This window comes from Lysobacter sp. Root690, from assembly GCF_001427785.1.
In the GTDB taxonomy this organism is placed as follows: Bacteria; Pseudomonadota; Gammaproteobacteria; order Xanthomonadales; family Xanthomonadaceae; genus Lysobacter.
This window is the reverse complement of the sequence record NZ_LMHM01000016.1, coordinates 3,863-61,533: the sequence shown is the minus strand read 5'-3', so window position 1 is coordinate 61,533 and position 57,671 is coordinate 3,863. Positions and strand designations below refer to the sequence as shown.

The 57,671-nt window shown below is 65.7% G+C and carries 45 protein-coding genes (1 of these 45 cut by a window edge); 16 read left to right on the top strand and 29 right to left on the bottom strand.

What is annotated here, in order from left to right; all coding sequences use genetic code 11:
* From ASD86_RS18060 to ugpC, 3 genes are all read right to left on the bottom strand, one after another.
* Window positions 1–307, bottom strand: the start of a protein-coding gene (locus tag ASD86_RS18060) for a DUF2235 domain-containing protein (RefSeq protein ID WP_056113765.1). 1,130 nt of this gene lie to the left of the window's left edge; the window shows 307 of its 1,437 coding nt (coding positions 1–307); its start codon is at window positions 305–307; its stop codon lies off the left edge, out of view.
* Window positions 308–369: 62 nt separating this feature from the next.
* Entirely contained in the window at window positions 370–909 is a 540-nt protein-coding gene (locus ASD86_RS18055; protein ID WP_056113764.1) for a hypothetical protein, read from the bottom strand.
* Between the two features lie 1,000 nt (window positions 910–1,909).
* Complete coding sequence (ugpC, locus tag ASD86_RS18050; RefSeq protein WP_056113761.1) at window positions 1,910–3,004, bottom strand: sn-glycerol-3-phosphate ABC transporter ATP-binding protein UgpC; 1,095 nt, start codon at window positions 3,002–3,004, stop codon at window positions 1,910–1,912.
* A 119-nt stretch (window positions 3,005–3,123) separates the two neighbouring features.
* On the opposite strand from ugpC, the gene ASD86_RS18045 reads away from it, so the two are divergent.
* The 4 genes from ASD86_RS18045 (at window position 3,124) to pgl (ending at window position 8,327) form a co-directional block, all read left to right on the top strand.
* Entirely contained in the window at window positions 3,124–4,512 is a 1,389-nt protein-coding gene (locus ASD86_RS18045; protein ID WP_056113758.1) for a GH1 family beta-glucosidase, read from the top strand.
* A 452-nt stretch (window positions 4,513–4,964) separates the two neighbouring features.
* The gene (gene zwf / locus ASD86_RS18040; protein ID WP_056113754.1) at window positions 4,965–6,392 is read left to right on the top strand and encodes a glucose-6-phosphate dehydrogenase; all 1,428 of its coding nucleotides are present in this window, start codon (window positions 4,965–4,967) and stop codon (window positions 6,390–6,392) included.
* Window positions 6,389–7,399 carry a glucokinase gene (glk, locus tag ASD86_RS18035; RefSeq protein WP_056113751.1) on the top strand — a complete coding sequence of 337 codons (1,011 nt, stop codon included), beginning with the start codon at window positions 6,389–6,391 and terminating at the stop codon, window positions 7,397–7,399. The genes zwf and glk overlap by 4 nt, the downstream gene beginning before the upstream one ends.
* A 181-nt stretch (window positions 7,400–7,580) precedes the next feature.
* Window positions 7,581–8,327: a 6-phosphogluconolactonase gene (gene pgl, locus ASD86_RS18030; RefSeq protein ID WP_082578475.1), complete on the top strand. Its 747-nt coding sequence runs from the start codon at window positions 7,581–7,583 to the stop codon at window positions 8,325–8,327.
* Window positions 8,328–8,457: 130 nt separating this feature from the next.
* On the opposite strand, the gene ASD86_RS18025 is transcribed toward pgl, so the two are convergent.
* The 11 genes from ASD86_RS18025 to ASD86_RS17975 all read right to left on the bottom strand — a co-directional run bounded on the left by ASD86_RS18025 (window position 8,458) and on the right by ASD86_RS17975 (window position 24,232).
* Entirely contained in the window at window positions 8,458–11,601 is a 3,144-nt protein-coding gene (locus tag ASD86_RS18025) for a discoidin domain-containing protein (protein ID WP_056113748.1), read from the bottom strand.
* Window positions 11,602–11,796: 195 nt separating this feature from the next.
* Window positions 11,797–12,633, bottom strand: a complete 837-nt coding sequence (locus tag ASD86_RS18020) for a carbohydrate ABC transporter permease (RefSeq protein ID WP_036112987.1) — start codon at window positions 12,631–12,633, stop codon at window positions 11,797–11,799.
* Entirely contained in the window at window positions 12,630–13,508 is an 879-nt protein-coding gene (locus ASD86_RS18015; RefSeq protein WP_056113745.1) for a sugar ABC transporter permease, read from the bottom strand. Before ASD86_RS18015 ends, ASD86_RS18020 begins: the two co-directional genes overlap by 4 nt.
* Window positions 13,505–14,818: a sugar ABC transporter substrate-binding protein gene (locus tag ASD86_RS18010; RefSeq protein WP_235567805.1), complete on the bottom strand. Its 1,314-nt coding sequence runs from the start codon at window positions 14,816–14,818 to the stop codon at window positions 13,505–13,507. Before ASD86_RS18010 ends, ASD86_RS18015 begins: the two co-directional genes overlap by 4 nt.
* Window positions 14,819–15,005: 187 nt before the next feature.
* Window positions 15,006–16,682, bottom strand: a complete 1,677-nt coding sequence (locus ASD86_RS18005; RefSeq protein WP_056113742.1) for a glucoamylase family protein — start codon at window positions 16,680–16,682, stop codon at window positions 15,006–15,008.
* A 123-nt stretch (window positions 16,683–16,805) separates the two neighbouring features.
* Complete coding sequence (locus ASD86_RS18000; protein WP_082578474.1) at window positions 16,806–19,832, bottom strand: TonB-dependent receptor; 3,027 nt, start codon at window positions 19,830–19,832, stop codon at window positions 16,806–16,808.
* Window positions 19,833–19,934: 102 nt separating this feature from the next.
* Window positions 19,935–20,975, bottom strand: a complete 1,041-nt coding sequence (locus tag ASD86_RS17995; protein WP_235567804.1) for a LacI family DNA-binding transcriptional regulator — start codon at window positions 20,973–20,975, stop codon at window positions 19,935–19,937.
* A gap of 321 nt (window positions 20,976–21,296) precedes the next feature.
* On the bottom strand, window positions 21,297–21,581 hold the full coding sequence (locus ASD86_RS17990) for a BolA family protein (protein WP_036113238.1): 285 nt from the start codon (window positions 21,579–21,581) through the stop codon (window positions 21,297–21,299).
* A gap of 2 nt (window positions 21,582–21,583) precedes the next feature.
* Window positions 21,584–21,883, bottom strand: a complete 300-nt coding sequence (locus tag ASD86_RS17985; protein ID WP_056113735.1) for a YciI family protein — start codon at window positions 21,881–21,883, stop codon at window positions 21,584–21,586.
* 286 nt (window positions 21,884–22,169) lie between these two features.
* Window positions 22,170–23,525 (bottom strand): peptidoglycan-binding protein, encoded by a 1,356-nt coding sequence (locus tag ASD86_RS17980; RefSeq protein ID WP_056113731.1) that lies wholly within the window; start codon window positions 23,523–23,525, stop codon window positions 22,170–22,172.
* Window positions 23,526–23,659: 134 nt separating this feature from the next.
* A complete protein-coding gene (locus ASD86_RS17975; protein ID WP_082578472.1) occupies window positions 23,660–24,232 on the bottom strand; it encodes a hypothetical protein in 573 nt (190 codons plus the stop codon).
* Between the two features lie 586 nt (window positions 24,233–24,818).
* On the opposite strand from ASD86_RS17975, the gene ASD86_RS17970 reads away from it, so the two are divergent.
* The 4 genes from ASD86_RS17970 to ASD86_RS17955 all read left to right on the top strand — a co-directional run bounded on the left by ASD86_RS17970 (window position 24,819) and on the right by ASD86_RS17955 (window position 30,464).
* The gene (locus tag ASD86_RS17970; protein ID WP_056113728.1) at window positions 24,819–25,772 is read left to right on the top strand and encodes a ScpA family protein; all 954 of its coding nucleotides are present in this window, start codon (window positions 24,819–24,821) and stop codon (window positions 25,770–25,772) included.
* Window positions 25,773–25,931: 159 nt separating this feature from the next.
* A complete protein-coding gene (gene scpB, locus ASD86_RS17965; RefSeq protein ID WP_056113725.1) occupies window positions 25,932–27,035 on the top strand; it encodes an SMC-Scp complex subunit ScpB in 1,104 nt (367 codons plus the stop codon).
* Window positions 27,032–28,741: a pseudouridine synthase gene (locus tag ASD86_RS17960; RefSeq protein WP_056113722.1), complete on the top strand. Its 1,710-nt coding sequence runs from the start codon at window positions 27,032–27,034 to the stop codon at window positions 28,739–28,741. Before scpB ends, ASD86_RS17960 begins: the two co-directional genes overlap by 4 nt.
* 508 nt (window positions 28,742–29,249) lie before the next feature.
* Complete coding sequence (locus ASD86_RS17955) at window positions 29,250–30,464, top strand: serine hydrolase domain-containing protein (RefSeq protein WP_082578471.1); 1,215 nt, start codon at window positions 29,250–29,252, stop codon at window positions 30,462–30,464.
* Between the two features lie 287 nt (window positions 30,465–30,751).
* On the opposite strand, the gene ASD86_RS17950 is transcribed toward ASD86_RS17955, so the two are convergent.
* Window positions 30,752–31,219 (bottom strand): nuclear transport factor 2 family protein, encoded by a 468-nt coding sequence (locus ASD86_RS17950; protein ID WP_056113719.1) that lies wholly within the window; start codon window positions 31,217–31,219, stop codon window positions 30,752–30,754.
* Between the two features lie 109 nt (window positions 31,220–31,328).
* Here ASD86_RS17950 and ASD86_RS17945 point away from each other — a divergent pair, with 109 nt between their 5' ends.
* The 3 genes from ASD86_RS17945 (at window position 31,329) to ASD86_RS17935 (ending at window position 34,525) form a co-directional block, all read left to right on the top strand.
* Entirely contained in the window at window positions 31,329–31,907 is a 579-nt protein-coding gene (locus tag ASD86_RS17945; protein ID WP_056115093.1) for a TetR/AcrR family transcriptional regulator, read from the top strand.
* A gap of 725 nt (window positions 31,908–32,632) precedes the next feature.
* Window positions 32,633–33,781, top strand: coding sequence for an NAD(P)/FAD-dependent oxidoreductase (locus tag ASD86_RS17940; RefSeq protein ID WP_056113716.1), 1,149 nt, complete (start codon window positions 32,633–32,635; stop codon window positions 33,779–33,781).
* Between the two features lie 192 nt (window positions 33,782–33,973).
* A complete protein-coding gene (locus ASD86_RS17935; RefSeq protein WP_056113713.1) occupies window positions 33,974–34,525 on the top strand; it encodes a hypothetical protein in 552 nt (183 codons plus the stop codon).
* Between the two features lie 282 nt (window positions 34,526–34,807).
* Here the strand turns inward: ASD86_RS17935 and ASD86_RS17930 are convergent, their stop codons facing one another.
* The 4 genes from ASD86_RS17930 to ASD86_RS17915 all read right to left on the bottom strand — a co-directional run bounded on the left by ASD86_RS17930 (window position 34,808) and on the right by ASD86_RS17915 (window position 38,405).
* A complete protein-coding gene (locus ASD86_RS17930) occupies window positions 34,808–35,605 on the bottom strand; it encodes an amidohydrolase (protein ID WP_056113711.1) in 798 nt (265 codons plus the stop codon).
* Between the two features lie 224 nt (window positions 35,606–35,829).
* Window positions 35,830–37,491 carry a type IV secretory system conjugative DNA transfer family protein gene (locus tag ASD86_RS17925; protein WP_235567832.1) on the bottom strand — a complete coding sequence of 554 codons (1,662 nt, stop codon included), beginning with the start codon at window positions 37,489–37,491 and terminating at the stop codon, window positions 35,830–35,832.
* Between the two features lie 52 nt (window positions 37,492–37,543).
* Entirely contained in the window at window positions 37,544–37,825 is a 282-nt protein-coding gene (locus tag ASD86_RS17920; protein ID WP_056113705.1) for a hypothetical protein, read from the bottom strand.
* A gap of 46 nt (window positions 37,826–37,871) precedes the next feature.
* Entirely contained in the window at window positions 37,872–38,405 is a 534-nt protein-coding gene (locus tag ASD86_RS17915; RefSeq protein ID WP_056113701.1) for an XVIPCD domain-containing protein, read from the bottom strand.
* A gap of 248 nt (window positions 38,406–38,653) precedes the next feature.
* Here ASD86_RS17915 and ASD86_RS26915 point away from each other — a divergent pair, with 248 nt between their 5' ends.
* The gene (locus ASD86_RS26915) at window positions 38,654–39,076 is read left to right on the top strand and encodes a hypothetical protein (protein WP_157476816.1); all 423 of its coding nucleotides are present in this window, start codon (window positions 38,654–38,656) and stop codon (window positions 39,074–39,076) included.
* 295 nt (window positions 39,077–39,371) lie between these two features.
* Here the strand turns inward: ASD86_RS26915 and ASD86_RS17910 are convergent, their stop codons facing one another.
* From ASD86_RS17910 to ASD86_RS17870, 9 genes are all read right to left on the bottom strand, one after another.
* Window positions 39,372–40,484 carry an XVIPCD domain-containing protein gene (locus ASD86_RS17910; protein ID WP_235567803.1) on the bottom strand — a complete coding sequence of 371 codons (1,113 nt, stop codon included), beginning with the start codon at window positions 40,482–40,484 and terminating at the stop codon, window positions 39,372–39,374.
* Window positions 40,485–40,519: 35 nt separating this feature from the next.
* Window positions 40,520–41,047, bottom strand: a complete 528-nt coding sequence (locus ASD86_RS17905; RefSeq protein ID WP_056113695.1) for a hypothetical protein — start codon at window positions 41,045–41,047, stop codon at window positions 40,520–40,522.
* A 12-nt stretch (window positions 41,048–41,059) separates the two neighbouring features.
* Complete coding sequence (locus ASD86_RS17900; protein WP_157476814.1) at window positions 41,060–41,701, bottom strand: hypothetical protein; 642 nt, start codon at window positions 41,699–41,701, stop codon at window positions 41,060–41,062.
* A 213-nt stretch (window positions 41,702–41,914) separates the two neighbouring features.
* Window positions 41,915–43,891: a peptidoglycan-binding protein gene (locus ASD86_RS17895; RefSeq protein ID WP_056113688.1), complete on the bottom strand. Its 1,977-nt coding sequence runs from the start codon at window positions 43,889–43,891 to the stop codon at window positions 41,915–41,917.
* A 76-nt stretch (window positions 43,892–43,967) separates the two neighbouring features.
* Window positions 43,968–44,747: a hypothetical protein gene (locus ASD86_RS17890; protein WP_157476812.1), complete on the bottom strand. Its 780-nt coding sequence runs from the start codon at window positions 44,745–44,747 to the stop codon at window positions 43,968–43,970.
* 286 nt (window positions 44,748–45,033) lie between these two features.
* A complete protein-coding gene (locus ASD86_RS17885) occupies window positions 45,034–46,332 on the bottom strand; it encodes a peptidoglycan-binding protein (RefSeq protein WP_235567802.1) in 1,299 nt (432 codons plus the stop codon).
* A gap of 78 nt (window positions 46,333–46,410) precedes the next feature.
* Window positions 46,411–47,160, bottom strand: a complete 750-nt coding sequence (locus tag ASD86_RS17880) for a hypothetical protein (protein WP_157476810.1) — start codon at window positions 47,158–47,160, stop codon at window positions 46,411–46,413.
* 524 nt (window positions 47,161–47,684) lie between these two features.
* On the bottom strand, window positions 47,685–48,230 hold the full coding sequence (locus ASD86_RS17875) for a response regulator (RefSeq protein ID WP_056113679.1): 546 nt from the start codon (window positions 48,228–48,230) through the stop codon (window positions 47,685–47,687).
* Window positions 48,227–49,435: an ATP-binding protein gene (locus ASD86_RS17870; RefSeq protein ID WP_056113677.1), complete on the bottom strand. Its 1,209-nt coding sequence runs from the start codon at window positions 49,433–49,435 to the stop codon at window positions 48,227–48,229. The genes ASD86_RS17875 and ASD86_RS17870 overlap by 4 nt, the downstream gene beginning before the upstream one ends.
* Before the next feature lie 208 nt (window positions 49,436–49,643).
* Here ASD86_RS17870 and ASD86_RS17865 point away from each other — a divergent pair, with 208 nt between their 5' ends.
* Together ASD86_RS17865 and ASD86_RS17860 are read left to right on the top strand one after the other, a co-directional pair.
* The gene (locus ASD86_RS17865; RefSeq protein ID WP_056113673.1) at window positions 49,644–50,042 is read left to right on the top strand and encodes a hypothetical protein; all 399 of its coding nucleotides are present in this window, start codon (window positions 49,644–49,646) and stop codon (window positions 50,040–50,042) included.
* 382 nt (window positions 50,043–50,424) lie between these two features.
* The gene (locus tag ASD86_RS17860) at window positions 50,425–50,829 is read left to right on the top strand and encodes a hypothetical protein (protein WP_056113670.1); all 405 of its coding nucleotides are present in this window, start codon (window positions 50,425–50,427) and stop codon (window positions 50,827–50,829) included.
* A 182-nt stretch (window positions 50,830–51,011) separates the two neighbouring features.
* Here ASD86_RS17860 and ASD86_RS17855 read toward each other — a convergent pair whose 3' ends face one another.
* A complete protein-coding gene (locus ASD86_RS17855; RefSeq protein ID WP_082578470.1) occupies window positions 51,012–53,786 on the bottom strand; it encodes a TonB-dependent receptor in 2,775 nt (924 codons plus the stop codon).
* A gap of 478 nt (window positions 53,787–54,264) precedes the next feature.
* Between ASD86_RS17855 and ASD86_RS17850 the strand changes: the two genes are divergently transcribed.
* The gene (locus tag ASD86_RS17850; protein ID WP_082578469.1) at window positions 54,265–56,049 is read left to right on the top strand and encodes a DUF1800 domain-containing protein; all 1,785 of its coding nucleotides are present in this window, start codon (window positions 54,265–54,267) and stop codon (window positions 56,047–56,049) included.
* 24 nt (window positions 56,050–56,073) lie between these two features.
* Window positions 56,074–57,519, top strand: a complete 1,446-nt coding sequence (locus ASD86_RS17845; RefSeq protein WP_056113664.1) for a DUF1501 domain-containing protein — start codon at window positions 56,074–56,076, stop codon at window positions 57,517–57,519.
* Window positions 57,520–57,671 lie beyond the last annotated feature (152 nt).

Genomic DNA, 57,671 nt, shown 5'->3' with positions numbered 1-57,671 from the left:
TCTTGAGCCAACCGTCCTGGGTGCCCGGCCCTTCCACGTAGCCATAGCCGATGTTGCGGTGCATGCCGGCTTCGAGTTGCTGCACGACCCCGGCCACGTTGGTGTGGTTCTTCGGGTCGTCCTTGTACATGCTGTTGCCGGTGCCGTCGAAAGCGGCAACGAACAAGCGCGCATGCGGATCGCTGGAATCGAGCATCAGCGGCGCGCGCAGTTGCGACAACTGGCCGCTGGCCTGCACGTAACTGTCGAGGTCGTGCTGGTCGGCGGGATAGGTCTTGACGCCGTCCGGATTCTTTTCGCCGCCCATCGCAAACTCTCCTTAGCGCTGCGGTTGTGATACTGCCGGGTGCTGCGGCTCGGGGCTGCGGCTCAGTAGGTCTGACTGAAAACCTGGATCAGGTCGGCGCGGTAATCGCTGTTGGCGTTGCCGGGATCGCGCGGCGCCTTCAACGGAATGAAGGTGCGCATGTAAACGTTGATGGTGCGGTCGTCGACTTCCAGGATGATTTCTGGATCGCCGATGCTGATACCCGGCGCGATGTCCTCGCGCGCGACCTCGTGCCGCACCAGCCGGTCCTTGAAGATCTCGCCGATGTCGATGCGCGCGCTGTGCTCGCTTTGGTCCTTCGAACGCCAGCTGACCTCGGCCGGCGGCGGGAAGTTGACGATGTCGATGTGGCCGGCCTTCATCAGGCTGCGGTAATCGGCGCCGAACGATTCGGTCGAGGCGCTGAGCTTGGTTTCGTCGGGCTTACCGTGCGGAAAGCCGTGATAGACGATGCGGCAGCCGTAGGTATCGAAGCAGTAGGCGCCGAAGCGGTGACGCTCGAAACGCAGCGGCCATTCGGCCGAGGTGCCCGCGCCGGTATGCGCGGCGGCGGACGGGCTGGAGGCGGCGGACGTAGACATGGCGGTTTGACATCCTGTTGCGGCAAATAGGGCAAGCATCGCGGCCAGTGCGCGCGCGCGGCGGGCATGCGCCTGCCGACGTTGCGGTTCGCAACGCGGCACGGCATGACGGCGACGGCGGCCGGTCACGGATTGACTGTCCATCTGGGTCCCTTCGCTGGCTCCGGCACACTAGCATCGGCGGGTGGGCGAACCCACTGTACGGATAGCTCCCCTTCCGTACTGCGCTGCGATGTGCTGGAGCACGAGGCTGGAGTTTGCACGCAATCGGCGATAAGACTCAACTAATGTGCCGACTTTTGGCTTGGGGCTGAGATGCGCGTGTGCATTCGAGTGCCGGATTTGCGCCGGCGGCGCGGCGATCGGGCGGTTCTGGCTCGGCCGTGCGGGAACGGCAGCGGGCCGGGTCGGCAAAGTGATGCGGTCTTCGGTGCGGACTGATCTGCGACCGATTGCACCGTTTCGGTTGGCGGTGACGCGGGGAGTCCGGCAGTAGGATCACTCGCCACGATCGCCCCGCGCCCTACACCAGCAACTCAACACCTAGCCGCGCACATACCAGAACGTCATTCCCGCGAAGGCGGCTCCGCTTCACTTCGGCGGAGCCGAACATCCAGCGACTTTCGCGCGAGGCTGGAAGTCGCGCGATATATCCGATCATTAGACCACTCGCTACGACCGCCCTGCGCGTCTACAGCCGCAACTCAACATGTAGCCGTATCTTTTCAGCACGTAACCGCGCATCTATAAGAACGTCATTCCCGCGAAGGCGGGAATCCAGGGGCTTTCGCGCGAAAGAGCATGAAGTCGTGAACGTTCTCGCTTCAGTCGTTCGGTCGTCTCGTTTCCAGCGTGAAACCAGAACGCATCGACTTCAGGCGTTCTCGCGCGAAAAGCCCTGGATTCCCGCCTTCGCGGGAATGACGGGCTGGGAGTATCTCGGAAAAACCGAAACTCATTCCACCCAGAAAGGGTCGGCTGTATTTACTACCGGCCCCCCCTACAACCGCAACTCACTCTCCCGATCGAAGAAATGCATCCGCTCGGCCGAATACGACAGATGCACGGTGTCGCCGACCTTCGGCAAGTGGAACGGCGGCAGGCGCACGACCAGGTCGCAGCCGCCGCAGCCCAGGTTCAAGAAGGCTTCGTTGCCGACCGGTTCGACCACTTCGACCTTGGCCGGCAAGGTGTCCGAGCCGGCGTCAGCCGGATGCATGTCTTCCGGGCGCAGGCCGATCATCAGTTCGCGACCAAGGTAACCGCGCACTTTTTCCAACAGCTCGCCTTCCGGCCGCAGACGCAGTTCGACGCTGTCGGCAATGCGCAGGTACAGGGCGCCTTCGCGTTCGACCACTTGGCCCCACAAGGTGTTCATCTTCGGGCTGCCGAGGAAGGTCGCCACGAACAGATTGACCGGCCGGTTGTACAAGGCCATCGGCGTGTCGATCTGCTGGATCTTGCCGTCCTTCATCACCACGATGCGATGGCCCAGGGTCATCGCTTCGACCTGATCGTGGGTGACGTAAATCATCGTGGTCTCGAGCTGCCGGTGCAGGCGCGCGATCTCGACCCGCATGGTCATGCGCAGCTTGGCGTCGAGGTTCGACAGCGGCTCATCCAGCAGAAACACCTGCGGCTTGCGCACCAGCGCGCGACCCAGCGCGACGCGCTGACGCTGCCCGCCCGACAATGCCGCCGGCTTGCGGTCCAGCAGCGATTCCAGTTCCAGCGTCGCGGCCGCGGCCTTGACCCGCTGCGCGATCTCGGCCTTGCTCGCGCCGCGCAGCTTCAGGCCGAAGCCGAGGTTCTCGGCCACGGTCATGTGCGGATACAGCGCATAGCTCTGGAACACCATGGCGATGTCGCGATCCTTCGGCGGCATGTCGTTGACCACCCGGTCGCCGATGCGCAGCTCGCCCGAACTGATCGACTCCAGCCCCGCGACCATGCGCAACAAGGTGGATTTGCCGCAGCCCGACGGGCCGACCAGCACCAGCAACTCGCCGTCGTCGATCTCGAAGCTGGCATCGGCGACGCCGACGTAACCGTTCGGATAGACCTTGCGCAGCTGCTGCAGAGTGACCTTCGCCATGAATTCTCCCGACAATGCGATCGAGGCGATGCATTTGTGCCCGCCCTGGGCTATTCTGCCATGTAACCGTTTTCATGCACGCCCGCTTCCAATTCGATTGGCTCCGGAGGCCACGACGAATGACCGATTCACGCTTTGCCGCCGACCGCACCTTCCCGAACGGCTTTCTGTGGGGCGCCGCCACCGCCGCGCACCAGATCGAAGGCTCGCCGATGGCCGACGGCGCCGGTCCCAGCATCTGGACCCGCTTCGCCCACACCCCCGGCATGACCCTCAACGGCGATACCGGCGATGTGGCCTGCGACCACTATCGACGCTGGAAAGAAGACGTCGCATTGATGAAGTCGCTGGGCCTGCAGGCGTATCGCTTCAGCGTCTCGTGGTCGCGCATCCTGCCCGAGGGCACCGGCCGGGTGAATCAGGCCGGCCTGGATTTCTACTCGCGCCTGGTCGACGAACTGCTGGCCAACGGCATCGAACCGCTGCTGACCTTGTACCACTGGGACATGCCGGCCGCGCTCGACGACCGCGGCGGCTGGCTCAACCGCGACTGCGCCGACTGGTTCGCCGAGTACGGCCAGGTCATGTACCGCGCGCTCGACGGCCTGGTCAAGAAGTGGGTCACGCTCAACGAGCCGTGGGTGATCACCGACGGCGGCTATCTGCACGGCGCGCTCGCGCCGGGCCATCGCAGCCGTTTCGAAGCGCCGATCGCCTCGCACAACCTGATGCGCGCGCACGGCGCGGCGGTGCAGGCGTACCGCGCCGAAGGCAAGCACGAGATCGGGCTGGTGGTGAACATCGAGCCCAAGTACGCGGCCACCGATTCGGCCGAGGACGCCGCCGCGGTCAAACGCGCGCACGCCTACATGAACGAGCAATACCTCGATCCCGCCCTGCTCGGCACCTACCCGCCGGAACTGCGCGAGATCTTCGGCGAAGCCTGGCCGGAATGGCCGCAAGCCGATTTCGACCTGATCAAGCAGAAGCTCGACTTCATCGGCGTCAACTACTACACCCGCAGCGTCACCAAGGACGCGATCAGCTACCCACTCAACACCGGCGTGGTGCGGCAGCCGTCGGGCACCTACACCGAGACCGGCTGGGAAGTGTTCCCGCAGGGCCTGACCGACACCCTGACCTGGGTCAAGGACCGTTACGGCGACATCCCGATGTACATCACCGAGAACGGCGCGGCGTTCTTCGATCCGCCGGTGGCCGAGCCCGATTCGACCGGCGAACGCCGCGTGCGCGATCCGCTGCGCATGGACTACCTGCAAAAGCACATCGGCGCGATCCACGACGCGATCCAGGCCGGCTGCGACATCCGCGGCTACATGGTGTGGTCGCTGCTGGACAACCTGGAATGGTCGCTGGGCTACTCCAAGCGCTTCGGCGTGGTGCATGTGAATTACGCCACCCAGGACCGTACGCCGAAGGACAGTGCGCGTTGGTATTCGAAGGTGATTGCGAGTAATGGCAAGTTCTTGGAAGAGCCGTTGCCTTGAGACGGGGATTTTGGATTCGGGATTCGGGATTCGGTTTTTTGAGAATCTGGAATCGTCGCGGAGCCGCGGCTCGGCGACGATCCCACACGGCCGTCATCCCCGCGCAGGNGGGCTTCACCGCGACATGACTCTGAAGTCTCTGGATCCCCGCCTTCGCGGGGATGACGAGCAAACAGGCCATGTCAAATCGAAGGCCATGGCGGCTCGAATACCACCACGGCCAGCGTGATTTGGCGAACTTAGATAGCGGCCACAGCGGTATTGCTCACACCGATCTCGTTCCGTGAGCGATGCCAGGGCATTGGACGCCCTATAACGGCGAATGTGTCGCCTGACGCTCAAGCGGCGATATGCTTGGGTTATCGGCCGGAGTCATGGACTACGGCCACTTGTGGTGGCGCGGGTAAGGCGCTCGCCTCGGGCTTCTCCCTCATCTTTTGGTCTCTGGCTCCATGCACGACACCCTGCTGCTGTTCGGCGCCACCGGCGATCTCTCCCAGCGCTATCTGTTTCCGTCGCTGGTCCATCTGTGGCGCGATCGGCTGCTGCCGGCCGGGTTCCGCATCGTCGCGGTCGGCCGTCAGGAACTGTCCGACGACGACTTCCGCGCCTGGCTGCGCGAGCGCATGGCCGGCGAGGTCGCCGACGATCCAACCGTGGCCGAGGAACTGCTGTCCAAGATCACCTACGTCTCGGTCGATCTGCGCGACGAGTCGGCGATCGCCGCGGCGCTGTCGAAGTACGCCGACCGGCCGAGCGTGAGCTATCTGGCCACGCCGCCAGACCTGTTCGTGCATTGCGCCAACGGCCTCAAGGCCGCGGGTCTGCTCGAAGGCGAATCGCGCCTGGTGCTGGAAAAACCGATCGGCCGCGACCTGGCCTCGGCGCGCGAGATCAACGCCGCGCTGCGCGCCTGCCTGGACGAATCGCGGATCTTCCGCATCGATCACTACCTGGGCAAGGCGGCGGTGCAGAATCTGCTCGCGCTGCGCTTGGGCAACACCTTGCTGGAGGCGGTGTGGGAACACCGCTGGATCGAATCGGTCGACATCCTGGTCGCCGAGACCGCCGGCGTCGACGGCCGCGAAGGCTATTACGCCGGCTACGGCGCGCTGCGCGACATGGTCCAGAACCACATGCTGCAATTGCTCGCGCTGATCGCGATGGAGCCGCCGGCGGTGCTCGACGCCGACAGCATCCGCGACGAGAAGCGCAAGGTGCTGCGCGCACTGCGACCAATGAGCACGGAGGACGTCGCGACCCGCACCGTGCGCGGCCGCTACGGCGCCGGCGTGGTTGAGGGTCGCGCGGTCAAGGGCTTCGTGCATGAGTCCACGGTCGAGACCTTCGTCGCGGTGGAGACGTATATCGATAACTGGCGCTGGGCGGGTGTTCCGTTCCGCCTGGTGACCGGCAAACGCTTGGCCGAACGCGCGACCGAGGTGGTGGTCTCGTTCCGTCCGACCTCGCACTGGCTGTTCGAACGCCCGCGCCGCGGCCGCGAACGCCCCAATCGCCTGCGCATGCGTCTGCAACCCGACGAAACCATCGAGCTGGGCCTGATGGGCAGCCTCGCCGCGCCGGAATGGGGCGCGATGGAGCTCAAGCCGATGTCGCTGGACTTGTCGATGTCGGGCTCGCCGCAGCGGCGCATCGCTTACGAGCGCCTGCTGGTCGACGCGCTGCGCGGCAACCAGACCCTGTTCGTGCGCGACGACGAAGTCGAAGCGGCGTGGCAATGGATCGACAGCATCGAAGGCGCCTGGAGCCAGACCGAACAACCCGCGCTGGACTATCCGGCCGGCTCGTGGGGCCCGGCCGAGGCCGAACGCTTTCTGCCGCCGACCAATGGCTACAAGTCCGGCGGAGGCTCGGCATGACCGGCGCGTTGCTGGCGGACATCGGCGGGACCAATGCCCGCTTCGCCCTCGCCTCGTCCGATCCAGCCGTGCCGGCGCTGTTGCCCGACAGCGTGCAGGTTTTCTCGGTTGCCGACTTTCCGTCGTTGGCCGACGCCGCGCGGCATTACCTCGACCGCATCGGCGCGAGCCCGACCGATGCGGTGTTCGCGGTGGCCGGGCGCGTCGATGGCGACGAGGCGCGAATCACCAATCACCCATGGGTGATCTCGGCCGAACGCACCCGAATCGCTCTGGGACTGACCCAGTTGCGTCTGGTCAACGACTTCGCCGCGCAGGCGATGGCGGTGTCGCTGCTGCAACCGTCCGACGTGGTGCCGATCGGCGGCGTGCGCTGGAACGGCTGGAGCGGCGACGGCGACCGCACCTACGCGATCATCGGCGCCGGCACCGGCCTGGGCGTGGGCGCGCTGCTGCGCCGCGACGGCCGCTATTACCCGCTGCAGACCGAGGGCGGCCACGTCAGCTTCGCCCCGGGCACGCCGGAGGAAATCGAAGTGCTGCAACGCCTGTCGGGCGAATTCGGCCGGGTATCCAACGAGCGTCTGCTCAGTGGCAGTGGCCTGGTCAACCTGCATCGCGCGTTGAGCCAGATCGCCGGCGAAGATCCCGGTCCGCTGCAGCCGCAGGACATCACCGCGATGGCGCGTGAAGGCGACGTGCGCTGCCTGCGCGCGATCGACGTGTTCTGCGCGGTGTTCGGCGCGGCCGCGGGCGACCTCGTGCTGACCCTCGGCGCGTGGGACGGCGTGTTCCTGCCTGGCGGCCTGGTGCCCAAGCTGATGCCCTGGCTGGCGCATTCGGGCTTCCGTCAGCGTTTCGAGCACAAGGGCCGGTTCTCGCCGACCATGGCGCGGGTGCCGACCCTGGCGGTGACCCATGCGCAGCCGGGCCTGCTTGGCGCGGCGGCGCTGGCGGCGCGGCACGCGCCGGCGGCGGTGCCTGCGAGCGAGATCAGCGCTGGCTGAGCGGCGGTGGCGGGTTTCGCCATTACGGATGCAACGCGGTCGCGGCCGCTCGTGCAGGTGGAGGTCGCGGCGTTTCCAGCTCGTGCTGTGACGCCGCTCCGTGATGTCGGTGCGGCGTAAGCCGCGATGGGCCGGCCGCGCCACGACATGGCCTTAAACAACGTCGTGCGACGATGGACGGATGCTCGACGACTCCGCCCCCGTCCCGCACGATCCCGCCCTGCCTCAGGCCGCGCCGTATCGCTGGCATGAGCATCGCAGCGTCGACACCTGGATCTGGGCCAGCGCGGTAGCCATCGCGGCCGAACTGCGGCGCGATCTCGCCCGGCGTTCGCGCGTCCGCCTGCTGCTGTCGGGCGGCACCACGCCGGCGCCGGTCTACCGCGCGCTGTCGCGCGCGCCGCTGGACTGGGCGCGGGTCGATATCGCCCTGGTCGACGAACGCTGGCTGCTGCCCGACGATCGCGACAGCAACGCCTGGTTGGTGCGCCAGCACCTGCTGCGCCACAACGCCGCCGCCGCGCGCTTCGAAGCCCTGACCGCGCCCGGCCGCAGTCTCGAGGAAGCGGTCGCCTTCGCCAACGCGCACGCGCGCCAGAGCGCCAGCGCGGCGGTGCTCGGCATGGGCGAGGACGGCCACACCGCGTCGCTGTTTCCCGGCCTGCCGGGCCTGGAGCGGGCGCTGGCGTCGAAGCAGCCCTATGTCGCCATCGACGCCACCACCGCGGCCGGCGCGAAGCAATGGAGCAAGCGCATCAGCCTGACGCCCGCCGGACTGGCTTATGCGCAATCGCGCTTCCTGCTGATCCAGGGCAAGGCCAAACGCGAAGTGTTCCGTCAGGCCATCGCCAGCGGCGACGCGCGTCGCTGGCCGGTGTTGATCGGGATGGACGGCGACGTCGGTCTGGACGTGCATTGGTGCGAGTGACGGGATGAGGCCGTGTGTGCGCGTTGACGACCTGACCTCACGACACAGATACCTGACGAGCTACTACTGAACCCCTCTCCCGCGCGCGGGAGAGGGGCTGGGGTGAGGGCCACGCGTGCAGCGCACCGCCCTACTCAATCTCCACCACAACCCGCGCCGGCACCCGTTCGATCTTCAGTTCGCCATCCACCCAGTCTCGTTCGCGCCCATCGACAAGAGTCTTGCCCGGCGCGCGCTCGAACGGCCACTTCACCATCACCCCGCCCGGCGGCGGTTGCAGACCGGGCGACAACTCCAGCGACACGCGCTTGCCCTCGCGCTTGAATCGATAGCCCAGCGCGCCGTACGGCGTGCGCAAGGCCTCGACCGACACGCCCTCGCCGTCCAGCCACGCCGCCGGCACGCCGGCCGCGATCACCAGCGCCTGATCGACATCGCGGGTGTAGGCGAACATGTCCAGCGCCGAGCGCACATAGTCCGACTCGACCCAGGCATGCGGCAGATCGCCGACGAAGAACGGTTTGCGCGGCGTGCGCGAAACCACCTCGGCCCACTGGTTCCAGCCGCGCGGCTGTTGGTCCTTGAAGAAGAAATCCAGCGCCTCGTGAGCGCGATCGCGCCAACCCAGGCGGACGAAACTGCCGATCGTACGCAACTCGTACGGGGTGTAGTCCTTCCACTCGCGACGCCCGTCGCGACGATCGACGAACTCTTTCCAGTAGCGCTCGAAGGTGTTGTTCAATAAGGTTTGCGGCAACAAACCCTGCTCGCCGCCGGGCGCGAGCGCGATCGTGGTCGAGGTCGCATCGAAATCGCCGAGTTCGGCCGCGCCGGGGATGTAGTCGATGCGGTGCTGCTGCGTGGCCGATTCGATCGAGCGGTACAAGTCCTCGCGGAACTGATCGCGCGAGGCGGTGTAAGCCCCGACCGCCTCGTCCTCGCCGAGCCACTGCGCGATCTCGACCGCGTCCTTGTAACCGCGCAAGGCCCAGAAATTGTCCCAGTACGAATGCATCGGCTTGGCCGAATAGCCCTCGTGACTGATCGAGGCCGGCATCATGCCGTAGAAGGCCGGATTCAAGGCGCGATTGGCGTCGGTGCGCTCGCTCAGCCGCAGTTCGTCCATGTAGCGCACCGCGCCTTGCACGTGCGGCCACATCGCCTTGAGCAGTTCGCGATCGCGGGTGTAACGATAGACCTCGGCGACGGTGAAGATCAGCTCGCCGTGGCTGTCGTTCTCCGGCACCGGATCGCTGCCGCGGTCGTCGACGCAGCACGGCACCTTGCCGTTTTCGAACTGATACGGCGCATACCAGCGCAGGAAATCCTCGGCCACGTCCTCGCGGCCCATGCGCAGCAGGCCTTCGCCGATCATCGCGCCGTCGCGGATCCAGGCGCGCGCATACGAACGCGTACCCGGCTGCAGGCGCGGGCCTTCGCGGCTGATCAGCATATGCGCCAGTCCGGTGCGCAAGGTGTCGACCACGTGCTGGCCGGCCGGCGGCACCCGCAGCTTCACCCGGTCGAGTTTGTCGCGCCACATTCGCGCGGTCGCGGCCTGCCACTTGATCGCATCGGCGGGATCGAAACTGGGCAACGACGCGCCCGGATCCTGCGGCAGATAGATGAACACCTCGCGGCTTTCGCCCGCGGCCAGGCGCATCGGATACAACATCGCACCGGAGGCCAGGCCATCGGGATCGGTCACCTCGGTCGCGGCGGACGAAGTCCGTCCCGAACGCAGACGACCGACCACGTCGCCGCTTTGCAAGCTCGACACCAGCGCGCCCGCCACCGGCGTCAGCGACTGCACGCCGGGATTGCCGTTGACGGTGGCCAGGCCATTGCCGACGCCATCGCGGGTCTCGTCGGCGACGTCGATGCGCAATTTACGAATTCGGCTGACCCCGCCGGTGGTGCTCAGGAACTGGGTCGGTGGATTGACCTGCAAGGGCCGCACCGCCAGCGCCAAGGTCAGCGCTTGCGTCTGCCTGGTGGTGTTCTGCACGCGATAGCGGGCGACGATCTGTTCCTGCCCCTCGAATTCGGGCGAAAACGCGGTGACGGTCAGCTTCAGATCGCCGGCGTCCCAATGCACGCTCGGGATCGGCAGATAGCCGTCCTGCAGACTCTGGGTGATCGCCACGTCGGCCCAGGTCTTGAGTTCGCGCGTGGTTCCGTTTTCGCGCAGCAGCAACGGCTCGACGCTGAAACCGGCCTTGTAGACCTCGATTGCGCCGTCCTCGCCGATCAACCCCTGCTGCAAGCCGCCGTCGGTGCCGATGATGGTCCAGTACGGTTGCTCGCCGCTGAAACCGCGCGGATAGTCGCCGCGCGGCGCGCGCTTGGCCAGTTCCTTGACGAAATCGTTGGGCGTGGCCGCGAACGCCAGCGGCTGCACAGTCAGTTCGGCCAGACCGAACCCGAGGCCGAGACCGCGGATCGGCACCACGCGCAGATAGCGCGCCTCGGCCTCGGGCAAGGCGATCAGATCGGTGCCGCCATCGCCGTGATCGACATGCCCCGCATTCTCGCGCCATCGCTTGCCGTCATCGGACAGATCGATGCGGTAATCGGAGGCGAATTCATCGTCGGCCCACCGCAGCACCACGCCGCCGAACTCGCGCACGCGGCCGAGATCGAGCGTCAACGCCGGCTCCGGATCGGTTTCGAAACCCGCGCGCCAGGCGGTGGCCGGATCGCCGTCGATCGCGTAGTCGGCGCGGCTGCCTTGCGCGGTCGTGGTGGCGACGACGGTTCCGGTCAACGCCGAGCCGTCGTCCTTGGCCAGCGGTTGGAAGGTCAGCTGATCGAAACACACCGAGCCCTTGCCGCCAGCGCTGTTGTAGATCGTGAATTCGAGCTTGGCGCTCTTGCGCAACACTGGATCGGGCGCCGGTCCCCAGGCGCGACTGATATGCCGCTGCTTGTAGACCACCGGCGTCCATTGTTTCGGATACTCGTACTTGGGCCGGTTCACCCACCACACGTTGTCGCCACTGGCATCGACCAGCTTGAACTGCAGATCGTTGGCCGGCGAATCGCCGCGCATCTGGAACGCGAACTGGTAATTGTCCGGGTACTCCAGCGGCAATTCGCGCTGCAGGCCGGCGTAACCGGATACACCGTTGAAATCGTAATCCAGGCACAACGCGCGGCCGTGGCTGCCGTCGACCGGGCGAAGGCTCGCGCTGACCTGATTAGACGTCACCACCGTCCACGGCTTGGCCGATTCGAAATCGTCGAGCACCCGCGGTTGCTGCGCGAACGCCATGCCGCTGCTGCAACACAACGCGAGCAACGACGACCACGCCGCTCCCGCTAAAGCCTTGGCGCCGACACGCCGCGCCGACCGGGACGACGCGGCGCCTGGATGCCCTGCGGCGACAACCCGCGCCACGACCGATGGGTAGCGTTCCGACATCGCGTTCACTCACCTTGTTCGCGCCGCATCATCGCGGCAGACGGTTCAACCCTTGACGCTGCCGACCAGCAGACCTTGCAGGTAGTGGCGTTGCAGCACCAGGAACAGCAACAGCACCGGCACCACGGTGACCACCGAGCCGGCCATCATCATTTCGTTGTCCTGCACGTGTTCGCGCGACAGCGAGGCCAACGCGACCGGCAAGGTCTGCAGGTTCTCGTCGCTGAGCACGATCAACGGCCACATGAAATCGTTCCAGGCGCCGAGAAAACTGAAGATCGCCAGGGTCACCAGGATCGGCCGCAATGCCGGCAACACGATCTGGAAGAAGATGCGCAACTCGCCGGCGCCGTCGATGCGCGGCGCCTCCAGCAATTCGTCGGGAATCGAGCGCGCGTATTGGCGCACCAGGAAAATTCCGAAGATCCCGGCCATGCCCGGCACCACCGCGCCGGCATAGCTGTTGATCAGGCCCATCTGCTTGAGCATCAGGAACAGCGGCATCATCGAGACCTGCGCCGGAATCACCAGCGCCGCGAGCAGCACCCGGAACACCCGCTCGCGCCCGCCGAAATCGAGCTTGGCGAAGGCGTAACCGGCCAGGGTGTTGAGCAGCACCGCGATGATCGTGACCAGGGTCGAGATCAGAAAACTGTTGAACAGGTAGCGCCCCATGCCCATGCGCGCGAACAGTTCGTGATAGTTGTGCAAGGTCGGGCTGGACGACCACAGCGGCGGCGGAAACGCACTCGCCTCGCCGGGCTGCATCAGCGAAACCGCGAACATCCACAGCAGCGGCGCCAGACTCAGCGCGGCCAGGCCGACCAGCAGGCCGTTGACGATCGCTTTGGCCAGCCACGCCGGCATCCCGTCGCGATTCATTCGACCCCCTTGCGCCGCGCGATCCACATCAAGCCGCTGGTCGCCACCGTCATCAACACGAACAGCAGGAACGCCACCGCCGAAGCGTTGCCGAGGTTCCACCACTTGAAGCCTTCCTCGTACATCAGGTACAGCACGCTGACCGTGCTCTGCAGCGGCCCCCCCTGGGTGATGACGTAGGGTTCGGCGAACAACTGGAAGTAGCCCGCCAGGGTCAGGATGCTGACCATCAACAGCACCGGCCCGAGGATCGGCAAGGTGATATAGCGGAACTGGCGGCCGTGGCTGGCGCCGTCGATGCGCGCGGCTTCGTACAGGTCTTCCGGAATCGCCTGCAGGCCGGCCAGGAAGATGATCATGTTGTAGCCGAAGTTCTTCCACACCGCGAACAGGATGATGCTCGGCATCGCCCAATGCGGGTCGCCGAGCCAGTCGATCGGATCGATCCCGACCCACGACAAGGCCCAGTTCACCAGGCCGTAGCGGGTATGGAACAGATAGCGCCAGATCACCGCGACCGCGACCACCGTGGTCACCACCGGCGCGAAGAACGCGGTGCGGAAGAATGGCTTGAAATAGCCGAGCTTGGAATGCAGCAGCAGCGCCGCGCCCAGCGACACGCCGATCGACAGCGGCACGCCGACCACGACGAAATACATCGTGTTGCCGAGCGCGCGCCAGAACAACGGGTTGTTGAGCAGGTTGATGTAGTTGTCGAAGGCGACGAAGCGCAGGTTGTCGATATGCGCCAAGGCGTAAATATCGAAATCGGTCAGGCTCAACGCCAGCGCGGCCAGTACCGGCAGGCCGAAGAACAGGCCGATCACGGTCAATGCGGGCGCGGCGAACACCCAACCGGCGGTGGACGGTTTCATCCGCCCTCCTTGCCCGCGACGGGTTTGCCCGCGACCGGCGCGACCGTGGGTTTGATGGTCTGGTGATCGAGCATCCAGCGGCGCTTTTCCAAAATGCGGTCGGCGCGGCGATCGAGCTCTTCCGCCGCCTGATCGACACTGACCCGCCCGTTGGCCAATTGTTCGCCGACCAGTTTGATCTCGGTCGCGATGCGTTCCCACTCCGGCACTTTCGGCGCCGGCCGCGCGCGTTCGAGCTGATCGCCGAATGCGCGCGCATACACGTCATTGGCCAGGGCCGGCGTGGCCCAGGCGGCGCGCCGCGGCGGCAGGTTGCCGGTCAGGCCGTGGAAGCGCACCTGCACTTGCGGTTCGGACAGATACGAGATCAGTTTCCAGGCCGCGTCCTGGCGCTTGGAACTGCGGAACAGCACGAAGCTCGCGCCGCCCGCGACCGAGGCGCCCAGGCCGTGTTCGCCGGGCAGCGGCATGGTCATCCACGAGGCCTGCTGTTCCGGCGGCAGGCGCTTCTTGAATTCGGCGATGTTCCAGGGGCCGTTGACGTAGAAACTGAAATAGCCGCGGCCGAATTCGTTCCACACATTCGCGATCTGGGTGTTGCTGGCCAGCGGCGCCCATTTTTTATCGAACACTTCGCGATAGAAGGTCAGCGCGCGCTTGAACCCCGGGCTGCGGAAATTGCCGTAGCGCCCGTCGTCGCGCAGCAGCGGATCGGGCGACTGGATGCCCAGGTTCAACAGCGGCTCGGCTTCGTTGAGCGGCAGCAGCGCGGCATAACGGTCGGGACCGACCTCGCGCTTGATAGCGGCCATGGAGACTTTCCATTCGGCCCAGGTCTGCGGCGGCCGCGCGATGCCGGCCTGCTTGAGCAAGTCTTGGCGATAGAACGGCAATCGCGTTTCCACGTACCACGGCACCGCGTACACGGTGCCGCCGATCACGCCGGTGTCCCAGGCGCCGGCGAAATAATCGCGGCTTTGCAGGCCCGGCGTCTGCGCCAGGCGCGGATCGAGCGGGATCAAGGCATCGAGCAAGGCGAACTCGGACACCCAGGTATTACCGATCGCGCACACGTCCGGCAAGGCGTCGCCGGCGAACGCGGTCAGCAGCTTCTCGTGCGCGGCGGTGATCGGCAGTTGCTGCACTTCCACCCGAATGCCGGGATTGCGCCGCTCGAACTCCGGGATCAGCTGAGTGACGACTTCGCCCTCGTAGCCCATCGCCCAGAACCGCACCAGTTCGCGCCCGTCGTCGCGCTGCGAGCAACTGCCGAGCAGCACGACCGCGCATACGAGGATCGAACCTCGCAACCACCCGCAGCGCGCGCCACCACCAAGCCCACCGCGAAACAGTTCCCCCCTTTGCAAAAGGGGGGCTAGGGGGGATGCGCTTTTAGCAACAATGTCGCGAGAACTCCCAGTGGGCAAACGCCGCCAGAGCGAGCCCACCAGCGCCCGCACACGCCCAGCTGCATAAGCCGCCACCACGCTCACGCCGTCATTCCGGCTTCGGCGCATTCTGCTTCACCGGCGCATTGGTGCGTCCGGAGCGCGACTCGGCTTCGCCCAGCGCGCGCGCCGTGGCCGGGTCCATGGTTCCGGCAGGCTGGGCATCAGCCTTGGCCTTAGCCTCGCCCTCGCCCGCTTTCTTATCCTTGCCGTCCTTGCTGTCTTTTCCCTGCGCATCCGCCGGCGTCAGCCAGCCACCCTTGAACCCCGCGCGCTCCAGACCGCTGCGGATATAGGGATTGCGCTTCATCACGTTCCAGACGAATTCGTTGCGGTAATTGCTGATCATCGCCAGGATCGGGCCCTGATCGATACCGATGTAGTCGCTGGCGACCCAGCCGTGATCGGGCACCAGGCGTCCGGTCTTCAACGGAATGTCGTAGTTGAAACTGGGATTGAACGAATCCAGGAAGCCGTAGCTGGAATAGATGTACTCGCCGTAGCGCTCGTGCATCGCCACCGTGGTCGGAATCACGATCTCCGGCGCGAACGGCAAGGACGCGATCGCCGCGGTCGGAGCGATGGTGCCGTCGTCGAAGTTCTCGCGCAGGCCGGCGCCGCGCGCCGAATAGTGGCGGAACTGACGCTGCTCGCCGCGGTATTCCTGCAAGGTCTGCTGCGGGCCGTCGCTCGCGGTCAGGCCCCACAGCTCCGGGCCGTAGCCTTCCCACTTCATCGGATTGGCGATCGCATACGCGCGCTGCGCGTACGCGGCGCGGCGGCTGTTCTCGAAATAGTCGATGCCGCGCTCGCGGATGTATTCGTCCTGGATGCCACGGAAATCGATCCAGACATGGCTGTACTGATGGCCGAACAAGGGACCGAAGGCGAGGAATTCCTCACCCTGGTACACGCCCCACACGTCGTTGTAGGTGCGCGTCCACACCGTCCACGCCTCCGGCTCGACCGGATGCGACGGCGAACCCAGCGCCAGCACGTACAGCAGCATGGCCTCGTTGTAGCCCATCCAGTCGTGCTTGATGAAACCGCTCTCGGGGAACCAGCCCATCGAGATCAGCGGCTTGTTCTGCTGCAGCCAGGTCCAGTCCACGCGCTTGTACAGCGTGTCGGCGATGTCGCGGATTTCTTTTTCGCGCGGATCGTCGCGGTCGTAATACGACTGGGTGAACAGCACGCCCATCATCAACAGGCCGGTGTCCACGCTCGACAGCTCGACCCAGCTGTTGAAACGCTCGCCCTTCTGCATGTCGAGGAAGTGATAGTAAAAGCCCTTGTACGCGCCCTTGCCGGTCGGCTGCGGGCCGCTGGGCAGATCGCGCAGGAATTTCAGAGTGGTCAGGGTGCGATCGACCGCCTGAGTGCGATTGACCCAGCCGCGCTCGATACCGATCGGGTATGCGGTCAGCGCGAATCCGATCGAGGCGATGCTCGCGAACGGCCGCGACGGATAGCGGTCGGGGGTGAGCCCGTTTTGTTCGTTGGTGGTGTCCCAGAAGAACTGGAACGTGCGTTTTTCGATATCGCGGAACAACGGCGGCAGCTCCAGCCGTTCCTGCTTGAGCGGTTCGATCACCACCGGCTCCGGACTGACGATGGGCTGGGTCTGCGATTGCGTTTCGGGTTTCTTGCATGCGGACAAAGCGAGCAACAACGTGCTCAGAACAGCGAATGAGACTGCACGTGTTGTCGGCTTGGCGCGTTGCATGAAACTGGAAACCCCTGTGTTGTGTGCGAAACGAAACGCGGGTGACCTGGTATTTGACCGGCAAAGCCGCCGCTGGTTCTTTGCCGATGCCGGCCATCCGCGCTCGGATGGCCGGCATGCGGTTTACCAGTTGAAGCCCATCGACAGCTTGAAGCTGCGGGTCGGCAGCGCGATGTTGTCGCGACGCTCGCCCAAGGTCGGATTCGGCGAACCGACCGCGCCGCGGTAGGTGTCGTAATCGATGTAGTTACGCCAGTTGAAGACATTGAGCACGTCGCCGCGCACCCACAGCTTGAAGTCCGTGCCGGTGTCCCATTCCTTCTGCAGAGCCATATCGAATTGCTTGAACCCGATGCTGTCGCCCGGCGTATAGGGATCGAAATAGCAGGCATTCGGGCCGTTGGCGATGCAGTTCAACGACTCTTCGGCCTCCGGACTGGCCAAAACCAGCTTGCCCGAAAACGTCATGCCGTAAAGATCCATGATGCCCGTGGCCACGAAGCGATGCTTGGAGATGCCCAACGCACGAGTGAAACCGACGTTGTCCAGATTCGGATAATCGAAAGTGAAGATGTCGGAGTTGTTACGGTTTTCCTTGGCGTCCGTGTAGGTGTAGGCAAAGCTCACGCCCCAGCCCGACTCCTCGGTGAAGGGCTTGTCTAGCGACAACAGCACTTGGTTGGTTTTGGTCTCCACGCCGTTGTTGCCGAGGAAGAACTTGCCGTAACCCGGCAGATTCTCACCGAACGGCGCACTGCCGAAGCTCACGCCCGGCGGATAGAAACTGCCGTCGGGACGGCGGTTTCCGAGCGAGAAAATGATGCCGTCGTGGCTGCGGATATGTACCAGGGTCGCCGAGGAATTCCACTCCTGGCCGAACATGGCGAAGCCATTGCGCATGCCGAGGCTGAACTGGTCGGAATACGGCGTCTTCAGATCGTTATTGAGCAGGAACACCTCGCTACCGGCGTTCGGTCGCTGGCGCGCGAGTGCGGCCAACGTCTCGGGGTCGTAGAAGCTCGGATCAAAATTGAAGCAGTTGCCGCCCGGAGTGACCGTGCAGGCGTGATTGGGTGAATTGAACTGGTAAGTGATCTGCTGGAACGCCAGGCGATAGCTTTCGAATGACAGATAGTCGAACTGATTGCGATTGTAGGAGCGGCCAGCACCGCCGAAGATCACATGCCGCTCGTCGCCGTTGAGATCGTACGAAAACCCCAGTCGCGGCTGCCACGCGTCCTTGAACGCCTTGCGGTTGCCGCCGTTGCTGATGTAGTTGTTGATGTTGTAGTCGACGCCCGGATTGTTGATGTTGCTCCAGCCGCGCAAGGCATTGGCCAGATTATCCGGGGTACGGAAATCTTCGTAGCTCGGGGTGGTCTCATAGTCCCAACGCAGGCCGAGGTTCAAGGTCAGGTGTTCGTTGACCTCCCAGTCGTCCTGCAGATAGATGCCGAACTGCTTGTTGCGCGATTTCACGCTCGGCGGGAAATTGCCCGCGCTGCCGGAAAACAACACCTCGTAGGGCGTGGCGAAGTTGCGGATGTCGTAGCGGAACTGCGGCGAATACGGCTGCTTTTCCATGGCATTGATGTCAAGCGCCTTGTACTTGAAACCGGCCTTCACGGTATGGCCGGTCCAGCCGTTCCAGGTGAAATCGTTCTGCAGCGCGTAGCCCTTCTGGCCCTTGTCCTGGAAATCGCCACCGCCGCCGAAATTCAGCACTTCCTCCATGTCCGGGTTGTTGCGCGCTTCCTGGCCTTCGCGCGGCACACGCAGGTTGAAGCCGTTGATCAGATTGGCCGGGCGCGGACCGAAGGTGACATCTTCATAGGTCAGGTGGGCGTCGTTGAGCCAGCTCTCGGCGCTGTACTGATAACGAAGGTCCAGACGGGTTTCTTCGCCAGCCTTGAGCGTGCCGTATTCGGCGAGCCGGGCGCCGCCGATATTGGTCAGCTCGTCTTCCTTGCGGTACTTGGCGGTGAACTCGATGAGGTGATTGTCACCGGGAGTCCAATCGATCTTGCCGAAATACAGATCTTCCTTGAACGGCGCGCTAGGCGACTGCCGCGCCATTTCCTGGAACTGCGCAGGCAGTTGGTCGATGCGAAAGTTACGTCCGGGAGTAATCGCGCGCGGTGATTCGTACTCCTTGGCCTCGTAGGTCACGAAGAAGTGCATCTTGTCCTGGATCAGCGGACCGCTGAAGGACGCGCCGTACTGCTCCTGCTTCTGCTCCGACTTGGGCACTTCACCCTTTTCCTCGCGCACGGTCTTCGCCGTCCACTGGTCTGAGGTGTAATCCCAGAAGAAACTGCCGTGGAAATCGTTACCGCCGGACTTGGTCACCGCGGTGATGCCGGCGCTGCTGAGCTGGTCGTACTCGGCCTTGTAGTTCGAAGTGATCACCTTGTACTCGGCGATACCCAACTGCGGGAACGGATTGCCGCGGCTGGAATCTTGCCCGGTGATACCGCCCTTGAGCACATAGTCCTTCTGGCCGACGCCGTCGACATAGACATTGATGCCGCTGCTGAGCTGAGCGCCGCTGCGCAGCGTGGTCGAACCTTCGGTGCCGGTGGTGAACTGCACGCCCGGCACGATGTCGGCGAAAGCCAGGAAGTTGCGCGAGGCCTGCGGCAACGAAGCGATCTGCTTGTTGCTGACGTAGGTCGCGATTTCGGACGTCTTGGTTTCGACCAGCGCGGTCGAGGTCACCGTGACCTTGTCCAGATCGGTCGCCTCGCCCGCCGGCGCGGTCTCCGCGACGCCGCCGGTCGACAGGTTCAAGGTCGCCGACTGGCCGACCGCGACGGTGACGTTGCGGGTATTGCTCTGGCCATCGGCATTGACGTCGATGCGGTAGGTGCCCGGCGGCAGGCCGGCCAGGGTGTAGTTGCCGTCGGCGGTGGTCTGCACTTTGCGGACCAGGCCGCTGGCGGTGTTGGTGGCGGTCACGCTGGCATTGGCGGCGGGACCCGCGTTGCCGCTGATCGTGCCGCGAATGGTCGCGGCGGTGCTCTGCGCCAGTGCGACCGGCGCGGCCATCGCCAGGCAGCTGGCGAGCGCGCAGGCCAGCAGGTTGCGGCCGGTGTCGAAGCGGAAGCCGGATCTGGGGCGGTGCGGGGTTTGCGGATTGGTCTGATTCATGAGCGTTCCTCCCTCCAAGGAGCACGTACTGCAAGGTTGCGTGGTGGTGCGGCTGTTCTGGTGTAATCGCTTACACGCGCGACCAAATTTTTTTCGACGCGATCAGGCACCGCCCCCTCGGCGAACTCCCGACTCGCGCACGATCAATTCCGGCCGCAACGGCTCGCTACGCCGCGGTTCTTCTGGGTTGTGTTGCGATTCCTGCACGCCGGTGTCCGCGCTCAGTCGCGTCAACAGCAGACGCGCCGCGCGGGCACCCAACTCGGCGATATTGACCCGCATGGTCGTGAGCGTCGGGTGGACGTAACGGGCCAGCGGGATGTCGTCGAATCCGGCCAGGGCGATGTCGCCCGGCACGTTGACACCCGCTTGCACGAACGAAAACAGGCAGCCCAACGCCATCATGTCGTTGGCCGCGAACACCGCATCGGGCCGTTGCCCGGCGGCGAGCAACGCCTGCCCGGCGGCATGGCCGGAGGCTTCGTCGAACGCGCCCGGCAGCACCCATTCGGTCGAATCCGGCAGCAGGCGCGCGAGCGCTTCGCGGTAGCCGCGCAGGCGCTCGTGGGCGTCGAAATTGTCTTCGGGGCCGGCGATGAAGGCGATACGGCGATGGCCGCAGGCGATCAGATGCTCGGTCATGGCCTGCGCGCCGCCGTAGTTGTCCACGCTCAGCGACAGCACGTCCGGCGATGCGTCCTGGGTGTTGATCAGCACCACCGGCAGCGCCGAGGCGAGTTCCTCGACGATCGACACCTGCGCGGCGGCATACGGCGACATCACCAGCAAGCCGTCGACCCGGCCGCGCATCGCGCGCAAGGCGGCGACTTGCTCGTCCGGGCGGCCGTGATAGCTCGACACCAACAGATGCAGACGGTGTTCGCGCGCGACCAGATCGACGCCGCGCACCAGTTCGGAAAAGAATTCGCCGTGCAGATCGGGCAAAACCACACCCAGGGTGTGGGTGCGCCGGCTGCTGAGGCTACGGGCCGCGGCGTGCGGCGTGTAGCGCAGGTCGTTGGCGACCGCGAGCACGCGCCGACGCACGTCCTCGGCCACGTTGCCGTGACCGTTCAAGGTCCGCGATACGGTCGCCACCGACACTTGGGCCGCGCGGGCGACATCTTTGATCGTCACGCTCACCACTGTCCTGGCCGCCCCTCGCGGTTGGAAAGTGCGACGACTGTAAACGTTTTCAGGAATGAGTGTAAAGCGCTTGTTATATAAAGCGCTTAGGGCGTCCGCGCTGGACCGCGGCGTGCTGCGATGCAGCACGAAGTGCCGTCATGGTCGGCGGCGAACACGCAACGCGACATGCATTGACATGCTCGGTGCGAGGGTCGATACGCAAACCAAACGTATGCGTCGCGAACGCGATGGTGTCATCGTCGGCGACAGCAGGATCAGACCAGCGTCGCAATCCGCGCATCGCTTCGCCCGATCCAACAGTTACTAATGCGCCGCCTACGACCGCGCCGCTTCCTCGGGCGTATGCGCGCTGATCGACAGCGCGTGGATGTCGGTGGTCATCAACTCGCCGACCGCCGCGTACACCGCTCGATGGCGCGCGATCGGAGCGAGCCCGGCGAACGCCGCGCTGACCACGGCGACGCGGAAATGCCCGCGCCCGTCCTGCGCGCCGGCATGACCGGCATGACGATGACTTTCGTCTTCGATCTCCAGCGCGGTCGGCGCCAACGCGGCCTCGATCGCCGCGCGGATCGCGGCGACGCGCTGATCGCGCGGCAAGCTCACGGCAACACCTTGCGGAACGGACGCACTTCGACCCGCTCGTACACGCCGGCGGCGACATACGGATCGGCATCGGCCCAGGCGCGCGCGGCCTCCAGCGATTCGAACTCGGCGACGATCAGGCTGCCGCTGAAACCGGCCGGACCCGGATCTTCGGCATCGATCGCCGGGCACGGTCCGGCGAGCAGCAGACGGCCTTGATCGCGCAGCGCGGTCAAACGTTCAAGATGCGCCGGGCGCGACGGGCCGCGCTTGGGCAGCGCGTCGGGGAAGTCGTAGCCTTCGATCAGATACCACATAAGCCCTCTTCGCGAGGCGTCGCGCGCGGCGGCGCCCCTGTGAATTCCAGCGATGGCGGACGCCATCGTCGCCTGCGTCAGGCGCGCTCATGATACATCCGCGTTCGCGCATCGATCCGGACCGGATCGGTCGGCTCGATCTGTCCAGGCAGCGCGCGCCTCGCATACGCGTTCACCTGCGACGAATACAGACACCGTCGACAGCGCTGTCGACTCGATCGCAAAAAACAAACGGCCCGCATCGTCACGATGCGGGCCGTCGATAACGCGAATGCACGAAAGCGGCTTACGCCACCATCGACTTCGCCGGCTGCTGCGACTGCGCCGGCTGCTGAGTCTGCTGCGGCACGTCCTGCTGCAGCTTCTGGGTCGATTGCTCGATCGTCTGCTGGGTCGCCTGCTCCTTATTGACGAAGGCGCGATGGCTGGCCGGGTTGCCGAGATCGCCCTGCACCGCGAACAGGCCGGTGCCGTTGGCGTTCGGGACGACGTGGTCGATCTTGTTCAGACCGCTCACGCGCGCGTCGTAGGTCAAGGTGGCCGCGGCGCGTTCGAGCGCGGCGTGGTCCTTGAAACCGGCCTGCGGGCCGAGCTTCTCCAGGCCTTCGACCGCCTGCTTGTACATCGCGTTGTTCGGATGCGCGGCGTCCGACAGCAGCGGGCCGCGCACGGCCGGATCGGCGCTGCCGGGAGTCTTCGCGTCGGCGGTCTTCGGATCGGCGTGCGGGTGGGCGTGATCGGGCTGTGCGGCCTTGAGCGCCTTGAGCGTGTTCGGGCCGGCGATGCCGTCGACTTCGAGCTTGTGGTCGCGCTGGAAGGCTTCGACCGCTTCCTTGGTGTGCTTGCCGAACTTGCCGTCGGTGCCGAGCGCATGGCCCTGCGCGTCCTTGTAGCCCAGCGCGTTGAGCCGTTCCTGCAGCGCCTTCACCTCGGGACCGTGCTCGTCCTTGCGCAGCACGCCGTCGGCCATTGGCGCGGCGGCCGTGGTCGAACCGGCGCCGCCCGGGCTATGCACGTTGCGGCCGTTGCCGGAGACGTTGCTGACCTGGGTCTGGCCGGTGGCGTTTTCCTGGTGCGGCGGACGCTTGTCGGTGGTGATCGCGCCGTTGGCCATGTCGCGCACGTAGCGCTCCATCTGCGGCAGGTAGCTGGTGTTGATGTCGATGTGGACGTGCTTGCCGAACGCGTTCGGGTTGCCGTTGTTGAAGCCGCCCTGGACACCGAGCGGCTGGCCGTATTCGACCTGCTGCCCGACCTTCAATTCGGTATTGCGCAGGTCCATGTGGCGGTACTGCGCGATCATCTCGCGGCTGGGATCGTTGGCCGGCTTGTCGTAGATCTGGACGATGCCGTCGCTGGGGTCGATGCGGCCGATGTAGCCGTTGGCCACCGCCGGCACCTTCACCGCCGAGGAATTGCCGGCCTGCAGCACGAAATCCTTGGACACGTAGTAATCGCCGTCGCGCGAGACGGTCGGGGTGCCGGCGTAGTTGCCGAGCAGCTCTTCGCGCTCGCCGTTGACCGTGCCGTAGACGCGGCCGCGCTCGTTGCCGCGGCTGGGGTGGTGACGCTCGATGTCTTCGTAGTCGTGGACGTGCTGGACGCCGCTGCCGACCGATTCGACGATCTTGTAATTGGGCATCGTACTTCTCCTTGTCGATGAACTTCAGATTTGGGCGCGCGTGCCTGCGATGGATTCGAGGCCCGCGTTGCTGCGACTGCGTTGTGATCCAGGGATCGGTACGGCCCCGCCTGGGTCGAGCAGGCGGGACGGGATCAGCGCAGCTGCTGGGTGAGTTGCCAGCAGCCTTGCTTGAATTCGAATACGTAGGCTTCGGGTTTGCCCAGGGTCTTGGTCACTTCCTCGTCGGGCGAAAACTCGGCCTTGACGAAATCCACGCGCATGCGGTCGCCGCTGAGCGTGCGGTCCATCTTGATCCGGGCGAACTGGCCGGCGTCCTTGCCCGGTTCGTTGTAGGACCACTGGCTGTCGACCAGCGCGATCCGGAACGGGCCGGGCGCCTCGGAACTCAGCACCTTGCTCGGGTCCTTGATGTCGCGGACCTCGACGGTCGGCGCGCTGTAGGCGGCGCGTACCGGCGCTTCGTAGACGAACTGCTCCAGGAAGCTGGCGAAGCCGTCCTCGCTCTTGGCGCAGGCTTCGGCCGGCAACTGCACCGCCGGCGCGGCGGACGCGGCCGTGGACGCGGCGGGCGCTGCAGCGGCGGCCGTTGCAGGCGCTGCGGCGGGCGCGGCCGGTGCCGGCGCGGCGGGTGCCTCTGGTGCAGCGGCTTTACAGGCCGTCAGTGCCAACACCAATACGGCGATGGCGGTCCTTGCTGGTTTCATGGTGCGTCCCCGGTCCCTTATTTACCCCAGACGTCAGTCTAATGCGGTTGCGGACAGATTTCGCCGTCGGCGCGGCGGCCGGCGGCACTGGCCGAAGAGCGGTCGACCGCCCCGCCGCGCGGGCCGAACCCGACCGATCGGGGCTGAACACCCGCCCGTTGCGGACAGCCGCGCCGGCCGCGGCATTCATACCGGCGCTGGACACTGCCGCCCCCAGCCCTTACCCTAAACCTCAATTGCCGTCAGGCCGGATGCAGCAAGCCCCGTCGCGACCGGAACCCCACACCGTCGCCACGTCCGCACCCGTACTTCCCCGCACATCATCGGTGCGCCAGTACGCAGTGCATCGCTGCAGAGCACCGGTCCGCGCCCGCAACCCCCTTCAGTCTTACGCCGCCACGCCCCGCGTGTCGGGCAGGCCGGGGCCGTTCGGGCCAAGCACCCGCCTTTTATGAGTGGTCCGTAGCACCCGTAGGGACGCTTCGATCCGGTCTTGCACGACCGGGCCGCGTGCGTTCCGATGCGGCCCGGCGCCGCATGCATCGTCGCAACAGCAGTGCCCACGGCCCGGAGGGGCCGGTCTCGAATGACCAACGAATCCGCGCTCGCCGCGACCGAATCCAATGTGGGGCCAAGCCCGGGCCCGACCGCGCCTCAGCAGCAGGAAATGCCGCTGGCGGTGGTGCATGGCCAGCCGGTGCTGCAGATCCCGCAGGACCTGTACATCCCGCCGGACGCGCTGGAAGTCATCCTGGAAGCCTTCGAAGGCCCGCTCGACCTGCTGCTGTACCTGATCCGCCGGCAGAACCTGGACATCCTCGACATCCCGGTCGCCGAGATCACCAAGCAATACGTCAACTACATCCAGGCCATGCACGAAATGCGTTTCGAGCTGGCCGCCGAATACCTGGTCATGGCCGCGATCCTGGCCGAGATCAAATCGCGCATGCTGCTGCCGCGCGCGCCCAACGAAGAAGGCATCGAGGAAGACCCGCGCGCCGAGCTGGTCCGCCGCCTGCAGGAGTACGAGCGCTTCAAGCAGGCCGCCGAGGACATCGACGCCCTGCCCCGTCAGGACCGCGACACCGTGCCGGTGCAGGCGTTCGTGCCGGACCGGGCCTCGGTCAAGCTGCCGCCGCCGGTCGACCTGAAGGAAATGCTGCTGGCCCTGCACGACGTGTTCAAGCGCGCCGAGCTGTACACCCAGCATGCGATCAAGCGCGATGCGCTGAGCGTGCGCCAGCGCATGGGCGAGCTGCTGACCCGCATGAGCGACGGCGTGTTCCACCGCTTCGAATCGCTGTTCACGGCCGAGGAAGGCAAGCTCGGGGTGGTGGTGACGTTCCTGGGCCTGCTGACCCTGGCCAAGGAACAACTGATCGAGATCGTCCAGGAGCTGCCCGACGACGCCCATTCGGGCGCGACCAAGCCGCCGGCGCCGATCTACGTCAAGTCCCTGGCGCTGATGAAGGACCCGGACGAAATCGAACTGAGCAGCGAGTTCGACGACGCCGCCAACGACGACGACCGCGCCTCGTGATCGCCCGCGCCCGACTGTCCGCGCCCCGGACCTCGCCAGCGCCCGGCACATCATCGCCATCCGTAGCATCCGGCTCGTCCGCTTCAAGCCAGAAGGGCTGATCCGCCGCCCGCGAACCACCGCACGAACCCCCATTCCCGAATGTCGAATCCCGGCTCCATGGACCAACTCCTCATTACCCGCATCGTCGAAGCCTCCCTGCTCGCGGCCACCCAGCCGCTGACGCTGGCGCAATTGCATGCGCTGTTCCCCGAGGACCAACCGGCCCCGGCCGACAGCGTCGAGACCGCGCTGCAGATCCTGCGCGAAGGCTGCGCCGATCGCGGGGTGGAACTGGTCGAACTGGCCTCGGGCTTCCGCTTCCAGGTCCAGGCCGACGTGCATCCGTGGGTCGCGCGCTTGTGGACCGAGCGCCAGACCCGCTACACCCGCGCCACCCTGGAAACCCTGGCGCTGATCGCCTACCGCCAGCCGATCACCCGCGGCGAGATCGAACAGGTCCGCGGCGTGGCGGTCAGCAGCAACATCATCAAGGCGCTGGAAGAGCGCGAGTGGATCCGCGTGGTCGGCCACCGCGACGTGCCCGGCAAGCCGGCGCTGTTCGGCACCACCAAGACCTTCCTGGATTACTTCGGCCTCAAGCGCCTGGACGAGCTGCCGGCGCTGTCGGAGCTCAAGGACATCGGCGAACTCGAGCCGCAGCTGCAGTTTGGCGGCGAAGCGATCGCGGCCGGCGGCATCGGCACTGGCGAGGACGCGGGCAACGGCGAGCAGGCGAATGCCGAGGGCGAACCGCAGGATGGCGAAATCGCTGCCGCGGCCAACGACGAAGCGCCCGGCCAGGCCGATGATGGCGCGTCCGAATCCGGGCACGACAAGGCGGATGCAGCCGCGCAGGCCGGCGCCGCCGAAGCGGATGAAACACAAACCGAAGAAGCAACCGCCAGCGAAACGTCCGATGCGCACGGCGCCGACGATTCGAGCGACACCGCTGCTGCCGATCCCGACACCGATGCAACCGTCGCGGACGAATCCGCCGACGACGAGCCCCACCCCGAATCCCACGACGCCGGCGAGCACGAGCCCGCCGACGCCGAAGATGCCAACGAACACACCGTCCTGTCGGACGACCCCGAAGCCGCGCCGGGCAAGCGCGTGGCGGACGCGAACGATCACGAGCAAGACCAACACGCCGTCGAGACGACGACCGTTCCGGAACTTGAGGCTGAGTCCGAAGACGACCAGCCGGAGCAACAGAAATGACTGACGAAAAACCCCGCAAGCTTTCATTGAAGCGCAGCGGTGACAGCGCGGCGCCCGAAGCGCCGCGCCTGGAAGAACGCCTGCACAAGGTCCTCGCGCAAGCGGGCCTGGGCTCGCGCCGCGCGCTCGAACAGCGCATCGCCGACGGCCTGGTCAAGGTCAACGGCGAGACCGCGCAGGTCGGCATGAGCATCAAGGGCGGCGACAAGATCGAACTCGACGGACGCAGCTTCGTCGCCAGCGCGCTGACCGAACCCTCGCGCGTGCTGATGTACAACAAGCCCGAAGGCGAAGTCACCACCCGCGAAGATCCCGAAGGCCGGCCGACCATTTTCGATTCGCTGCCCGCGCTCAAGGGCGCGCGCTGGATCGCGATAGGCCGCCTCGACATCAACACCACCGGCCTGCTGCTGCTGACCACCGACGGTGAATTGGCCAACGCGCTCATGCATCCCTCCTTCGAGGTCGATCGCGAGTACGTGTGCCGCGTGCGCGCGCCCGAAGGCCAGGAGACCGTGCCCGACAACCTTGTCGACCGCCTCGCCCGCGGCGTCTCGCTGGACGACGGCCCGGCCAAGTTCGACGAAATCGAACGCATCGGCGGCAGCGACTCGCACGACTGGTTCCGGGTCGTGGTCAAGGAAGGCCGCAACCGCGAAGTCCGCCGTCTGTGGGAATCGCAGGGCTGCCAGGTCAGCCGGCTCAAGCGCATCCGCTACGGCACCGTGGCGCTGCCACGCGAACTGCTGCGCGGCCATTCACAGGAATTGGTCAACGACAAGGTCGACGCGCTGCGCGCGAACCTCGGCCTGGAAGACGGCACTCCGTCGGCGCTGACCCTGCAACCGGTGATCGGCCAGCGCAAGGCGGCCAAGTCGACCGTGCATCTGTCCGGCAACGAGCGTTCGGCCGGCTATGTCGGCGGCCACAACACCGCCGACGAAGGCCGCGAACTGCGCCGCTTCGACCACGTGCGCGAAGATCGCAACGGCCGTGGCCGCGGCGGTCCGCGCAAGCCCGGCGGCCTGACCGTCAGCGGCGAAGCCGCGGCGCGCCAGTCGCAGAAACCGTTCAAGCAGCGCAAGGACAAGGGCGCCAACTCGCTACCCGACGGCAACCCGGCGGCGTTCCGCACCTGGTACGTGCCCGAAGGCGTCGAAACCGGCCCGAGCGGCCACCGCAATCCCGACGGTCGCGGCAAGAAGCCCTACGCCGGCAAGCCCGGCGGCGGCGCGGGTCGCGGTCCGGCCGGCGCCGGCGCGGGTGCCGGTCGCGGTCGTGCCCAAGGCGGCGGCTTCGGCGGCGATCGCAACGGCAACACCACCGGCGGCGGCAACGGCCCCTACAGCGAGCGTCGCAGCGGCGGTGGTCAGGGCCAGGGTCAAGGCCAAGGGCGCAGCTCGCGTCCCTACGGTCACCCCGGCAATGCACCGAGCTTCCCGTCCGACCACGCCAATCCGGGCTTCACGCCGTATGGCAGTGAACGGCCCGCGCGCAACAACAACGGCCCGCGTCCGGCCGGTGGCAAGCCGGGCGGTCGTCCCGGCCCGGGCGGTCCCGGCGGTCCGCGTTCGGCCGGTCCGGGCGGCCCGCGTCCGGCCGGCAATGCGCGTCCCGGCGGCAACCGTCCGCCGGGCGGCGCCCCGCGTCCGGGCGGTCCGCGCGGTGGCGGTCGTCCGGGTGGCGGTCGCGGTCCGCGCGGCTAACGTCGCAGACTGATGCGGCGCTGACGAATTCGCCGGCGATCGCAACGACTTGGAACAAGGGGCGCTTCGGCGCCCTTTGTTTTGGGCGCGGTGCTCGAGCCGCCTGGCTGCGGTAGGTACGCACGACTGCGTGCCTGCGTCGTGGTTGAAGTGGCGCGGTCGCGGCTTGCGCCGCTCCTACAGCGGCCGAGCCAAGTACCACACAGACACTAAAGCCGCATGGGCTACCTGTAGGAGCGGCGCAAGCCGCGACCGCGCCATCGCAACAGCGACGCAACCTACATCGCAACCACATCCCCATGATTGCGACGCACACCCCGCGCACCCTATCGGCAAACCCACTGTCCGCATTCGGTAAAGCGCGCGCCCTACCCTGCAATCACCTGCGCCACACCACGCTTAACCGCAATCCCGCACGCGGCATGGCAGTGTTTCATCGCCATCGCTTGCACCCGCCGAAGCCGTAACCAGCTTCGCAGTGTCTTTCCGTTGGCATAGCGAATCCCCCATGAACCTGCCCGCTTCTGCCCCGATCGCGTCGGTCGCCACGCTTGAACCTCCCGCTCCCACCGTCCTGCGCGACCGCGTCGACGACGCGATCGACCGCGCCATCGCCGAGCGGCGACTGATCGGCACGGTCGTGCTGATCGCCCGCGACGGCGTACCGGTCTACCACCGCGCGGCCGGCCTGGCCGATCGCGAATCCGACCGACTCATGCGCGAAGACGCGATCTTCCTGCTGTCCTCGGTCACCAAGCCCTTCATCGCCGCCGCGGCGATGACACTGGCCGAACAAGGCCGCATCGACCTCGACGCACCGGTGACCCAGTGGCTGCCGCAGTTCCGCCCGCGCCTACCTGACGGCACCACGCCGGCGATCAGCCTGCGCCAGTTGCTGAGCCACACCTCGGGCCTGAGCTATCGCTTCTGCGAAGCGCCCGGCGGCGATTACGACCGCCTGGATATTTCCGACGGCTTCGATCAGCCCGGCCTGGGCATCGAGGAAAACCTGCGCCGCATTGGCGAAGCGCAGCTGCGCTTTCCGCCGGGACAGGGCTTCAAGTATTCGATCGGGCTCGACGTGCTCGGCGAAGCGATGGCGCGCGCGACCGGCACGCCGCTGCCGAAACTGATCGAGGAGTTGATCGCCGCGCCGCTGTCGTTGCGCGACACCGGCTTCCACATCGCCGATCACCGCCGCACCGCCACGCCGTACACCGACGGCGTCGCCGCCGACGGTTCGCGCCGGCCCGCGCGCATGCTCGACGGCGCCATCCTGCCCTTGCCCGACAGGCTGCTGCGCTATGCGCCGAGCCGCCTGGAGAACCCCGCGTCGTATCCATCCGGCGGCGCCGGCATGGCCGGCACCGCCGGCGACGTGCTGACCCTGCTCGAAACCTTGCGCCAGGGCGGCGGTGCGATCCTGCGGCGCGAATCGGTCGCGGCCATGATGCGCGAGCAGGTGCCGGCACCGATCGAAGGCCTGGACCCGGGTTGGGGCTATGGCTACGGCTGGGCGGTGTTGAACGACCCGCTCGCCACCAACACGCCGCAGTCGCCGGGTACCATCGCCTGGGGCGGCGTGTACGGCCACTCGTGGTTCGTCGACCCGCAGCGCCGGCTGAGCGTGGTCGCCCTGACCAATACCGCCGTCGAAGGCATGCAGGGCGAATTCACGATCGACCTGCGCGATGCGGTCTATGCGGGACTGGACGCGGATTGACTCCGCTCCCGTCGCGCCGCGCCGCTCCCTGTAGGAGCGGCGCAAGCCGCGACCGCGGATCCATGCCTGCGTCGTCACTTTGTCGCATGCGACGTTGTCGCGAGTGAGTTGTATGCGGACCTGGACGCCGTTTGACCCCAATCTCGTCGCATGGTCGCTCCCTGTAGGAGCGGCGCGAGCCGCGACCGCGAATCCACACCTGCGTCGTCACTTTGTCGCACGCGACGTTGTCGCGAATTCGCGGTCGCGGCTTGCGCCGCTCCTACAGTCGGTCCGCCCAGCAACGGCTACATGCCCAGTTCGCTCAGGCCCGGATGGTCGTCCGGCCGGCGTCCCTGCGGCCAATGGAAGCGACGTTCGCTCTCGGCGATCGGCCGGTCGTTGATGCTCGCCAGACGCAGCCGCATCAGCCCGTCGTCGCCGAACTCCCAGTTCTCATTGCCATAACTGCGATACCACTGGCCGGAATCGTCGCGCCACTCGTAGGCGAAACGCACCGCTATGCGCCGGCCTTCGAACGCCCATAGCTCCTTGATCAGCCGGTACTCGAGCTCGCGATTCCATTTGCGCCGCAAAAACGCCACCGCCGCCTCTCGACCTTCGACGAATTCGGCGCGGTTGCGCCAGCGCGTGTCCAGCGAATAGGCCAGCCCGACCCGTTCGGGGTCGCGCGAGTTCCAGCCGTCTTCGGCCAGGCGGACTTTCTCGATCGCGCTTTCGCGCGTGAACGGCGGCAACGGGGGACGGGTTTCCACGATGGCTCCTCAGGCATGTAGACAGATCGGTCTACATAACGTAAATCAATGTGGACAGATTTGTCTACTTCGAATGGCAAAGGCAGACGAAGCGGTCTACGATCGCGCCATGAGCCGAAAACCGATCGCCGCTGCCCGCCTCACCGACGCCCCGTCCGCGCGCGAACGCATCCTGCAGACCGCCCACGATCTGTTCTACCTCGAGGGCATTCGCGCGACCGGCATCGACCGGGTGATCGCCGAATCCGGCGTGACCAAGGTGACCTTGTACCGGCATTACCCGAGCAAGAACGACCTGATCCTGGCGTTCCTGGACTATCGCCATCAACGCTGGATGAACTGGTTCGACGGCGCCCTGCACCGCTTCGGCGCCGACCCGGCGGCGCTGCTGCCGACCATGGCCGAATGGTTCGCCCACCCGCAATACCGCGGCTGCGCCTTCATCAACACCGTCGCCGAACTGGGCCAGGTGCTGCCCGAAGCCGTGCAGCGCGCGCGCGAACACAAACGGCAGATGCAGGCCCGCATCGCCGAATTGCTGCCCGCGACCGAGGATCGCGACGCACGCGCGCAGGCGCTGGCGATCGCGGTGGACGGCGCGATCGTGCGCGCGGCCTGCGATGCGACTCCGGATGCGGCCTTGGCTTCGTTGAGGATGGCGATCGATGCATTCGCGCTGAGCAAATAGCAAATAGCAAATAGCAAATAGCAAATAGAAAATAGAAAATAGCATCCCAGCATGAATCGTGATCCGCACCAGACCGAAACCAGGCGGCGCAAACCACTGCCCGCTTTGAAAAAGGAAGCACGCGCCGACTCAGGTTTGTTTCGACGCACTAACCAGAGCGAGGGGATTAGCTTTTACTTGCGGCAAAAAGCGAATCCCCCCCAGCCCCCTTTTCCAAAGGGGGGAACAGCAAAAGCTGAGCCGCGAGGCCTTGATCCTCATTTGATTCATCGCCTCCAGCGCTGCGAGGCATGTAGCTCGCGTTAGCAAAAGCTCACCCGAAGGGCGGCGCACACNGTGCGCCGTGCGCCACCGAGACAGGATGTCTCGTGTGGCGCATGCCTGCGTCAGCACCGATCGTGCGGGCCCTTGATTCAAAACAAAGCATTTTTCTTTGGTTACCTTTCTTTTGTTGCTTCAGACAAAAGAAAGTAACCCGCCGCTTTAGTGGCGGAAGCTTTTGACCTTGCTTCAAAGCTTCAGAGATTTTTTGTAACTGCGCTGTAGGCCCCCAGGTAGCGTAAAAGCGAATCCCCCTACCCCCCTTTTCCAAAGGGGGGAACAGCAAAGGCGCATGCGTATAAAGGGGTAAATGCGCGCGACCGCCACACACTTCACACAGCCCCCATACGCCCTTCGTACTGCCCTCCCAAACTGCGCCCCAACCCCCACGACAAGGCGCGCCCATGAACTCCGATACCGGCCATTACGATTGCGACCTGGTCGTCGTAGGCGCCAGCTTCGCCGGCGCCGCCTGCGCCTTGGCCGCCGCGCGTGCCGGACTGCGCGTGGTGGTACTCGAGCGCAAGCGCGATCTCGGCGACAAGCTGCGCACCACCGGCATCGTGGTCAAGGAAGCCGCCGAGCAGACCTGGCTGAGCCGCGCCCCGGCCGGCTGCGTGCATCGGGTCGAACGCGTGCGCTTGTACTCGCCCAACCTGCGCAGCATGGCGTTGAGCGCGCCGGGTTATTACTTCCTAACCACCGATACCCCGCGGCTGATGCGCTGGCTGGCGCAGGAACTGATCCGCCACGGCGTCGATCTGCGCCTGGGCGCATCGTTCACTCAAGCCGAGCGCGACGGCGAGGGTTGGCGGATCGAAGGGATTGGCCGTTGCCGCTTCCTGGTCGGCGCCGACGGCGCCAAGTCGCGCGTCGCCGAGCGCGCCGGGCTGGGTCGCACGCGCGAATTCCTCTACGGCATCGAATACGAATTCCCCGGCCTGTCGCTGCCCGAATCCGGCGCCCTGCACTGCTTCGTCAGCAAACGCTACGCGCCTGGTTACATCGGCTGGATCGCGCAGAACCCGACCGGCGTGCAGGCCGGCCTGGCGCTGCGCCACGACCCCGAGCGCGCGCGGGTGCCCGATATCGACGGCTTCCTCGCCCGCGTCGGCGCCGCGGTCGGACTGGACCCCGAACTGCGTCCGAGCGCGACCCGCGCCGGCCTGATCCCCTGCGGCGGCCCGGTGTTTCCGCTCGCGCGCGACGGGGTGATGCTGACCGGCGACGCCGCCGGCATCGTCTCGCCGGTCACCGCCGGCGGCATCCATTCGGCCTGGGCGCACGGCGAAACCCTGGGCCAGGCGATAGCGCTGCACGCGCTCGGCCACGGGCCGGCGCCGGAAATCGTGGCCCGCGACAGCGCGCCGCGTTTCCGTCGCAAGCGCGCCTTGCGCTGGGCCTTCGACCGTTTCCAGTTCGACTGGCCGTTCGATCTGTTGCTGCATTCGGCGCCGCTGCGCTGGGCCGCCGAGCAGGTGTATTTCCACAAGCGCGGCTCGCGCGAAGGCGATGAGCCGGCGCGCGCGCCGCGCTCGTCGGAGACGTACTGAGGCAGGTGGCGCGGCCTTAAGGTTCATGAGGCCGCGCGTCGAGCCGCCAAGCCCGCCGCATCGATTCGCAGGGGCCGGAACAAATTCAGCCCCACTGCCTCAAGGGCAAGAACCGCAATTGAAACTTGGCGGCGATGCGTCGTTTTGGCGGTGGCTCGCGCGCGCGGCTCGGGGACGGCGTACATTCGGCGGATGAAGACACTCACCGCGCCCGCCAGTTTCGTCCTGTCCGCCTGTCTGTTCGCGGGCCTGTCCATCGCTCAGGCCGAACCGGTCAATGGCCTGAGCCTGCAACCCGACTCGCGCAATCGCGACGTGGTCGCGATCGTCGGCTCGCAGCGCAAGCCCCTGCTGCTGTGGAAGGTCGCCTCGATCAAGGGGCCGATCCAGGGCCAGACCCTGATCGCCGACTCCGGCCCGGGCAAGGAGCGTTACCTCCTGCTCTCGGTCGATTCGCGCAGCGGCACCGGCCCGGCCGATGGCCCCTGCGGCAAGGGCGTGGAAACCGATCTGATCTGGCTGGCGTTGAACGACAAGCTGGAAGTTCGCAAGAACGACACCTACCGGATCGCCTCCTGCCTGGAACCGGTGGAAGGGCTGACGCGCGAAGACCAACCTGACGGCTCGGTGCGCGCCACCTTGGTGCGTCCGGCGCATGGCGGCGAGCCCAGCCGCAGCGTCACCGTGCGTTACGACGCCAGCGATGCGGCGCAGGGGTTGCAGGTTCACGACCGGGTCAATTGATCGCGGTTCTGCCGGATGCCGACTGTAGGAGCGCCGCAAGTCGCGACCGCGACATCGCGCTGACGACGTATCCGCGATTCCGCGGTCGCGACTTGCAGCGCTCCTACAGCGAGTTCAGCCAAGCAATGCGATCCGTGGGCGCAAGCGCAAGGTTGCGATCACCGCGCAATTACCTGGCCCGGGAGCGATGAAGCGTCTCGCAAACTGAGCGGAGAGCGTCGGGGCTAAAGCCCCTGCCACAAAAGACCTCTCGGCTCATTCGCGTGTGAGCCGACAGATCGCTCACGCCAGCTCGAACCGATCCCCATCCAGCATCGCCGGGAAACGCTCGCGGTGCGCGGCCAGTTCGGCGGCCTGCAAGGTGGTGGTGACCACGACTTCTTCGTCGGTGCATTCGCTCACCGCGTGGCCGAGGAAATCGATCACCGCGCTGTCGCCGGCGTAGTGCAGGCCATTGCCGTCGTCGCCGACGCGGTTGAGGCCGGCGACGTAGCACAGGTTTTCGATCGCGCGCGCGCGCAGCAGGGTCTTCCACGGGTAGGCGCGCGCCGACGGCCAGTTGGCCACGTACAGCAGCAGGTCGAAATCCAAAGCGCCCGGGCGCTCGACATCGAAGCGGTTGCGCGAAAACACCGGGAAACGCAGGTCGTAGCAGACCATCGGACAGATCCGCCAGCCCTTCCACTCGACGGTCAGGCGCTCGCGGCCGGCGGCATAGCGTTCGTGTTCCTTGGCGTAGCGGAACAGATGACGCTTGTCGTAGGTCCGCAGTTCGCCGTCGGGCGTGGCGAACAGCAGTCGGTTGAACACGCCCTCGTCGGTGCGCAGTTGCACGCTGCCGGTCACCGCGGCGCCGAGCCGCGCGGCCTGCTCGCGGATCCAGGCCACGGTCGGCCCGTCCATGGTTTCGGCGTTGCCGATGGCTTCGTTGCTGAAACCGCTGGTGAAGGTTTCCGGCAGCAGCACCAGGTCGGTGATGCCGCGCAGCGAGGCGAGCAGATGACCGTAATACTCGCGATTGCCGGCCGGATCGTGCCAGCGGGTCGCGCCCTGGACTAAGGAGATACGCAGATCTTTCATGGCGGGTCGGCCTGACGTACGTGCAGTCCGCATTATGCCGCGCGGCCGGCGCGATGGATCAGGTCGCGCGTCCAAAAAGCGCGCGTCGACGGCCTGTGCTCAGAACCCATCGTTATGACGCCGCCGACGATTCGGGTCGTGATCCGGTTTTGAGTTGCCCATAAACCAAAACGCCGCCGCGATGAGCCATCGCGGCGGCGTTCGAGGTCAGGCAATCGCCCCGATCAGACCTTCAGGTCGAGCATCGGCACCGTCACCTTCGGCAACAGGCGCTGGGTGAACATCTTGTCCTGGTAGTACTTGATCTTGTCGCACTTGACCGGGTGCGGGATGCCTTCGTACAGGAACACCTCGGTATCGAAGCCCATCGCCTTGAGTTCCTGCGGCAGCATCAGCGCGCGGCGTTCTTCCGATTCGCTGCGCGAGATGTCCTTGCCGCGGGTGATGTTCTCCTTGCGCACGGTGGTGTAGCCGAGCATGTCGGAGTAGTCGTTGGCGTCCTGCTGTTCGCGCGGCGCGTAGATGATCTGCAGCGCGTGGTTGGTGATGATGGTGCGCGAGATGTCCTTGCCGTAGGTCGCGTCGAGCTGCGACATGCTCTGGATGATCGGCAGCAGGCGGATGTTGTAGCCGGCCATGTACGACACCGCCGAGGCGATGATGTCGACCTTGCCGATGGAGGTGAATTCGTCCATCAGCAGCAGGCACTGGAACTTCAGCTCGGGGTTGTTCTGCGGCAGCTCGCGGGTGTTGAGGTTGATGATCTGACTGAAGAACAGGTTGATGATCAGGCGGCTTTCGGCCAGCTTGTTGGGCTGGATGCCGACGTAGATCGTCATCTTCTTCTTGCGCAGGTCGGTCAGCAGGAAATCGTCGGTCGCGGTGGCCGCGTCCAGCACCGGGTTGATCCAGGGGTTCAGCGGTTCCTTGAACGTGCCCAGGATCGAGGCGAAGGTTTCATCGGCCTGCGACAGCATGTTGGCGAACGCCGAGCGCGCGTTGGAGCTGAGGAACGGACGCTCCGACAGGCCCTTGAGGAAGGGCTTGAGTTCGCTCTTGCCGTCGCCCGAAGACAAGCGATAGACCGCGCCCAGGGTCGGGATCGTGCCGAACGGGAAGCCGACCTTGTTCGCGTCGTCGTAGGCTTCGAACAGGTACAAGGTGAACGCCATGAAGGCGTTGCGGGCCTGGCTGACCCAGAATTTCTGATCGTCCGAGCCGTCCGGATACAGCATCGCGGCGATGCTCATCAGGTCCGACACGCGGAACGCCGGATCGGCCGAGACGTAGGTCAGCGGGTTCCAGCGATGGGTGCGGCGGTCTTCGGCGAAGGGGTTGAACAGGAAGATCTCCTGGCCCTGCTGCGAACGCCAGCCGCTGGTCAGGTCGAAGTTTTCCTGCTTGATGTCCAGCACCACCATCGAGCCCTGGTAGTTGAGCAGGTTCGGGATCACGATGCCGACGCCCTTGCCCGAGCGGGTCGGCGCGGCGAGGATCACGAACTGCTGGCCGCTGAGCTGGACCAGCTGGCCGTTGTACTTGCCGACCACGATGCTGGTCGGGGTCGACTTGAACATGTCCTTCTTGCTCAGGTCGCCGCCGTTGGCGAAACGGGCGTCGCCGTGGATCGACTTCTTGGCCGGCTTGAACATCAGGAACAACAGGCCGAGGTAAGCCGCCACCAGCAGGCCGTAGCCGATGAAGCCGCCGGCCTTGATCTTGCCGGCATAGGGCTTGTACTGGGGAACGTCGAGCACCTTGAGGTAGTCGAGGTAGGTGTTCCACTTCAACGCCGCGGTGTCGATCTTCATCAACATCAACGTCAGGTATCCCGACAGATACGTCCCCGCGACGGCCACCGCTACCAGCGCCACCAGGGCGAAAATCGCTTTCCCTTTCACGTTTGTTTCCTGCTTGTGTCCCCGAACCCGCTGTCGGTCAGCGTCGCTTCCGGCCTGCCCGGAGCCCGGAAGACTCCGCCGGGCGCGATGGCGCCATCATATCCGGGCCGGCGCCGCCGCTGGCGATCATTTCTCTGACAATCCAGTCGTCGAGCCAGATCTGGGCGTCGCTGAGGGTCAGTTCCTGGCGCATTTTGACCCCCGACGACGACATCACCGCATAGGCGTAGACGTCGTTGGGATCAAAGGACGCCTCGTCGGTCAGGGCCACGATCTGGTAGCGGCCCTTGGTCAATACGTGGTGCTGGTACTCGTTCATTGCAGCCTCCTGGGTCGCGCGCCGGGGTGCGGGTGCGCGGCGGGTATCAGTCTTTGTCCTTGAACAGGCTGCGCGCCGGCGCGGATTGCTCGCGTTCGTTGCGCTCGCCCTGCTGTTGCGCCTGGGTCCCGCCCTGGCGCTGTTCCTGTTCGCGCTGGCGCTCGAGCAGGTCCTGCTCGCGATTGAGCTGGGCGAACTGCTCGCTGCTGCGCTGCATCGACTGGCTCGCCGCCTGATTGGCGTCGACGTAACTCATGCGCCGGCTCGGCGAATCGGGGTCGCCCTCGACCGCGAACGCGCGCGCGCCGTCCTTGCTGAATACGACGTGGTCGACGCCGTGATTGCCGCGCGCGGCTTCCAGCGCCAGCGCGGCGGCGAGGTTGTCGCGTTCGCCGCTGCTGTACTGACGCGCCATGTCCTGCCTGTCCAGGCACACGCGCGTGTTCGAAAACAGATCGTGCTGCGGATGGCTGGGGCTGCTGAGCAGGTTGCGCTGCTCGCCGCGGCGCATATCGTCCAGGGTCTGACTGGTGGCCCCGGTGCCGATGCCCAGATGTTGATCGGGTGGATTGGCGTTCATCGCTGCGACCCTCCGCTGGTTTCGTGGGCGACGCCGGCCGCGTGTCCGCCACGCCTGCCGGTCTCACCGACCTGTATATACCCGATTACCCGATGCCACATTGCCCGCCGGCCGCCGTCGAAGCGGCGATAAAGCGGCAGCGGCAGGCTCGATCTCCCTAGCGATCGAGCCTGCCGTGCCCACCCCGCCCTTGCGGGAGGAGCAGCGACTTCCTTGTCCAGGGCTCCACAGCGACTGCCAAGCCGTCCATGGCCTGCGAAGCCCTCAAGCCGAACCGGACGACCGCCTCCACCGATGGTTGCGGGCGCCGGCTCGGACCAGCTGTCGAAGCGTCGGCGCCCTATGCGCCGCCGCCCGTTGAATTAGTGCCGCGACGCATCCGTGCGCCGCTTTCCTTGCCGTCCGATTCGATCTCGCGATCGAGCCGGTTCCTGCAACGCCGATCAGGTTCGCCGGCCGCGACATCCGTCGCCGCGCCGATCGATCCCGCTGTTGATCAAGCAGCGACACGTACCGCGTCGCTGCCGGTTGAATGGGTGCCGCGACGCATCCGTGCGCCGCTTTCCTTGCCGTCCGGTCCGATCTCGCGATCGATCCGGTTCCTGCAACGCCGACCAGGTTCGTCGGCCGCGGCATCCGTCGCCACGTCGGTCGATCCTGCTGTCGCTTGAGCAACGACGCGTACCGCGTCGCTGCCCGTTGAATAGTTGCTGCGACGCATCCGTGCGCCGCTTTCCTTGCCGTCCGATCCGATCTCGCGATCGGGGTCGGTTCCAAAACGAACTCGCTACCTGCATCCACATCGGGCGTTACGGTGAAACCAACCGCGCCGAGGCCTCCAGAATCTGTCGCCGCGACGCATCCGTGCGCCGCTCTCCTTGCCGTCCTGCCCGATCTTGCGATCGCGCCGGTTCCAAACTCAGATCGAATCCATCAAATCAAACTCAAATCAGGCTCAGATCAGACTCAGATCAGACTCATCTTGGGCGACGCCTGCTGCTGCGCCTGCTGTTGTTCCTGCTGCTGTTGCTGCGCCTGCGCCAGCTTCGGCGCGTCCTGCTGCAATTTCCGCGAGGACTGCTCGATCGACTGATTCATCGCCTGATCCTTGTCGGCGAACACGCGCTGATGCGCCGGATCGTTGAGACCGCCCTGGACCGCGAACAGGCCGCTGCCGTTGACGTTCGGCACGACGTGGTCGATGCGGTTCATGCCGCTCATGCGCGCTTCGTAGGTCAAGGTGCCGGCGGCACGCTCGAGCTGGGCGTGATCGCGGAACCCGGCCTGCGGCCCGAGCTTCTCCAGGCCGTCGACCGCCTGCTTGTACATGGCGTGGTCGGGATGATTCGGGCTCGACAGCAACTTGCCCTGATCGTCCTGACGCGGAGCCGCGTGCTTCATCGCTTCCAGGGTCTTCGGACCGGCCACGCCGTCGTCCTTGAGCCCGTGTTCGCGCTGGAACGCCTGCACCGCCTGACGGGTGCGTTCGCCGAAATCGCCGTCGGCGGTCAGCGCCTTGCCTTCGCCGTCGCGATAACCGAGCCGGTTCAAACCTTCCTGCAAGGCGCGCACGTCCTGGCCGCGCTCGCCGGCGTGCATGACGCCGTCGTTGGGCTTGTGCTGTTCGGTGCCGGCCTGGTTCGCGCTGCGCGCGCCGGTGGTCTGGCGCTGGTTCCAGAACTCTTCCGGATTGAGGTTGCGCCCTTGCGGATCCTTCATCTGGTAATGCACGTGCTGGGCGTACTGCGCCTCGCCGTTAGGGCCGCGCCCGCCCATCGTGCCGATCACCGCGCCGGCCTCGATGCGCTGGCCTTCGACCACCGACTGGCTCTGCGTGTGCAGCAATTGGTGACGGTTGCCTTCGGCATCGCGAATCGAAATCGTGCCGTAACGGCCACCGACGAATTCGACCGTGCCCGCGATCGGCGAATGGATCGAGGGATGTTCGAGATTGACCCCGGCCTGTCCACCGACGTAATTGAAATCCGAACCGCCGTGCGGACCGCTCGCGCGATGCTCGCCGTAGTGGCCGGTGATGTGCGACGAACGCCCCTGCTGCGGCGGCAGAATCACGTTCATGATGTCCTGGTACGACATATCGGTGTCCCCTCAGCTCAGAGCGAATCGTCGCGCTTGCGGTACAGCGTCCAGCACTCGCCCTTGCGGAAGAAGAACGACAGCTGATAGTCGGTATCGGGCTTGGCCAGCATCACTTGCTTGTCGCCGTTCAATTCGGTCTGGCTTAGGACCAGTCCGTCGTTCTTCTGGGTCTGGCTGCTGGGCATGACCGGGAACTTCAGCGCATCGCCGTCGAGCATCGCGGTCACCTGCTTGGGCTCGGGATCGGCGTTGGGATCCACGCTTTCGCTTTGCAGCGGCCGCTGGGTGTGCGCCTTCTGCACTTCGACGTCGTCGGCGAAGGCTTTCAGGAAAACCTCGAAGTCCTGCGACGGGCAGGCGATCGCGGTTTTCGCAGGGGTTGCAGCCGGGGTCGTCGTCGCAGGCGCGGCGGCCTGAGTGGCAGGCGCCGTCGGCGGCCCCTTGGATGCGACTTCGCAGCCTGCCAGCGCCAGCGAGGCGAGCAAGGAGGACAACAACAGCAACTGATTGCGCTTCATCGATTTGAGCTTCCGTCGGATCATGAGTGGTTCGCCTTACCGGCCCAGGTCGGCCTTGAGCTGCGCTTGAAAATCGATGCGCTGATCGGGAGTGTCGAGCAGGAAATACTGCCCCGCCACGATCAGCTGATCGTCGCTCCAGCGCAGATGCTGCGCGCCTTCGGCGACGACCGCCGAGTACGCGTCCTGCGCGCCCGGCACCTCCACATCGCCGCCGCCGCGCACCGCGCCGTTGCCAGCATCGAGCTTGACCACCCGCAACAAAGTCTGCGACAGCGACTGCTGCGGCTGGGTGTCCGATTGCAGCAACACGTACAACGCATCGTCCAGGTGCAGGCAATGGGTTGCGCGGCTTTGGTAAGTGTCTTTCGGCAATTCCAGCGTGCGCGTCCACACCGGCTTGCCCGAGGTCTGTTCGATGTAGACCACCGGCTTCTGGTTCATGCCGTCCTGGTCCACCGCCGCGCCGACCACGCACTGCCTGCCGTCGCCGATCGATTCGCTGGCGTACGAGGAAAAACCCGCCGGAATGACCGTTTCGGTGGCCGCTCCGCTCGCGCTCGCCGTCGGCGCGGCCGCGGCGGTCGGCGTCGGCGCCGCGGGCGTGGCGTCGCCATGCGTCGACGATTCGCAGGCGGCCAGCGCCAGCGAAACGCCGCACACGACAATCATGGACATGCGGTGGTGCTTATTCATCGGAACAATTCATCACGGCAACGAATCCAGGCCATCGATCATTAATAACCAAACAACATAAAACCTTTGCGACGCAGGTTGCGGAACAATTCCGATGTCGGGATGACGCGCCCGCCGGATTGCCCGGCGGACGCGCCATCCCCAACCCGCGCCCGCGCGTCGGTTTCGACGCGCGGGACTTGACTCATGCCGCGATCAGACCAGCACCGGCTTGGCCGGCTGACGCTGTTCGGCGTCCTGCGCCGGCGCGGTCTGCGGCTTCTGCGCCGGCACGTCCTGCGCCAGCTGCTGGGTCGAACGCTCCACCGGCTGGCTCAACGCGGTGGCCTTGTCGACCAGCGCGCGCTTGCTGGCCGGATCGCCCAGTTCGCCCTGCACCGCGAAATAACCGGTGCCGCTGGCGTTCGGGACGACGTGGTTGATCTTGTCCAGACCGCCCAGACGCGCTTCGTAGGTGATGCCGGCCGCGGCGCGCTGACGCTCTTCGGCGTTCTTCAGGCCGCTGTTGGCGCCGAGCTTTTCCAGGCCCTTCAACGCGTCTTCGTACATGCCGTGATCGGGGTGCTTGGCATCCGACAGCAGCGGCGACTTCTGCGCGTTCTTGAGCGCTTCCAGGGTCTTCGGACCGGCTTCGCCGTCGACGGTGAGGCCGTGCGCCTTCTGGAACGAACGCACCGATTCCTCGGTGTGCTTGCCGAAATCGCCGTCGGGCTTGAGCGCATTGCCCTGCGCGTCGCGGTAGCCGAGCTTGTTCAACGACTCCTGCAACTCGCGCACCGCGGTGCCCTTCTCGTTGCGCTCGAGCACGCCGTCGGCGTTCGCCGCCGCGGCGGTGCGGGTCGGCGCCGGGTCCTTCTTGGCTTCGGTCTTGGCGGCCGGATCCTGGCTCTGGGTCTGCTGATTGTCCTTAAGCAGCGAGCGCGATTCGGCCAGCGGATCGGTCGCGTACAGCTTGACGCCGTTGGCCTGCTTGCGGCTGAGGTAGGTGTCCAGCGAGGACAGCTCCACGCCTTCGCCGCCGCGCGACTGGCTGATCATCAGCTCGTTGCTCTTGGGATCGCGCACCACCATGGTGATGTGGTCGATGCCCTTGAAACGGCCCTTGTCCCAGCTCTTCGGGCCGTTGTCCTCGCCGATGATCATGCCTTCCTTGAGCGCATCGCGGGTGACCGCCTTGCCCTCGATCATCACGCCCGAACGCTGCTGCGCCTTGTCGACGATCATCGCCGCGCCGTCGTTGCCGAGATTGAACTTGTCTTCCTTGCCGTAGATCTCGCGGCCGGCCTTCTTGTTGATCTCGTTCATGGTCGCGTTCTGCATCGTCGCGACCCAGCCCGAACAATCCACATAGCCCTGATCGGGATGCTTGCCGTCGACACCCGGGTACTTGCCGCTCATCGCGTACTTGACGTTGTCGTACTTGACGCTGAGATCGTGCGCGGCGGTCAGCGAGATGCCGGCGCCGGTCTGGGCCTGGGTCTGCGTCTGAGCCGGGGTGGTCTGCGTCTGCGTCTGCGACGGCGCGGTCTGAGTCTGGGTCGGCGCGGTCTGGGTCTGCTGACGGTTATCGGTGATCGGGGCGATGCCCTTTTCCGGAATCGCCACGCGGTCGAACTTGGTGTCCCAGTACTGGGTGAACGTCGTCGCCATGTCGCGATCGGACATGCGCGAGAACTCGGAATACTTATGCCCGGTCACGCGCTCGAAATCGCGCGAGCTGACGTTGTTGAGGATGTTCGAACGGGTGTCGTCGCGCGAGAAGCTTCCGGTCGCGATCGCCGACTGGATCGAGCGATAGCCCGCGCCGCCCTGCTGATGCGCCATGTACATGTCCAGGCCATCGGGTTCGGGCTTGCCCGACAGGTACGGACGGCCGTCGCGCTCGTGGCGGTTGACCAGGGTGTTGCGATTGTCCAGGTACAGGCGCGCGGCGGCGTCGGTGTTGGCGACCGCATCGAGCTCGCGGCCGCGGATGCCGTAGGCGTCGGCGGTCGACGGCACGAACTGGAACAGGCCCTTGGCGCCGGCCGCGCCGCGCGAAGCCTGTTCGTTGAAGCTGCCGCCGGTTTCGATGTAGGCAAAGCGCATGAAGTCGTCGCGCGGGATGTTCCGCTCGGCCGCTTCGCGTTCGATGATGCCCAGGACTTCGGTGCGGGAATAGTCGCGTGCCATGTCTCAATCTCCTTATGAGTGCCGCTATGTCTTTGTGGACCGCCGTGATCGGATCGGCCCGCCGGTGTGAATTTGTTTACTGCGCGCTGGGCTGATACTGGTTTTCGGTCGCCACGTAGCGGTACTCGAGCGCATCGGCCGGGCCGAGCGTGCGGACCTTGCCGGCCGCGACGATCCGGGTGCCGCTCATCGCGACGTGGATCAACGGCAGGTCGTCGCCATGCGGTTCGAAACTCAGCGCGCCGAAGCTGCGCGCGCACGGCTGCTGGTCGTCGTCTTCGTCGCAGCTGGCGCCGTTGTCTTCGCCGGCGGCGACGCTGCCCAGATACGTCCAGTGTGTCGTGTTGGGATCGGTCAGGTCGGCCGGATCGAACGCGAACAGGTCGTACGCATCCACGCGCACGCCGCCGCTCAGCGACCAAGTCGGCACCGCGAGCACGAACTTACCGTCCGGAGTGGTGTAGGTCTGCGGCTTGCGCTTGTCGTCGATCGCGTTGCCGCGTTCGAAGGCGCCGAATTTCCCGATCGAGAACTCGGCCATCTCGAAGCCCCACGAGCGCGCCGCGCCCGGCTGCGCCAACGAGAACGTCGCCTGGCTCAAGGTGACCTGAGTGTCCGGGGTCGGATCGGCGTCCTTTTCCGCGTCGTTGTACTTTTCCGGGGTTTCGGCGACGAAACCAGTGTAGTAGCCGGCGCCGTCGAGTTCGAACGCATGGCCGAACCAGAACGTGGCCACGCTGCCGTTTTCGATCTCGTACGAGGCCGAGCCGTCGCCGGCGATGTCGTGGATGGCGTTGATCACTTCGCCCGGTGTCGGCGGCGTCGCGGCGGCAAGTAGGTTGGCGATTTCAGACATGAAGAACATCCTGTTTTATGCGGTTTTTTGAACACAGCGCGCGTGGGTTGATGCGGCTTCGACCGGTTCGGCATACGCCGCGGATACGGCGATCAGAACAGCTCAAAGCCAGACACAACGTAGGCGAGCGGTGCGGGTATCCGACGACGCGTAAGCGGCGGCGATCGAAACCCGATGGATTCAGGGGAAGAGGCGGACGACGGATTCGGACGGCTGACAGGTCACGCGGCGACGCGAACGTCGACACGGCACGATCGGCTGCGCGCAGGCAGCGGAGCGTTCCGCGCTACGTGCCGATGACCTTGCCGGGCTTGGGCTCTTGCGAGGCCTGAGCCAGTTGCGGCGCGTCCTGCTTGGCCTGGAAGGTCGACTGTTCGATCGGCTGACTCGCCGCCTGCGCCGTATTGGCGTGGACGCGAAGATGGCCGGGATCGTTCAAGGCGCCCTGTACCGCGAACAAGCCGGTGCCGTTGGCGGTCGGGACCACGTGATCGATCTTGCTCAGACCGCTCACCTTGGCCTCGTACGTCAACGTGCCCGCGGCACGCTCGAGGTCTTCGCGATTCTTGAACGCCTGCGGGCCGAGTTTTTCCAGCCCTTCGACCGCGCCCTTGAACATGCCGTGATCCGGATGGGCCGGACTCGACAGCAGCGGCGTGCGCTCGGCCTGCTTCAACGCATCGAGCGTCTTCGGACCGGCAATGCCGTCTTCCTTCAAGCCATGGGCCTTCTGGAACGCCTGCACCGCTTCCTTGGTGCGATCACCAAAATCGGCGTCCGCGCTCAACGCACGTCCGTGCGCATCGCGGTAACCGAGCTTGTTGAGGCCTTCCTGCAGCGCGCGCACATCCTGTCCGCGTTCGCCATGCTTGATCACGCCGTCGGCGGCCGCATGGGTGCGGGCCGGCGTGGGTTTGGCGTCGTCCGGGGCCTGATTGAGGCTCTTCGGATCGCGCGTCATGTACTGATTCAGACCATCGCGGTTACGCGTGATGTCGTGCAGATAGTCGTAATTGCTGGTGCCGTTGGCGTCGCGGATCGCGCGGCCGCCGGTGACGGCCGCCTTGGCGCCGCCGTAGCCGGCGATGTGGCGGGCCTTGAGGAAACCGGCCACGGTCTCGGCCTTGTCGTCCTCATGCAGCACGCCGTCCTTGATCGCCTGGCGATAGGACTTGTCGCTGTTGATCTTGAAGGCCTTGTCCTGCAGATCGCCGGACGCCTTGTACTTGTCCAGGCTCAGGCCGTCTTTCCAGTTATGGGAATCCTGGAGAAAACGCGACATGCCGCCGCTGCTCGCCCACTTCCACTCCGCCCCGCGTACTTTCTCGGGGTCGAAGCCGTCGTGTTTCATCGCAGCGTCGAGCTTGTGCTTGTCGACATAGCCGGCATCGGACAGCCAACCGGCTCCCGCCTGGTAGCGTCCTACGTAGCCTTGCTTGTTGGTGATGGCCAGATCACCGCCGTTGCTCTCGGTCATAACCGTGGAAGCAACCAATCGTCGGGTCATCGCGGCATCCAAGCCGGCGATATTGCCCTGGTCGTACTCGTTGGCAGTGGCCACTGCCTTCTCTCGTCGATCAGCCATGACGCTGTCCTCTTGGATTGACGAAGTTATTGGGTTGTGTGGATCTCTGGGAGACCGCGTGTCGCACCGCTTAGGGTCTTATGACTCCTTGCACCGCATCGAGGCGATCTTCTGCGTCGGGCGATTGGGGGTGAATTCAAAGGTCGTGGTGCCGGGGCCTTGATTGCCACCGTCGTCCACATAGCCTTCAGCATACACGATTTTTGTGTTTGTCAAACTCAGCTTGAAGAACTGGTTGGCCTGGGTGTTTTCGGCGGTGGTGCCGTAATCGAGCTCGCATTGGCCGGCGATCGGCTCGACCGTGGCGCCCGCGCCGAACTGGCGCTGCAGCACCTGCTGGTAGTCCTCGCTGGCGTAAAACTTGAGCAATGTCACGGAACGGACCTGATCGGCGCTGCCGTTCAAGGTCACCCCGACCTCGCCTTCGTTGGCCTGTTTGGTGCCGGCCTCGGCGCCGACCTTGCCGTCGGGCACCTCGACCATGCCGAAGCCCGCGAGCAGAAGATTGCCGCTGCGATAGCGCGCGTTGTCGGGCGAGTTGGAGTCGGGATTGTCCTGCGGCGCGGGATCGCGCCACTGCACGCCGGCGACGCGATCGAACGTCGACCAGGCCGCACCGTCTTTCGCGAGAAGTAGATCCAGTACACCTTCCAGCGGACTCATCTGCTGCTTTCCTTGCTGATCTGCGGCTGCCGGAGCGGCGGGAGACGGGGCCGGAGCGGCCGAAGAAGGGGCCGCGGCCGCGTCCGGTGCCTTGTCCGGAGCTTGGCTACAGCCTACCACCAGCGACGTGGCGAGCATCAAGGCGAAATGCGCTGAGTACTTCATGGGGTCCTCGTGTGCGGATCGAACTGCGTCGCGCTTGTACCCCAATAGCATAGACGGCCCGGGTGCCGCTGGGTGAGACGAGGCGGGGCCAATGGCATGCACGAGGCGTGAAGAGTGAAGCGTCGTTCGCGGTGCTCACCGCGCCGAATCTCGTCGCTGATCAGCCGAGCGCCATGTTTCCGCAACGCAGCGACTGTAGGAGCGGCGCAAGCCGCGACCGCGTCATGACGCCGACGTCGTCGTCCCCATGGCCTCAGCGCCGCGAGCACCATGTGGATCATGGCCATGCTGTGCGACAGAGCGAATATTCCGCGGACGCGATGTTCTCTCAATTCGTCATTCCCGCGAAGGCGGGAATCCAGTGCCTTTGACGCCCTTGCACGAAAGTCGCTGGATTCCCGCGTTCGCGGGAATGACGGACCTAGTGCGCATCGCGCGAGCGTAGACCATCCACGCAGTCAAACGAGCACCGATTACTGACCTGGCCGTTCCCCATCCCAGTCGCTCCCTAATCCAGCGACTCCCTACCCCGGCCGCTCACGCACCGGCCGCTTCGCCAAGCGCCGCTGCAAGGTCCGCCGATCCACGCCAAGCACCCGCGCCGCGGCCGAAACATTGCCGCCGCATTCGGCCAACACGCGTTGCATATGCTCCCAGCCCTGGCGACGCAGCGACGGCGGATCGCTCGGCGGCTCCGGCGGCGGCGTTTCCGGCGCGGATTCGAAGGCCTGGGTGAGCGCGTCGATATCGAACGGCTTGGGCAGATAGTTCCAGGCGCCGCGACGCATCGCATCGACCGCGGTGGCGATGCTCGCGTAACCTGTCGCGAGCACGATGCGCGCCTGCGGACGGCGCGCAAGCAGTTCGCGGATCAGCAGCAGGCCGTTGTCGGCGCCGAGCTTGAGGTCCAGCACGATGCCCTGCGCGTCGAAATCCTCCAGCGCGGCCAGGGCGCTGGCCGCGTCATGACGCGCCTGCACCGTGATACCGCGTCGCTGCAACAAACGCGCCAGCACCTGGCAGAACGCCAGGTCGTCGTCGACCAGCAGCATCTTCTCGGGCAGGCTCATGCTGGCGACTCCACCAGCGGCAGATCGACCTCGGTCACGCAGCCACCGCCTTCGCGTTCGACCTGACGCATGCGGCCACGGTTGCGTTCGATGCTGGCCTTGGAAATCATCAGGCCGATGCCGAGCCCGGGGCCCTGGCTGTCGCGCCGCGGCAGCGCGGTGATGCGCGCGGGGCCCGCGCCGCGGTCGAGAATCGACACGATCAGCCAGCCGTCGCGCACGTCAGTCGCGACTTCGACCGGTTCGTCGTGGCCGCGCCCGGCATTGGCATCGGCGGCGTTGTTGATCAGATTGATCAGCGCCTGCGGCAACGCGGCATCGACGCGGACCGCGCGATCGGCCGCGCCCGGCGTGAAGATGGCGCTGGCATTGGGCCGCAGCAGACGCCAGCGGTCCACGCAGGCATGCACGAAGCCGTCGGCGGTTTCCACCGTGGCCTCGCCGGCCGCGCCGCGCCGGGCCATGTCGGCCAGGGCGCGCACGTGATCGCGGCAATGGGTCAGCTGCGAACGCAGCAGTTCGATGTCCTCGCGCGACGGGGTTTGCTCGCTGCCGATCCAGTCGTCGACCAACAGGCTCATCGTCGCCAGCGGCGTGTTGAGTTCGTGCGCGGTGCCGGCCGCGAGCGAGCCCAGCGCCGACAGCGATTCGTCGCGGATCGCGCGTTCGCGCGCTTCCGACAGGCGCCTGCGCTGATCGCGCACGATCGTCATGAACCGGCTCAGCACCACCACCATGATCCCGGCCGAGAGCAGGAAATTGACCCACATACCGGTCACGTGCAGTTGGAAATCACTGCCGTGGACATGCGGCAGCGCGATGTGATGACGCAGCAGCCAGGTGTAAAGCGCCGCCGTCAGCACGGTCAGGCCGAGCATCGGCGCGATCTCCAGGCCGATCGCCGCGACCGCCACCGGCAGCAGGTATAGCGAGACGAACGGATTGGCCGGTCCGCCGGAGTAATACAGCAACGCGGTCAGCGCGAGCAGATCGACCAACAACTGCAGCACCAGGGTGCGGGTATCGGGGTCGCGATGACGCAGCCACCACAGATGGCTGGCGAGGTTGAACACCAGCAGCGCGCCCGAGATCGCCAGCAACGGACGCACCGGCACCGGCAGGTTCAAGCGCTCCACGACGAACACGACCGTGAGCATCTGCCCGGCCACCAACAGGTATCGCAGGTAGATCAACAATTGCAGCACGGGGCCGTCCGTCAGGCGTGAGGCCGGGATTATCGCACCCGCGCCGGGTCCGGCCCGCCCGTGTTGCGATGGCGGTCACGCCGGCCCGCGACATTCGGACGCAGGCGCGGTTTTCGCGGCGGTATTCTCGTTGCGCCAGGGTCGTCTGGCGATCACAGGAATGGATCTCATGGAATCGAAGATCATGAAAACAACGCGATGGAGCCTCATGAATACCCTGCTGTGCGGCGCGCTGGGCTTCGCCGCGCTCGGCACCAACGCACCGGCATCGGCGCAGCCGAATCCCACCGGCACGGTGCTGCACTGCTACGTCAGTCCGAACGATCAACCGATGCCGCCGGGCAATCTCGGCCGCTGCACGTCCTTCTACCCGAGCCCGCAGGGCTATGTCGCCGATTTCGAAATCCGCAATCTGCCGTCCGGCAGCTACAGCTTCGTATGGACCTCCGACCTGGGCGTGGTACTGCCCTGCTCCACCGCGTATTGCAGCCAGCGCTATCGCGGCGATATGGCGGTGTTCGACTTCGTCACCGTGACCTACACCAACCTTGCTACCGGCGAGGCCAAGAGCTTCAGTCGCGGCGTGAGGATCGGTGGGCCGTTGTAATGGGCGCGAATCGGTAATTTGCAAATACGTGACATTGCAGCCCAGATGCTGCGCCAGGCATCTGTGGTTTCAACTTTCATTTTGCGTCTAAAAAAGCGGGCTTAGACCCGCTTTTTTTGATGGCGCGAACGACGCGCGGCTTGCGACGTCATCATCGATCAAAACGCAGGGATCGGCTATTCATGCGCATATCGTCGCGGCCGGGCCTCGTAAGGCGCGGCCCATGCCGCGGCATTCCACGTAATCGCGACGCCTGTTAATTCCGACAGTTCGCGCGCCGCGCGACGGCACGGCGCTATCCTCGATCGGCCAGGTTCCTCTGGCGATCACAGGATCGGATCTCATGAAATCTCAGCTCATGAAAACAAACGGACGCACGCTCATGAACACCGCGCTGTGTACCGCGCTCGCTCTAGCCGCGATCGGCTCCACCGCCTCCGCACCCGTGTCGGCGCAATCGTTCCCGAGCGGACCGATACTGCACTGCTACATCAGTCCGAACGATCAGCCGATGCCGCCGGGCAACCTCGGCCGCTGCGCGTCGTTCTCGCCGGGCCACAGCAGTTACCGCGCCGACTTCGAAATCCGCAATCTGCCGGCCGGCAGCTACACCTATGCGTGGACCACTGAAATGGGCCTGGTGCTGCCCTGCAACACCTCGCGTTGCAGCGTGACCTACCGCGGCAACATGGCGGTCTCCGATATCGCCAATGTGACCTACACCAACCAGACCACCGGCGTGGCCAATACGCTCAACCGCAGCGTGCAGATCAACGGGCCGCTGTAGCCCGTCGCGGCGCTCGCAACAAAAAGCGGGCTTGCGCCCGCTTTTTGTCTATATCTACCAACGCAAATCTCCCTCTCCCGCTTGCGGCGACCGCAGGAAGTGCAAAGCTGAGAGGGCTGGGGTGAGGGTCCGCAAGCGCGGTAAATACCGACGATCACCACCCTCGCCGCCCCACGCATTCGTCAATTGAACTTGTAATTAGCCTCCAACCAGAACTGGCGGCCATACGGATCGTAATTGCCGACCGGATAGAACGGCCAGCCGCCACCGCTGCGATCCGCCGGCGGTCGCGAGTCGCGCAGGTTGTTGACGATCAACGACACGCTGGCCTGATCGCTCAATCGATACGACACGCTGCCGTTGTAGCGGGTGTAAGGCGCGATCCGGCCGCTGCCGTCGCCGTTGGGCAGGCTGCCGTAACGCAGCGCGGTCAAGTTGCTGTTCCAGCGGCCGATGTTCCAGCCCAGGCTCGCGTTGACCTTGCTGCGCCAGTCGGTGTAGTCGAGCGAATTGCGCACGTCGATCTTGGGGTCGTCGGAGAATTGCTGATAGTCGTGCTTGAGCACCAGGGTGTAGCCCAGGCGCGTGTTGAAATCGCCGAAACGGCCGGCGCTCCAGCGGAAATTGCTCTTCAGGTCGATGCCGTCGGTGCGCTCGGAGGCGGCGTTGATCGCATTGATCAGCACCCGGCGCACCTGGTCGGGCTGCACCGGCGCATCGGGTGGATTGCGGATCACCCGGCTCAGCACATCGCGGCAGTTCGGCGAATTGATGTCGCGCGGCTCGCCGCTGATCGTCTGCCCCAGGCGGCAATCGGCTTCCTCGCGCAGGATGCGGCTGCTGCTGAGATTGGTGACCTGATCGTCGAGGCGGATGCTGTAGTAATCCACCGACACATCGAAGCGATCCGACGGCGACCAGACGATGCCGAAGCCGTAGGACTTGCCGTTTTCCGGCTTCAGATTGGGATTGCCGGCGCTGGTGTAATCGATCGCAAGACCCGAGTAATCGCAGTCGTCGAAGTCCTGGCCGGCGGTGCGGCAGCGCCAGTAGTCGGTCATGCCCGGGTTATAGCCGCGGGTTTCGGCGGCGAAAATGTAGTTCATGTCCGGCGCGCGGAAACTCGTCGCGGTGGTCGCGCGCAGCAGCAGGCTTTCGATCGGGCGGAATTCCAGGCCGACGTTCCAGGTCGCCTTGCCCGACTTGCGGCCGGCGAAACGGAATTCGTCGTAGCGCGCGGCGGCCGACGCGGTCAGGGTGCTGAAGATCGGCACGCTGATTTCGCCGCCGATCGCATAGCGGTCGCGCTCGCCCGAGGCGCTCACGCCCGCGGTGGTGTTCCAGAAGGTGCCGTCGCCCAGACGCGGATCGGGCAAGTTGCGATAGCCCTGGTTGCCGGCTTCGATCACGCCGGCGAAACCGACCGGACCGGCCGGCAGGTCGAACAGGTTGCCGTTGACGGTGAAGCTCAGGTTCTGGATCCAGGCGGCGTTGTCGCTTTCGTAGAAACCGGTCAGGCGCTCGTAGTCGGCCGGGGTCAGCGGCGTGTACAGACGCGCCGGATCGGGGTTGTAGATGCCGATGCCGGTCGAGGTCGTGCCCAGGCGCGGGCCGAGGTAGTACTCGTTGATGCCCGACAGGAACTGTCGGCGCTTGGTCAGGTTCTGATAACGGCCGCGGTTGTAGGCCAGTTCGTAATCCCAATCGGACTCGCCGAAACTGCCGCGCACGCCGGCGCTGAACGACCACGAGCGCTCGAGGAAGCGATTGTTGTTGGCGTGCGCCGAGCCGATTTCCTCCGGCGCGATGCGGCGGTACCAGATCTCGTTGAGGCCTGTGGCCTGATTGAGGAAATAATTGTTGTCCGATGTCCAGCTCGGCGCGCGGGTGTTGTTCTCGATGCTGGAAATGCCCAGTTGCAGATCGGCGAACACGTCGGTGCGGTCGGACACATGCCAGGTCAGCGAGCCGTAGGCGTCGGCGTTCTTCTTCTGCGTCTGCACGGTCCAGAACGCCGGCGAGGCTTCGTTGCTGCCGCAGTACCAGCCCTGGCGCGGGTTGTTCACGCGCGTGGTGGAACCGTGATACAGCCCGCCGAGGTTGTCGCAGTTCGCGCCCGGATCGATGTAGCCGTTGGTGCGCGCGTTGCGGCGGAAACCGACCTGGGTCGGCAGCAGCGGATCGCCGGCCGGCTTGTCGAGCAGCGAATCCATGAAGTCGCGCTGATCGCCCCAGATCGCTTCGCGATGTGACAGCTCGAGGCCGTACACCGCATCGATGCGGTCGTTGGAATAACCGCTGACCACTTGCAGGCGCTGGTTCTGGCCGCCGCCGGCCTCGGTGCCGCCGACGCGCAGATTGATGTCGGTGCCGTCGAACTTGTCCTGCAGGATGATGTTGACCACGCCGGCCACCGCATCGGAGCCGTACACCGCCGAGGCGCCGCCGGCCAACACTTCGATGCGCTTGATCAAGGCGCTGGGAATATTCGCCAGGTTGACCACGTTGACCGAGCCTTCGTAGGCCAGCGGGTAATCGGCCAGGCGCCGGCCGTTGACCAACACCAAGGTGTGATTGGGGCCGAATCCGCGCAGATTGATGGTATTGGCCGCGGGCGTGAAGGTGTTGCCGAAGTCCTCGCCCTGCACCGAGCCGGTGTTCTGGGTTAGCGCGCTGATCGCGTCGAACGCGCTGCGGTAGCCCTGCGCATCGATGTCCTGCTTGGTGATCACGGTGACCGGCGACGGCCCTTCCAGGGTCGCGCGCGGAATGCGCGAACCGGTCACCACGACCTGATCGAGCAAGGTCGCCGGTTGGCCGTTATCCGAAGCGGCCTGAGTAGGCGTCTGTTCCTTGGCGGTCTGCGCTTGGGCGACGGCGGAGGCGAAAAAGGCCGGCAGGGCCAATGCGACGAAGACGGTCAACGGACGGCGTCGCAGCCGTGGAATGGCGTGCATGAATATTCCTTCGAAAGGGGGAATTCGCGCCGGCGGGTTGTGATCCCCACGCCCGTCGTCGCGACGTTGCACGCATCTTTGTTGCCCCGCAGCAAACGCAGAAATGAAGGCGCGGCATCTGCATATGGCGACGGGGCATTTGCGCTGCGCGTTGCAGTCTGCCGAACACGCCGCAGCGGGCCTGTGCGCGCGGACACGAATCGCGGCGAACGCGTGGACGCGACGCGCGCGCTCAAGCCGACACAATCGGCAAACCGACACAGTGCCTCGTTCGACTCGCTCGCACTGCCGGCGTGATCGCGCGCACGCACGACCCGTTATGCGCGGCCGCGAACGTGTCGCAGGCGTGAACACCGCGTTGAGAACAGTGACGCAGCGCATGCCGATGCGCGGCGATCTGTGACGCAACCGGGGCTTTGCCGCTTGCCGGCCGACATAAGCTCGCGCTCCCCGAGCCACCACAACAAAGGAGTGCGCCATGACCCGCTCCATGTCCGTCCCGGAAATGTCCGCCTCCGAACAAGCGGCGATCCGCAGTCATCTGTTGCAGCGCTATGGCGCGCTCGGCCGCGCCACGCCATCGCAGGCGGCGCGTAGCAAGCTCGACAGCGCCATGGACAGCGCGCGCGTGACCGCGCCCGATGCGCAGGCCTGGCCGGTGATGCCGTTGCCGCTGGATCTGCCGCGTCCGTCGCTGGCGATCCGCGTGCTGGGCAATCTGAGCTACGGCGCCACGCCGCAATCGATCGCGCAATTCAACGCGCTCGGCAGCACCGACGCGCAGCGCCTGGCCAACTACGTCGACTGGCAGCTCGATTGGGCCGCGATCGACGACAGCGCGGTCGAAACCCGCCTGACCAACGCCGGCTACACCACCCTGGGCAAATCGCTGACCCAGTTGTGGAACGATCACGTCAAGGCCGATCCCACCTATGACGTGCGCATGCGTCCGGCCTGGGAAGCGCAGCGCGCCGCGTTGGTGCGCGCGGTCCATTCCAAGCGCCAGCTGCGCGAGATCATGGTCAATTTCTGGCACGACCATTTCAACGTCACCGCCAGCGACTACGACGCCGGCCCGGTGTACGTGAGCTATCAGCGCGACGTGCTGCGGCCGCAGGCGTTCGGTAACTTCCGGGTCATGCTCGAGGAAGTCGCCAAGAGCACCTCGATGCTCTACTACCTCGACAACGCATCCAACACCCGCGCCGGCCCGAACGAGAATTTCGCCCGCGAACTGCTGGAGCTGCACACCCTCGGCGCCGAGCATTACCTGGGTTTCATGGACCCGTTCCAGGTGCCGCCGGATGCCGAAGACCCAAGTTATCCAGCCGGTTACACCGACATCGACGTGTACGAAACCGCCTCGGCTTTCACCGGCTGGTCGGTCAAGAACGGGCATTGGCAGTACCCGACCGAGAACGACGGCAACTTCGTCTACCGTCAGGCCTGGCACGACGCCGGTCCGAAATTCCTGCTCGGCCGCATGCTCTATCCCGAGCAGCCGGCATTGAAGGACGGCCGCGACGTGCTCGATCGTCTCGCCAGCCATCCTGGTGTGGCGCGCTTCATCTGCAAGAAAATAATCCGCCGCTTCGTCAGCGACACGCCCGATCCGGCGCTGGTCACCAGCGCGGCGACGATCTTCCGCCAGAACTGGCGCGCGGCCAATCAGATCGAACTGACCCTGCGGCATATCCTCACCTCGACTGCGTTCGCGCAGACCTGGGGCGCGAAATCGCGGCGGCCGTTCGAAGCGGTGGCCGCGGCGATGCGCGCGCTCGGCAGCGAGTGGACGCTCAACGTCGGCACCGCGAAGAGCGACGAATTTGCCTGGCGCATGGGTTTCACCGGCCACGCGCCGTACGACTGGCCGGCGCCGAACGGCTATCCGGATACGCAGCAGGCGTGGTCGGGTTCGAGCAGTTACGCTATGACCTGGAAGATCCTCAACTGGCTGACCGAGACCAGCGACAACGCCGTGCCGCTGGCGCCGATCCTGGCGACCACGCGCGCGCAGGTGCCGTCGTGGACCGCGACCAAGCTGGTCGACTTCTGGTGTCAGCGCATCCTCGGCTACGCGCCGACCGCGGCGCGCCGCCAGACCCTGATCGCCTTCATGGCCCAGAACGGCGACCCGGCCAGCTACGTGATCACCGACACCAACACCTGGGCCGCGACCGATCTCAAGCGGCACTACAACCAGGAACGTCTGCGCAGCATGGTCTCGCTGATCCTGATGTCGCCCGAATTCCTCAGCCGCTAGCCGTAACTCAGCCAGGACGCCGACATGACCCTGACCCGACGCGAATTTCTCAAGGGTACTTGCGCCACCGCCGCCGCAGGCGCGGTGGGCGGACCCGCCCTGCTGTTCGCCGATTCCGCGTTCGCCGCGCCCAACGGCCACGACACCGTCGTGCATCTGTTCCTGCGCGGCGGCCTGGACGGCCTCAACCTGGTGGTGCCGATCGACGGCGCCGACCGCGGCTTCTACGAGCAGGCGCGGCCGAACCTCGCGATCGCCGCGACCGGCGCGTACGGCGCGTTGCCGCTCACCCTCGCCAGCGGCGCGGGTACCGGCTTCGGCCTGCATCCATCCGCGAGCGGTCTGCGCGATCTGTGGAACGCCGGGCACCTGGGCATCGTGCATGCCTGCGGCCTGTTGACCAGCGTCACTCGCAGTCACTTCGACGCGCAGCTCTACATCGACCTGGGCACGCCCGGGCAACAGGGCATCGGCAGCGGCTGGCTCGCGCGCGCGATGAACACCCAGCCGAATTTGAACGGCGCGGAGAAACTGCCGGCGCTCGGCGTCGGTGCGCGCCAACCGGTCGGACTGCTCGCCTCGGTGCAGGCGCTGACCATGGCCAGTCCATCCGACTTCGCGCTCAATGCCGGCGCGTGGTCGTGGCAGACCGTGCGCGCCGGCGCGCCAACGGGATTCGCCGGCCTCAACGAAACCCTGGCCGCGCTATGGAACGGCAGCACCGCGCTGGAATTGGGCGGACAACGCGCCGATCGCGCCTTGAAGGTGATCGCCCAGCAGACCTACAGCGCGCCGCCGACCGGCTGGCCGACCGGCGTGTTCGCGCAGCAGATGTGGACGATCGCGCAATCGGTCCAGTTCAACCTGGGCCTGCATTACGCCACGCTCGATCTGGGCGGCTGGGACACCCACGACGGCCAGGGCACGGCCGGCAGCGGCTATCACTACTACCAGAACAAGATCGCCGAACTGTCGCAGGCCTTGTCGGCGTTCTACGCCGCGCTCGACGCCAGCGGCCACGCCGGACGCGTGACCGTGGTGGTGCAGTCCGAATTCGGCCGGCGCGTGCGCGCCAACGCCAACGGCGGCACCGACCATGGCTACGGCAATCCGGTGCTGGTGCTGGGCGGCGCGGTCAACGGGCGGCGCTTCTACGGTTCGTGGTCGGGCCTGGACCCGGAGATCCTGTCGCCGCATTTCGGCGACGTGCCGGTGACCACCGATCATCGCCGGGTATTGTCGGAGATTCTCGTCAAGCGCATGGGCAATGCGAATCTGTCGACGGTGTTTCCGGGGTACAGCGGCTATGCGCCGTTGGGGATCGTGCGCGATTTCGGCACGGTGGCCAAACCGATGCCAGGCATCTCGACGGAGTTGCGGGCGCGCTCGGCGATGGCGGCGCAACCGCGGGTGGATGATCCGGATTTGCTGGAACGGTTGATGCGCTACATGCGTGAGTTGGTGGACTGAGGTCCGGCGCGACGCGTGTGCGGTCTTCTGGCTTTTGCTTCGGCTTTGGCTTTGGCCTTGGCTTTGGTTTCGCTTCGGCTCCGCTTCAGCTTTAAGCCCCGATTTCCTCCCTAACATCCAGCGCTGCGAGGCTTATAACTCGCGTTAGCAAA

What these genes read in the sequence shown, in the direction of transcription:
- ASD86_RS18055 (WP_056113764.1), bottom strand. Translation starts at nt 909, where the DNA reads ATGTCTACGTCCGCCGCCTCCAGCCCGTCCGCCGCCGCGCATACCGGC.
- ugpC (WP_056113761.1), bottom strand. Translation starts at nt 3,004, where the DNA reads ATGGCGAAGGTCACTCTGCAGCAGCTGCGCAAGGTCTATCCGAACGGT.
- ASD86_RS18045 (WP_056113758.1), top strand. Translation starts at nt 3,124, where the DNA reads ATGACCGATTCACGCTTTGCCGCCGACCGCACCTTCCCGAACGGCTTT.
- zwf (WP_056113754.1), top strand. Translation starts at nt 4,965, where the DNA reads ATGCACGACACCCTGCTGCTGTTCGGCGCCACCGGCGATCTCTCCCAG.
- glk (WP_056113751.1), top strand. Translation starts at nt 6,389, where the DNA reads ATGACCGGCGCGTTGCTGGCGGACATCGGCGGGACCAATGCCCGCTTC.
- pgl (WP_082578475.1), top strand. Translation starts at nt 7,581, where the DNA reads ATGCTCGACGACTCCGCCCCCGTCCCGCACGATCCCGCCCTGCCTCAG.
- ASD86_RS18025 (WP_056113748.1), bottom strand. Translation starts at nt 11,601, where the DNA reads ATGGCGTTCGCGCAGCAACCGCGGGTGCTCGACGATTTCGAATCGGCC.
- ASD86_RS18020 (WP_036112987.1), bottom strand. Translation starts at nt 12,633, where the DNA reads ATGAATCGCGACGGGATGCCGGCGTGGCTGGCCAAAGCGATCGTCAAC.
- ASD86_RS18015 (WP_056113745.1), bottom strand. Translation starts at nt 13,508, where the DNA reads ATGAAACCGTCCACCGCCGGTTGGGTGTTCGCCGCGCCCGCATTGACC.
- ASD86_RS18005 (WP_056113742.1), bottom strand. Translation starts at nt 16,682, where the DNA reads ATGCAACGCGCCAAGCCGACAACACGTGCAGTCTCATTCGCTGTTCTG.
- ASD86_RS18000 (WP_082578474.1), bottom strand. Translation starts at nt 19,832, where the DNA reads ATGAATCAGACCAATCCGCAAACCCCGCACCGCCCCAGATCCGGCTTC.
- ASD86_RS17985 (WP_056113735.1), bottom strand. Translation starts at nt 21,883, where the DNA reads ATGTGGTATCTGATCGAAGGCTACGACTTCCCCGACGCGCTGCCCAAG.
- ASD86_RS17980 (WP_056113731.1), bottom strand. Translation starts at nt 23,525, where the DNA reads ATGCCCAATTACAAGATCGTCGAATCGGTCGGCAGCGGCGTCCAGCAC.
- ASD86_RS17975 (WP_082578472.1), bottom strand. Translation starts at nt 24,232, where the DNA reads ATGAAACCAGCAAGGACCGCCATCGCCGTATTGGTGTTGGCACTGACG.
- ASD86_RS17970 (WP_056113728.1), top strand. Translation starts at nt 24,819, where the DNA reads ATGACCAACGAATCCGCGCTCGCCGCGACCGAATCCAATGTGGGGCCA.
- scpB (WP_056113725.1), top strand. Translation starts at nt 25,932, where the DNA reads ATGGACCAACTCCTCATTACCCGCATCGTCGAAGCCTCCCTGCTCGCG.
- ASD86_RS17960 (WP_056113722.1), top strand. Translation starts at nt 27,032, where the DNA reads ATGACTGACGAAAAACCCCGCAAGCTTTCATTGAAGCGCAGCGGTGAC.
- ASD86_RS17955 (WP_082578471.1), top strand. Translation starts at nt 29,250, where the DNA reads ATGAACCTGCCCGCTTCTGCCCCGATCGCGTCGGTCGCCACGCTTGAA.
- ASD86_RS17945 (WP_056115093.1), top strand. Translation starts at nt 31,329, where the DNA reads ATGAGCCGAAAACCGATCGCCGCTGCCCGCCTCACCGACGCCCCGTCC.
- ASD86_RS17940 (WP_056113716.1), top strand. Translation starts at nt 32,633, where the DNA reads ATGAACTCCGATACCGGCCATTACGATTGCGACCTGGTCGTCGTAGGC.
- ASD86_RS17935 (WP_056113713.1), top strand. Translation starts at nt 33,974, where the DNA reads ATGAAGACACTCACCGCGCCCGCCAGTTTCGTCCTGTCCGCCTGTCTG.
- ASD86_RS17930 (WP_056113711.1), bottom strand. Translation starts at nt 35,605, where the DNA reads ATGAAAGATCTGCGTATCTCCTTAGTCCAGGGCGCGACCCGCTGGCAC.
- ASD86_RS17920 (WP_056113705.1), bottom strand. Translation starts at nt 37,825, where the DNA reads ATGAACGAGTACCAGCACCACGTATTGACCAAGGGCCGCTACCAGATC.
- ASD86_RS17915 (WP_056113701.1), bottom strand. Translation starts at nt 38,405, where the DNA reads ATGAACGCCAATCCACCCGATCAACATCTGGGCATCGGCACCGGGGCC.
- ASD86_RS26915 (WP_157476816.1), top strand. Translation starts at nt 38,654, where the DNA reads ATGGCCTGCGAAGCCCTCAAGCCGAACCGGACGACCGCCTCCACCGAT.
- ASD86_RS17910 (WP_235567803.1), bottom strand. Translation starts at nt 40,484, where the DNA reads ATGAACGTGATTCTGCCGCCGCAGCAGGGGCGTTCGTCGCACATCACC.
- ASD86_RS17905 (WP_056113695.1), bottom strand. Translation starts at nt 41,047, where the DNA reads ATGATCCGACGGAAGCTCAAATCGATGAAGCGCAATCAGTTGCTGTTG.
- ASD86_RS17900 (WP_157476814.1), bottom strand. Translation starts at nt 41,701, where the DNA reads ATGTCCATGATTGTCGTGTGCGGCGTTTCGCTGGCGCTGGCCGCCTGC.
- ASD86_RS17895 (WP_056113688.1), bottom strand. Translation starts at nt 43,891, where the DNA reads ATGGCACGCGACTATTCCCGCACCGAAGTCCTGGGCATCATCGAACGC.
- ASD86_RS17890 (WP_157476812.1), bottom strand. Translation starts at nt 44,747, where the DNA reads ATGTCTGAAATCGCCAACCTACTTGCCGCCGCGACGCCGCCGACACCG.
- ASD86_RS17885 (WP_235567802.1), bottom strand. Translation starts at nt 46,332, where the DNA reads ATGGCTGATCGACGAGAGAAGGCAGTGGCCACTGCCAACGAGTACGAC.
- ASD86_RS17880 (WP_157476810.1), bottom strand. Translation starts at nt 47,160, where the DNA reads ATGAAGTACTCAGCGCATTTCGCCTTGATGCTCGCCACGTCGCTGGTG.
- ASD86_RS17875 (WP_056113679.1), bottom strand. Translation starts at nt 48,230, where the DNA reads ATGAGCCTGCCCGAGAAGATGCTGCTGGTCGACGACGACCTGGCGTTC.
- ASD86_RS17865 (WP_056113673.1), top strand. Translation starts at nt 49,644, where the DNA reads ATGAATACCCTGCTGTGCGGCGCGCTGGGCTTCGCCGCGCTCGGCACC.
- ASD86_RS17860 (WP_056113670.1), top strand. Translation starts at nt 50,425, where the DNA reads ATGAACACCGCGCTGTGTACCGCGCTCGCTCTAGCCGCGATCGGCTCC.
- ASD86_RS17855 (WP_082578470.1), bottom strand. Translation starts at nt 53,786, where the DNA reads ATGCACGCCATTCCACGGCTGCGACGCCGTCCGTTGACCGTCTTCGTC.
- ASD86_RS17850 (WP_082578469.1), top strand. Translation starts at nt 54,265, where the DNA reads ATGACCCGCTCCATGTCCGTCCCGGAAATGTCCGCCTCCGAACAAGCG.
- ASD86_RS17845 (WP_056113664.1), top strand. Translation starts at nt 56,074, where the DNA reads ATGACCCTGACCCGACGCGAATTTCTCAAGGGTACTTGCGCCACCGCC.